Raw genomic sequence first — 56,928 nt, 5'->3', positions numbered from 1 at the left:
GGCCGTCAGAGCCCCGAGCTGACCGGGGGACCACGGGCCGACCGTCAGAGCGCCGAGCTGACCGTCAGGCAAGGACCGCGTAGACCGCCGTGGCGTCGTCGTGCGACTTCCAGCGGCGGACGCTCCCCGCCGTCGCGTCCCGCGTCTCCAGCGCCCGTACCCGCTGCAGCAGGCCGTGTGCCCCCTCCTTGTCCAGAACGCCGAAGCAGTCCGCCCAGTCGCCCTCCTGGAACAGCTCCACCCAGCGCGCCGCACCGTCCGTGAGCGCGGCCAGGGCCCGTACCTCCGAGCGGGGCGTCGTGCCCGTCACCGCCAGCTCCGCCACCGCCGGGTCCGCCGCGGCCGTGAAGAAGCCGCCCTCCCGGTTGCGCAGCAGGTCCGTCGCGGCCAGGGAGCGCAGGGTCTCGTCCGGGATCAGGCCGAGTCGGTCGTCGAGCACCGCCCGTACCGAGCCGTCCGGCGCCCGCAGCAGGAGCACGGCGTCGGAGAGGACCAGGTGCTCGACCACCGTCGCGTCCCAGCGGGCCATCGCGACGGTCGCTTGGGGCGTACGGACGTGAGAAAGGTCACAGGTGTCGCGGTGGGCGTCCGCGGTGCGCCGGATTGCCGCCGACAGGATCTCGGCCAACGTCATCTCGGGCCGTGAAGCGGACAGTTCGGTCAAAGCGCCGCCGAGGCGCGCGGTGTACCACGGCACGTCGTGCACACAACCGTCATCATCGACCGGCGGTGTCACCCCGTCGAGGACCACGATCGTCCCGCCCGCGCCCGAGGCGGGCAGAGCCGCGGCTGCCCAGTCCTCGTTGGGGCGTTCGGGGCTGCCGGGCAGGGTGACGGCTTCGGTGCGCATGATCTCCAGTCTGCCCCCGCCCGCACCGTCCTGCATCACTCCTTCACAGCGCCTCCCAACAGGCCGAATTTGGCCTGTACCAACGCCTCGACGGCGGGACGGAAGGCGGAAGGAGAGCCTCCGGGAAGCTGCGGGCGGGCATCCTGCCAAAGCCCACGCGGAAGATCCAACCGACGCCCCGCGCGGCCCCGTCGCGGCCCTCGCGGGAAGTTGTTCGCCAACTCAAGAGTGTTGTTCACTCGTTCGGGTGGCGGAGCGGCCGATGCGCGTCCCCTTCCCAGAACCGCTGGAATGGTCGGAAGCCGTACCAGGGGTGGGGGCGTTCTTTCATGTGACCGGTCGTCACCTCTGCTTCATGGGCGGACGAGTCGAGAATGCGAGCACCGGTGCAGAAGAAGCGGCCTCGGAGCAACAACGGCACGCGGAGTCAGGCCCCCGGTGACCCGCTGACCACGGGCGGCGCCACGGGCCCCGGCGCCGACGGCGCGGCGGGAGCCCCCGCGGCCCCGGCCGCCGGACTCCCCACCGGCCGCCCCAAGCGCGTCCGCAACCGCCTGGTCGCCGGTGTCGCCCTCGTCGGGATCACCGTGCTCGCCGCCGGCGCCCCCGCGATCCTCACCGCCTCCGGCGAACTGACCGAGGCCCAGCGCCTGGTCACCCTGGCCGAGCTCGACCGCCAGGCGGTCACCCTCGCCCACTCCCTCGCCGACGAGCGCGACGAGGTCGTCGCCTACATCGCCGCGGGCCGCGACGAGCAGACCGGCGACAGGGAGGACAGGCGCCAGGTCACCAGCAGCCGTTCCACCCGCGTCGACCGCCAGATAGACGAGATCCGGCCCGCCGCCCCCGCCGAGCTGAGCCGCGAACTCGCGGCCCTGCCCTCCGTCCGGCGCACCGCCCTCACCGGCAAGGGCACCGCCCTGGAGGCCCACCGGGCGTACTCCGAGGTCATCGCCAAGCTCCAGGCGCTCGCCGACGAGCTCGCCGAGAAGACCCCCGCCCGCGCCGCCGAGGCCACCAGGGCCCCCGCCGCCCTCGGCCGCGCCGTCGAACAGGCCTCGGCCACCCGCGGCCTGCTCCTGGCCGCCCTCGCCGTCCCGCAGCCCGAGCCCACCGGTACCCGCTACGACCCGATCACCGGCACCTACGTCCCCGACGAGGCCGACGGCGCCGCCGAGGCGAACCGGGCGCGGAACGCGCTGACCGCCGCCGCCCAGCAGTCCCGGGTTCGCGAACTCGCCTCCCTCGCCGACTTCGACCAGGCCGCCACCGCCGCCGGACGCGACTCCCTCGCCGGCACGGTGGCCGGCCCGGACGTCAAGAGCGCCGAGCGGTACCTGGCCGGCCTCACCGACCAGCCGGAGCTCACCCGGTCCGAGCGGAGGACCGACCCCGAGAAGCTGGAGGCCGCGCTCTCCGCCCGTATCGAGCAGATGCGGGGCGTCGAATCGGCCCTCGCCACCGACCAGGTGGAGCGGCTCGCCCAGCTCCGCGACGACGACGTCACCGCGCTCGAAGTACGCATCGCCTTCCTCGGCGGCTGCCTCCTCGTCGCGATCGGCATCTCGACCTACGTCGCCCGCACCCTCACCCGCCCCCTCGCGGTCCTGCGCATCGGCGCCGCCCGGATCGCCGCCGCCCCCGAGTCCGAGGAGCCGGTCCGCTTCACCGGCCGCAACGACGAGTTCGCCCAGGTCGTACGGTCCCTCAACACCCTCCAGGGCAAGCTCGCCGCCCTCGCCCTGCGCAGCGAGCGGCTCGACAGCGAGCACGCCGACCTGGCCGGCGCCCGCGAGGCCCTCGCCGCGGAGCTCGCCACCCAGCGCGCCGAGCTCCAGGGCCGGACCGCCCTGCTCACCGCCGAACTGGAGCGGCTGCGCCACTCCGTCCAGCACACCTTCGTCAACCTGTCGCTGCGCAGCCTCGGCCTGGTGGAGCGCCAGCTCGGCGTCATCGAGAAGCTGGAGGAGCGCGAGCAGGACCCGGACCGGCTCGCCACCCTCTTCAAGCTCGACCACATGGCGACCGTCATGCGCCGCCACAGCGAGAACCTCCTGGTCCTCGCGGGACACGAGCACGTCCACGGCCACCCGGGCCCGGTCCCGCTCGTCGACGTGCTGCGCGCGGCCGTCAGCGAGATCGAGCGGTACGAACGGGTCGCCATCCAGTCCCTGCCGCCGCACGCGCAGGTCGCCGGCTTCGCCGCGGACGACCTCAGCCACCTGGTGGCCGAACTCCTGGAGAACGCCACCTCCTTCTCCCCGCCCGACGCGCAGGTCCAGCTCTCCGGCTGGCTCCTGGAGTCCGGCGAGGTGATGCTCTCCGTCCAGGACGAGGGCATCGGCATGACCGAGAGCCGGCTCGCCGAGCTGAACGCCCGCCTGGCCGAGGCCGACCCGGCCGACGCCGAGGGGGAGGGGCTCGGCCTGCGCGTCGCCGGGCTGCTCGCCGCCCGCCACGGCGTACGGGTGCAGCTGCGCGAGCAGAAGCAGGGCGGCATCGCGGCCGTCGTCGTCCTGCCGCTCCCGCTGCTGCCGACCGCCCCGCCGGCCGCGGTCCCCCCGACCGTGCCGGTCGGCGGCTCGACGCCCACGCTGAACCTCCCGGGCTCGGTCGCGGAGGCCAACTCCAACACGCTGCCGTCCCGGACCAGGGATCCCCTGGTGGAGGCTGCGGAGAAGGCGATAGCGGCGACGGAGGAGCCCGAGGCGCCCACCCAGGCCGCCGCCCCCGCTCCCGAGCCGGCCGCCACCCCCGCCCCCGAGCCGGCCGCCACCCCCGAGCCCGCTCCCGCACCTGAGCAGGCCGCCGCCCCCGAGCCCGTATCCGAGGAGTCCGTACCCCAGGAGTCCGTCTCCGAGACGACCCTGCAGGTACGGCTCCCGGACCCGGCGCCCGAGCCCGACAGCCACGAGCGCGCCGACGAGGGCGAGGGCGCCGGACCGCGCCCCGCCCGGTGGGAGCGGGTCACCGACAAGGGGCTGCCCAAGCGCACCCCGCAGATAGTCCGCCCGGCCGACACCCCCACCGCCCCCCGCCCGGGCGGCGTGGACGCCGAGGCGCTGCGCCGCAGGCTCGGCGGCTTCCAGCGGGGCGCCCAGGAGGGCCGCCGGGACGTGGAGGCCGAGATCGAGGCCGAGGCCGGGTCCGTACCGCCGGACGCCGTACGGCCGGGAGCGATACAGCCCGGAGCCGTACAGACAGCACGTACCGAGGAGAAGACGGGGGACACAGTCGAGGAGGCACGCAGTTGACTGCGACCGGAACATTCGGACTGAGCACGGAAGCCCGCAACCTTCAGTGGCTGCTGGGCAACCTCGTCGAGGAGGTGCCTGGCGTCCGCTCCGTCGCCGTCGTCTCGTCCGACGGGCTGCTCCTGCTCTCCTCCGACCCCGACCGGAGCACCGCGCCGGTGGAGGAGCGCCCCACCGGCCCGCGCGGCTCCAGCGCCGACCTGGCGACCATCGTCTCCGGCATCGGCAGCCTCACCATCGGCGCCGCCCGGCTCATGGACGGCGGCGGGGTCAAGCAGACGATGGTGGCCATGGAGGAGGGCAGCGTCTTCGTCATGTCGATCAGCGACGGCTCGCTGCTCGGCGTGCACGCCGCACCGGACTGCGACATGAGCGTCGTCGCCTACCACATGGCGCTCTTCGTCGGCCGCGCCGGACATGTACTCACCCCCGAACTCCGCAGCGAGCTGCGCAAATCGATGGAGAGCACCCAGTGACGTCCGCCTCCCACCCCCACGCCCACCGGCTGCCGGTCCGCGGCGACGGCCGCCGCCCCGCGCGCGTACGCCCGTACTCGCTCACCGGCGGCCGCACCCGCTTCGGCCACGTCCTGCTCGTCGAGACCTTCGTCGCGGCGCTCGAGGCCTCCCCCGAACGCAGAGTGCTGACGGACGGCGGGCGGGGCGCCCGCGGTCTGATGCCGGAGATGCGGGCCATCGTCGAGATCTGCCGCCGCATGCGTACCGTCGCGGAGATCTCGGCGCTCCTGAAGATGCCGTTGGGTGTCGTCCGAGTGCTGCTCAGCGACTTGGCCGACCAGGGAAAGATCCGTGTGTACGGGACCGGTCACGGCACCGGCCAGCCCGACCGCGCGCTCCTCGAAAGGGTGCTGAGTGGACTCCGCCGTCTCTGACGTCTCCCCTGTCTCCACCGACTCCGACGTCTCCACCGATTCCACCGATTCCACCGTCTCCGCCGTCTCCGATGCTCCGGCGCTCGCCGGAATACCCGCGCAGCCCGAGGACGGCGCCCAGGACTGGCAGCTCGACCACACCCGGGCCCCGATCGCGACCAAGGTCGTGGTCGCGGGCGGCTTCGGCGTCGGCAAGACGACCTTCGTCCGGGCGGTCTCGGAGATCACTCCGCTGCAGACCGAGGCGCTCATGACCCAGGCGAGCGAGGAGAGCGACGACCTCTCCGCGACGCCCGACAAGATGACCACGACCGTGGCGATGGACTTCGGCCGGATCACCCTCGACGACGACCTGGTGCTGTACGTCTTCGGTACGCCGGGACAGCAGCGCTTCTGGTTCATGTGGGACGACCTCGTGCGCGGCGCGATCGGCGCGATCGTGCTCGCCGACACCCGTCGGCTGACCGACTGCTTCCCCGCGCTCGACTACTTCGAGAGCTGCGGGCTGCCGTACATCGTCGCCGTCAACCACTTCGAGGGCACCGAGCGGTTCGAGGCGGAGGACGTCCGGGAGGCCCTCACCGTGCCCCCGCACGTACCCGTCGTGATCATGGACGCGCGCAAGCGGTACAGCGTGGTCGAGTCCCTGCTCGCGATGGTCGCGCACGCGCTCGAAGCCACCCCCGAATAAAGCTGATCGTTCGTTAGGAACCCGCCATGCGGAAGATACTCATCGTGGGGGCCGGGCAGTCCGGTCTCCAGCTCGCCCTCGGACTCCAGTCGCAGGGGTACGAGGTCACCCTCATGTCCAACCGCACGGCGGACGAGATTCGGTCGGGCCGGGTCATGTCCACCCAGTGCATGTTCGACACCGCCCTGCAGCACGAGCGCGACCTCGGCATCAACTTCTGGGAGTCCCAGGCCCCGCGGATCGAGGGCCTCGGCGTGTCGGTGGCGGCGCCCGACAGCTCACGCGTCATCGACTGGGTCGGCGCGCTCGACGGCTACGCCCAGTCCGTCGACCAGCGCGTGAAGATGGCCGGCTGGATGGAGACCTTCGCCCAGCGCGGTGGCCAGCTCGTCATCCACGGCGCGGCCGTCTCCGACCTGGACTACTTCTCCCGTACGTACGACCTGGTGCTGGTCTCCGCCGGCAAGGGCGAGCTGGTCTCCATGTTCGGCCGCGACGCCGCCCGCTCCCCGTACAGCGAGCCGCAGCGCGCGCTGGCCGTCGCGTACGTCCACGGCCTCGGCCCGCGCCCCGAGCACCCCGACTTCGACGCGGTGCGCTGCAACCTCGTGCCGGGCGTCGGCGAGCTGTTCGTCATGCCGACCCTGACGACCTCCGGCCGCGCCGACATCCTCTTCTGGGAGGGCGTCCCCGGCGGTCCCCTCGACGTCTTCCAGGGCGTCAAGGACCCCGCCGAGCACCTGGCGCTCACGCTGGAGCTGATGGAGAAGTTCACGCCCTGGGAGTACGCCCGCGCCACGAAGGTCGAGCTGACCGACGCGGGCGGCACCCTCGCCGGCCGCTACGCCCCGACCGTCCGCAACCCGGTCGGCCGCCTCCCCGGCGGCGGTCTGGTCCTCGGCGTCGCGGACGTGGTCGTCGCCAACGACCCGATCACCGGCCAGGGCTCGAACTCGGCCTCCAAGTGCGCCGCCGCCTACCTCGCCTCCATCGTCGAGCACGGCGACGGGGCCTTCGACGAGGCCTGGATGCGGGCCACCTTCGACCGCTACTGGGACACCGCCCAGCACGTCACCAAGTGGACGAACGCGATGCTCGGCGTCCCGCCGGAGCACGTCCTGAACCTGATCGGTGCCGCCGGCCAGCTCCAGCCGGTCGCGGACCGCTTCGCCAACGGCTTCAACGACCCGGCCGACTTCGAGAACTTCTTCTACGAACCGGAGAAGACCTCCGCCTACCTGGCCTCGGTCGCCGGGGCCTGACGGCCCGCCGACCAGGGACCGGACGGCAGCCGCCGGAGCGCACCGCTCCGGCGGCCGTCGGGGCCGCCCATGGGTGGTCACCGTGCCGGTGCCGGGGCGGCGGCTTCGGTGGTGTCCTTCCTCGGCCGCGACGCGTGGGCGACGAGGAAGAGGAAGGCTCCGCAGGCCGCGACCAGCATCCAGCCCGGGCGGGAGGCCCGCGCGAGTTCCGCCGGGCCGGCCGCCGCGACCAGGCCGCCGGCGAGGGCGATGCCGAGCGCGGCGCCGAACTGGCGAGCGGTGGACGTGATCGCCCCGGCGACCCCCGCACGGGCGGGAGGCAGCCCGCTCACCGCCGTGTTGGTGAGAGGCGCGTTGGCGAAGCCGAAGCCGATACCGACGAGCAGATACGCCGTCAGCAGCCGGCCCACGCTCGTGTCCTGGTCGAGCCCCACCAGACAGAGTCCGCCCGCGGTGAGGAAGCCGCCCGCCAGGAGGAGGGGCGGCCGGGCTCCGAGGCGACCGACCAGACGGCCGGCCAGAGGTGCGCAGACGGTCGCTCCGACAGCCATCGGCAGGGTGGCCGTTCCGGCGGCCAGCGGGGTCCAGCCCCGTCCGTGCTGCAGATAGAGGGTGCTGAGCAGCAGCGTCACGTTCAGGGCGACGAAGACCGCGAGGGCGCCGAGGACCGCACCGCCGAAGGCCGGGCGCCGGAAGAGCCGCAGATCCATCAGCGGCTCCGGCCGTCGCGACTCGACCCGTACGAACGCCGCCGTCGCGACGGCGACGCACGCGTACAGCGCCAGCGCCGCGGGCGAGGTCCAGCCGATCCGCGGACCTTCGATGAGGACGCCGACCGAGACCGCGACGACCACGGTCAGCAGGGCCTGACCCGGGAGGTCGAGCCGCTGCGGCCGCCGCGCCCGGGACTCCGGTACGAACACCGCGCTGAGCACGAGGGCGGCCACGACGACCGGGGCGTTGATCCAGAACAGGGACCGCCAGCCGAGCGCCTCGACGAGAGCGCCGCCGGTGACCGGACCGGCGGCCATGCTGAGCCCGAAGACCGACGCCCAGACACCGATGGCCCGCGCCCGCTCCTTCGGGTCGGGCATGGCGTTCACCACGATCGCGAGCGCCACCGGGCTGAGCATCGAGGCGCCGATGCCCTGGAGCGCGCGGGCCGCGACGAGGGCGCCCGCCGTGGGGGCGATCGCGCAGAGCAGGGAGGCGGCGCCGAACACCACAAGACCGCACCGGAAGACGCGGCGGCGTCCGAAGCGGTCCGCCAGCGCGCCGGAGGAGATCAGGAGAGCGGCCAGGACGAGGGTGTACGCGTCCACGACCCATTCGAGACCGCGGGTCCCGACACCGAGGCCGTGCCCGATCGCGGGGAGGCCCACGTTCACGATGGTGGTGTCCAGGCCCACCAGGAACATGCTCAGACAGCAGACGGCCAGCACCGTCCAGCGTCGGCGCGCGTCAAGGAGGGGCTGAGCGGGGTGGGTTGTCGTGGTCACGGCCTGCCTCACACGTCCGGGAGTACCTGCCCGGCAAGACTCCGGCCGGACGGCAGCCGACGACCAGTTCTTTTGCGGAGGCGGCAAAAAAGTTTTCCGCACCCCCAGTTGGCCCGGTCAGCCAGGCCGGCCCGGTCGACCCGGTCGGCTCGGGTCAGCCCTGGTCGTAGCCCTCGTCCGCGCCGTCCGTGGCTCCGGTCGGGAGCGGGGGCGGCGTGTACGTGAGGAGGGGCGTGCCGTCGGGGTCCGGACGGACCGCGCCCAGGAGCGGGTTGGCGGCGATGGGCGAGACCTTCACGCGGGCGCCCGGGCGCGGGGCCTGGACGACCAGGCCCTCGCCGAGGTAGATCGCCACGTGGGTGGCCTCGGGGAAGTAGACCACCAGGTCGCCCGGGCGCAGTTCGCCCAGCGGCACCTTCGGGAGCGTCCGCCACTGCTCCTGGCTGGTGCGGGGGATCTCCCGGCCCGCGCTCGCCCAGGCCTGCGAGGTCAGCCCCGAGCAGTCGAAGGAGTCCGGCCCCTCGGCGCCCCACACGTACGGCTTGCCGATCTGCCCGATCGCGTACCGCAGCGCCTGGCCGCCCTCTCGTGAGGGTTTCCGGCCCAGGTCCAGGACGCCGGAGTCGAGGAACTGGCGCTGGGCGCCCGCCGTCTGCGTCCGCTCCAGCTCGGTCAGCCGCCCGAGCTGGTCGGCGGAGAGCGAGGCGAGCAGCTTCTCGACCTCCTTCAGCCGTCTCTGGACGTCGTCGCGCTGCTTCTTCTGGCGCGCGGCGAGCGTCTGCTGCCGGTCCAGGGCCTCGCGGGAGGCGCTCGCGAGGGCGTGGGCCTTCTTCTCGGCGCTCTGGAGCCGGGAGACGGTGGTGGCGCGGTCGCGTGCCGCGCGGGCCATCAGATGACCCTGGTCGAGGGCCTGCTGGGGGTCGGGGGCGAGGAGCAGCCGGAGGTACGAGGAGAGTTCCGAGGTCGCGGCCCGCCCCTGGTACTGCTCCCGGGCGAGCCGGCCGGCCGCGTCCCGCCCCTGGCCGAGCGCCTTGCGGGCGGCGGCGAGGGCGGCGGTGAGCTTCTTGGTGTCGGCGGTCTGGAGCTTCAGGGCCTCTTCGGTGGCGTTGTAGGTCTCGGTGGCCTGCTCGGCCTGGCGGTAGAGGGTCCGGAGCCGGGTGAGGAGGGTGGCGACGGAATCGCCGCCGGAGGGCGGGAGGGCGGCGGCGTCGTCCGTGTCGGCGTCGGCTTCGGCGTCCGTGTCGGCGTCGGCTTCGGCGGCGTCGTCCGTATCGGCGGCGTCGTCCGTGTCGGTGTCGGTGAGGGGATCGGGCGGCGGGTCGAGCGGTGGGTCCGGGGTCTCCTCGGGCGGTGTGACGGGGGGATCGTCCACCGGTCCGTCGATCGGGCCGCCCTCCGCCGGCGCCTCCATCGGGGGGTCCACGGGATCGTCGGCCGTGGCCGCCGGCAGCCCCGCCAGCGCCGTCGTCGCGGCGAGCATCCCCGTGCAGACCGTGCGCCGCAGCCGTCCTGACACGACGTCATCACCTCCACCGCGATGATGACGCACCCCGTCATCGGATTAACGCATTAAGGGGCGTTTCGGGGTATTCCGCTCACTCCTCCGGCCGAGGCGTGGGCTTCGACCAGGGCCACTTGAGCTCGCGGCGCTCACGACCCTCGGGCGCGTACACGTAGATCCAGCCCTGCTGGATGCCGAGCCGCTTGGTGTGTCCGGACGGCTCGCGGCGGTACGCGTGGACCGTCGGCGCTCCGCCGGCGGCGTCCGGCACCGGCACCTCGTACCACTTGGGCGGATGGCCGGTCGGGCCGACGAGGACGGGCAGGACCCGGCCGTCCAGGGGGCCGCCGCGGAAAGGGGTGTTCTCGCTTCTCACCCCACCAGTCTCATATGAGGTGTGCGGCCTCGCTCACCACGGGGGTCACGCGGTGCGCCAGCCTGCCGACCGGGCCCTCGGGCGTCTCCTGCGCGAGGAGCCGGTGGACGACCGCCATCGTCTCCTCGTCGGTCGCCGCCGTCGCCGCGAGCAGGGCGATCAGATGGTCGATCAGCCAGTCGCGCAGCTCGGCCGCGGCGGGCTGCTTCTCCTCGTCGATCCAGATCAGCGAGGCCGCCTCCACCGCCGCGATCCAGGTCCGCACCATCATCCGCAGCCGGGGGCCCGGCCGGTCCACCCCCAGGTGGACGAAGATCTGCTCCGCCGCGGCCCGCCGCACCTCGTCCACGATCGCGGTCGTCCGGGAGGTCTCGGCGACGCTGCCGCCGCGGAGCAGCGCGCTGAACCCGGCGTCGTGCCCGTCGACGAAGGCCAGATAGCGGTCGAGGACCCGGGCCAGGCGCTCGGTCGGCGGGCCGAGGGGCGGCTCGGCGAAGCACAGCTCCAGCGCGTCGGCGGAGGAGCGCAGCGCCGCCTCGTACAACTGCTGCTTGCCGCCGGGGAAGTAGCGGTAGACGAGCGGCCGCGAGACGCCCGCCGCCTCGGCGACGTCGTCGAGCGAGACCTCGTCCGGGGCCCGGTGCGCGAAGAGCGTCAGGGCGGCGCCGAGGAGCTGCAGGCGCCGTTCCTCGACGCTGAGCCTGCGGTACGCGGGCGGCGCGGCGGGCGCGGACGCGGGCGAGTCGGGCGTGGCGGGGCTGGTCATGCCTGGCAGCGTAACCCCGCCCCGCCGCGCTCAGGCGGTCACGCCAGCAGCCCGGAGGACTTCCACAGCCGCCGCCCGGGGCCCCGCAGGACGCCGATGTCGTCGAGGAAGTCGGTCAGCCGCTTGGCTCCCGACTGCATGACCTCGCGCCGGTGGCCGCTCTCCTTGACCTGGGCGACGGCCTGGCGGCGGTCCAGGCCCACGTTCTCGTACACCTTCGGGTTGACGAAGCAGGTGGAGAAGACGCGGGCGGCCTCGCCGCAGCTGAGCCGGGTGAACTCCTGCTCCCAGCGCGGCGCGGTCACCATCTGGCGCCGCAGCTCCTCGCGGGCGTAGCGGACATGGCGGGCCTCCTCGACCACGTGGATGCGGGTCACCCCGCGCACCAGGGTCTGGACGCGCTCGTCCGGGAAGGTCAGGCGCTGCATCCAGTCGAGGATCTCCTCGCCGAGGAGGGTCGCGGCGAAGGAGCCGGGGGTGGTGGAGACGGTCTTCAGGACGCGGGCGAGGTTGTGGTAGATCCGCGGGACGGGGTAGGCGGGCGCGCCACCCTTCTGGATCATCCGGGCGAACATCATCGAGTGCCGGCATTCGTCGGCTATCTCGGTGAGCGCGTAGCGGACGTGGTTGCTCGTGAGGGACTTGTCGTAGATGTGCCGGACGAGCAGTTGCATGAGGATGATCTCGAACCAGATGCCGAGCGACGCGAGGGAGGCGGCTTCATGGCGGGCGAGGTCCAGCCGCTGTTCCTCGGACATCCGCTTCCACAGCGGGGTGTCGTAGAGGGAGACGAGCTCGGGCGGCCAGAACCACTTGCCCTCCTCGATCGGCGCGTCCCAGTCGAGTTCGGTCTCGGGGTCGAAGGAATGCTTGAGGGAGGACTCCAACAGCCGCTCCGCGACCTGTTCCCGGTCGCGGAGAGGGCCGAGGGCGTCCCGGAGGAGGCGGAAGTCCTGCTCGGTGGGTGCGGTCATGGCGGCGGGGCACCTCGCTGTGCTCGCGGTCGAGTTACCGGCGGTCATCCCTTATGAGACTCCCCGTCAGTAACACCGTCAATCCCCTGTGCGCGACTTGTTGACCCTTTGTCTACCAAGGTGTGAGCTGGGGGACGGCCCACTCACCGTTCGAGTGAAGGAGGCGTCGATGGCGACGCGCGACCTCTGCACGAAGACCCCGGGAGACCCCGTCTGGGCGATTCCGTCGACGGGATCGGCACGTTTCGACTGGGAGTACGCGGACGGCCGCGACCGGCTCCTCGCGCTCTACCAGAAGGGCAAGGACAAGCAGTGGGACGGCGCGAAGCGCATCGACTGGGAGCTGGAGGTCGACCCGTACGACCCGCTCGGCACCCCCGACGAGGCGATGAACGTCTACGGCAGCCGGCACTGGGCCAGGATGACCGAGAAGGACAAGGGCGAGATGCGCAGGCACTACGCCTCCTGGCAGTTCAGCCAGTTCCTCCACGGCGAGCAGGGCGCGATGATCTGCGCCGCCCGGATCGTGGAGTCCGTGCCCGACCTCGACGCCAAGTTCTACTCGGCGACCCAGACGATGGACGAGGCCCGGCACGCGGAGATCTTCGGCCGCTTCCTGCACGAAAAGATCGGGATGGTCTACCCGATCAACGACAGCCTCCAGAGCCTGCTCGGCGACACGCTCAGGGACTCGCGCTGGGACATGCCGTACCTCGGCATGCAGGTGCTCATCGAGGGCCTCGCGCTCGCCGCCTTCGGCATGATCCGCGACACCACGAAGAAGCCGCTGCCCCAGCAGATCCTGGCGTACGTGATGCAGGACGAGGCACGGCACGTGGCCTTCGGCCGGATGGCGCTGCGGGACTACTACCGACAGCTGTCCGACGCGGAGCTGCGGGAGCGCGAGGAGTTCGTGATCGAGGGCTGCTACCTGATGCGCGACCGGCTGCGCGGGGTCGAGGTCCTGGAGAACTTCGGCATCCCGAAGAAGGAGGCGGAGGAGCTGACCGAGCGCTCCGAGTTCCTGCACCTCTTCCGCAAACTGCTGTTCAGCCGGATCGTCCCGTGCGTGAAGGACATCGGACTCTGGGGCGAACGCCTCCAGAAGGCCTACCTGGACATGGGCGTCTTCGACCTCGGTGACTCCAGCCTGGACCTGTTGATGCGTCAGGACGAGGAGGTCGCCGAACGGCTGGACCAGGAGCGGTTCGCGGCGGAGGAGAAGGAGCGGATGGCGGAGGTCGCGGCGGCGATCGAGCAGGGGGCGGGGGCGGAGGCGTAGTCGTAGCTCAGGGAGCCGCCGCCCGGAGGGCCTCCTCCATCACCGCCTTCGCGATCGGCGCCGCGCTGCCGCCCCCACTGATGTCCGTACGGCTCGCCTCCGCGTCCTCGATGACGACGGCCACCGCGACCGCTGGCTGGGCCGCGTCCGCCGCCTGCGCCCAGGCGATGAACCAGGCGTACGGAGTCCCGGTGTTGCCGAGGCCGTGCTGGGCCGTGCCCGTCTTGCCGCCGACCGTCGCCCCGGGGATCGCCGCGTTCGCGCCCGTGCCCTCCTCGACCGCCCTGACCATCAGCCGCTGGAGCTGCGTCGCGGTCGAGGGGCGCATGGCCTGGCGGTAGCTGCTGCGGCCCGTCCGGTGCACCGTCGTTCCGCCCGAGGTCGTCGTGCGGTCGACGAGGTAGGGGTGGGCGATCTCGCCGTTGTTGGCGACGGCCGCCGCCACCATCGCCATCTGCAGCGGCGTCGCCGTCGTGTTGAACTGACCGATCGACGACAGCGCCAGCTGGTCGGCGCTCATGTCCCGGTCGAAGTTGGACCTCGCCACCCACGACGGCACCTTCAGACCCGGGTCGTCGAACCCGAACCGCTCCGCCGCCGCCACCATCCCCGTCAGCCCGATCTTCACCCCGAGCCCGGCCATCACCGTGTTGCACGACCACTGGACCGCGTACGCCAGCGAGGCGTTGCGGCACCCCGTCGCCTCGTTGGGCAGGACCCGCCGGGTGCCGGGCAGGACGAACGGGTCCGGGGTGACGGTCGGCGCGTCGACGTCCGTCACCACACCCGCGTCCAGGGCCGCCGCCGCCGTCACCATCTTGAAGGTGGAGCCGGGCGGATACGTCTGCCGGATCGCCCGGTTCAGCATCGGCTGGTTCGGCGAGGAGTTCAGCCGCGCCCAGGCGTCCTTGACCTCCCGCCCCGTCCCCGAGAGCTCCCCCGGGTCGTACGAAGGGCTGCTGACCAGGGCCAGGATCCGCCCGCTCGACGGCTCGATCGCCGCGACCGCCCCGCGCTTGCCGCCGAGCCCGCGGTAGGCCGCCTCCTGCATCGACGCCCGGATCGTGGTCACCGCGTCCCCGCCCGGCCGCCGCCCCCGGACGACGTCGTTCCAGAACGGCAGCGGCGCCAGCATCGGGTCCGTACCGGAGAGGATCGCGTCCTCGGCGTGCTCCAGGTGTGTGGTGCCGTACGTCTGCGAGGCGTAGCCGGTCACCGGCGCGTACAACGGGCCCTGGGTGTAGGTGCGTTCGAAGCGCAGCTGCTGGCCGCTGTCCCGCGCCCCCGTCACCGGCCGTCCGTCGACGACGATCTCGCCGCGCGGCTGGCCCCAACGGGCGATCGCGGGGCGCCGGTTGGCCGGGTTCTCGTCCAGCGGCCCGGCCTCGAAGACCATCACGCGGGCCGCGTTGACCAGCAGCGCCGCCAGGAGGACGAGGCAGAGCCCGGCCGCGCGCCGGATGTAGGGGATCACCGGACGTCCTGCGTGACCGGCGCGACGATCCCGGTCTCGGCCGGTTCGGGAAGCGGGGCGCGGGCCGAGTCGCTGACCCGGATCAGCAGCGCCACGATGATCCAGTTGGTGACCACGGAGGACCCGCCCTGCGCCAGGAACGGCATCGCCATGCCGGTCAGCGGGATCAGGCCCATCACCCCGCCGGCGATCACGAAGACCTGGAGCGCCACGATCGAGGCGAGGCCGGTCGCCAGCAGCCGCCCGAAGGGATCGCGCAGGGCGAGGCCCGAGCGGTAACCGCGGGCGACGAGCAGCGCGTACAGCAGGAAGAGGGCGGTCAGGCCCACCAGGCCGAGCTCCTCGCCCGCCGTCGCGAGGATGAAGTCGGACTTGGCCGCGAAGCCGATCAGGACGGAGTGCCCGAGCCCGAGCCCGGTGCCGAGCATCCCGCCCGCGGCGAAGGAGAAGAGGGACTGCGCGAGCTGGCCCGGGCCGTCCCCCGCCTCGATCGAGGCGAAGGGGTTCAGCCAGTCCTCGACCCGGCTGTGGACGTGTGGTTCGAGCGAGCCGACCGCGAACGCCCCGACGGCCGCCAGGAGCAGCCCGACCGCGATCCATCCGGTCCGGCCGGTCGCCACGTACAGCATGATCACGAAGAGGCCGAAGAAGAGCAGCGAGGTGCCCAGATCGCGCTCCAGGATCAGCACCCCCACGCTGAGCAGCCAGATCGCGGCGATCGGCCCGAGCACCCGGCCGGTGGGCAGTTGCAGGCGCCAGATCCTGCGGCCGGTGTACGCCAGCGCGTGGCGGTTGGCGGCGAGGTACGCGGCGAAGAAGACGGCCAGCAGGATCTTGGCGAACTCGCCCGGCTGGAAGGAGAGTCCGCCGATCCGGATCCAGATCTTGGCCCCGTTGACGGCCGGGAAGAAGATCGGGACCAGCATCAGGAACAGGGCGGTGGCCATGGAGAGATAGGCGTATCGCTGCAGCACGCGGTGGTCGCGCAGGAGGACGACGACCGTGATGAAGAGCGCCACGCCGAGCGTCGACCAGACCAGCTGGGTGGGCGCGGCCCGGTCCCCGGGCGTCTCCAGGTCGAGCCGGTAGATCAGCACCAGGCCGAGGCCGTTGAGGAGGACCGCGATGGGGAGCAGCAGCGGGTCGGCGTAGGGGGCGCGGAGGCGGACGGCGAGATGGGCGAGGAGCGCGAGCGCGCCGAGACCGGCGCCGTAGCGGGCGGCGTCCGGGGGCACGGCGCCGGTCCTCGCGAGGCCGACGTCCATATAGCCGAAGACGGAGATGAGGACGGCGCAGAGGAGGAGGGAGAGTTCCACGCCGCGGCGCTTCGGGACGCGGAGCCCCGGCGGGGGCGCGTCCGCCGTCGTTGCGGTCATGGTCCGCAACGTAGCAAGCAGTAAGCCTTATGTCCCTTTTGTGTGACGGTGTGCCGTCAGGGGGCCGGTTCCTCCCGGGGATCGGGATCGTCGGCGAACCGTACGTACTCCGGAAGCGTCAGCCGGGCCAGCGCCCCGCCCCCGCCGTCCTCCGGGTCGGCGAGGACCAGCTCCGCGCCGATCACCTCCGCCTGCCCCATCGCGATGGTCAGGCCGAGGCCGTGGCCCTTGCCGCCGCTCTCCGTCCGGAACCTCTGCGGCCCCGACTCCAGCAGATACCGGGGGAAGCCGTCCCCGTGGTCCCGCACGGTCACGACCGGACCCTCCACGGTCAGGACCACCGGCGGAGCGCCGTGCTTGTGCGCGTTGGCGACGAGATTGCCCAGCACCCGCTCCAGGCGCCGCCGGTCCGTCTCGACCGCGGCGTCCCGCACGATCCGGACCTCTGTCGCGGTCCCCGAGGCCCGCACCACCCGGCTCGCGAGCGGGCCGAGGTCGTGCACCGCCAGATCCACCGTCTCGTTGCGGGCGTCGAGCCGCGAGATCTCCAGCAGGTCCTCGGTCAGCGCGCGCATCGCCTTCACCCGGTCCCGTACCAACTCCGAGGGCCGGCCCTCCGGCAGCAGCTCGGCGGCGGCCGAGAGACCGGTCAGCGGCGTGCGCAGCTCGTGCGCCACATCGGCGGTGAAGCGCTGCTCGCTCTGCAGCTTGCGCTGGAGCGAGGAGGCCATCGTGTCCAGCGCCCCGGAGACCGTGGCCACCTCGTCCAGCGGGCGCGAGGAGTCCTTCGTACGGGGGTCGTCGACGCGCGCGTCGAGATCGCCCGCGCTGATCCGCCGGGCCACCTGGGCGGTCAGGTGGAGCCGCCGGGTGACCCGGGTGACCGCGAACGCGCCCACCAGCAGGGTCGCCCCGATGGCCAGGACCGAGGAGCCCACGATCGACCGGTCGAGCCCGCTGATGGTCTGCGCGCTCGCCGACCAGTCCGTCCGTACGGCGAGGGCCCGGCCGTCGGCGGGACCCGCCGCCCACATGGCCGGCCGGCCCTCGTGCTCGGCGACCATCGTGCCGCGCTCGCCCCTGAGGGCGAGCGCGCGCAGCGGGGCGGGCAGGCCCGCCGGGTCGATCCCGGCGGAGCGGGGGAGCGGATCGCCCGCCTCGTAGGCGCGGGCGGCCGCGGTGAGCCGGGTCAGCGCCCGCTCGCGGGAGTCGGCCACGGTCCGCCCGGCCACCGAGACATGGACGAGGACGCCGAGCAGCGCCGCGAGGGCGCAGCACATGACGGTGATGAAGACCGCGGACTTCCAGGTGAGGCTCGCGGTCCAGGCGGGCGGACGGAGCCTCATGGGCGGCCCGCCCCGGACGGCGCGGGGGAGGCGGGCGACGGCGCGGCCGGCGCGGGCGTGGCCGGCGCCGGTGAGGCGGGCAGCGGCGAGTACGGCGCGGGGGAGGCGGGTGCGGGGGAGGCCGTGGGGCCCGGCGGCTTCACGCGGATGATCTCGTCGCGGGTCGCCAGCATCGCGTGCTGCCGCTCGTCCCAGGTCCAGGCGGTGCGGTACTCGTACCCCGGGATGCCGGCCGAGCTGACCCGCATGATCAGGTCCCGTCCCGCCAGATCCACGCTGAGCACCTGGTCGACGGTGGACATGATCCGGGTGAGGCCGCCGTTCTCGGCGAGATAGACCCGCACGCCGACCTGCTGCTCGGGCATGCGGATGCCGACGATCAGCTCGTCGCGGCCGTCGCCGGTCAGATCGCGGTAATAGGGCTTCATCACCGGGCACGCGCCCGGCTCGGCCCCGCACCGGCCGATCCGCCGCGCCGTCTCCTCGTACATGCCGTCCCCGCCGGAGTACGTGTCGGGGCTGGCCCTCACCTCGGCCTGGACCACGGCCACCGGATCCACCCGGTGGACGTCACCGTCCGGGACCGCGATCCCGGGGACCCGCTCGGTGTCGGTCTCGCCGTAGTCGAGCGGTGGGGCGCTCGCGGGCGGCAGATCGGGCCAGAGGCGCACCGGGCCGACCGCGGGGGGCGTGGCGCCCGCGCTCTCGAGGCCGCCCTCGCCGCCGCAGCCGGTGAGCGTGAGCAGCGCCGAGGCGGCGGCCAGGGCCACGGCGGCGGCGAGCGGCAGTCCGCGCGGTCTCACGCTGCTCCTTCGCGGGTTCGGGGGGCCGGGTGACGGTCGGTCTTCCCGTCGGTCTTCCCCCAGACCTTATTCCCAGAGTCACAGGGAAGTCCGTTTTGTCCACCCGGGTCCACCCGGTCCACCCCGGTGCCGTCCGCACCCCTACGGGCGGCCCCGGCCCCGCTCCATGCGGTCGAGGGCCGCGCGGCAGAGCGTCAGCAGCTTCTCGTCCTCGTGGATGTCATGGCTGCCCGAGGCGTTCTCGTGCACGTTGTGGCGGCGCCGGCGGGCCAGTTCCGTACGGATCATCCACTCCGCCTCGGCCGCCGCCGGGCCCATCTCCGCCAGACACTCCGCGATGTCCACGCGCGCGTGCCGGTTCTCCTCCCAGGCCGAGACGAGCACCGGGAGCGTCGATCCGACGTCCCCGGACACCCGCCACAGGGCCGACGCGCTCCGCACCCGCACCCACAGGTCCCGCGCCGCCAGGCCCGGCCGCAGGGCGGGCGCGCTGCGGGCCGCCGCCGGGCCGATCTCACCCAGCGCCACGGCCGCCGCGCACCAGTCGGGATCGGAGGCGCCCGGCCGCAGCCAGTCTTCGAGGGCCGGCAGCACCGCCTCGCGGTCGCCCTCCACCGTCCACAGCGCGAGCCCCGCCTTCGTCGACACCGTGGCAGAACCGCCGTCGAGCAGCGCCCGCAGATCCGGTGTCGCCGCCCGGGCCGCCGGACCGAAGGCGGCGAGGGCGCGCAGCGCCGCCTCCTGCACCCAGTCCCGCCGGTTCGGCGGCGCGCCGCGTAGCACCCGCAGCACCTCGGGAAGGGCCTGGACGCCCCGGATCGAGGTCAGGGCGGAGAGCAGCGGCGCCGCGTGGTCGTAGAGCCGCTCGTCCAGGTCGACCCGGGCGAGCCGGCGGCGCAGCACGGGGGCGAGCGGGACCGCGGCCGGGCCGAGCGCGCCGACCGCGTACAGCAGGTCGCGGCGCACCTCGGGCTCGTCGAGGGCGCGGGCCAGCAGCGGGATCGCCCGCGCGTCCCCGGAGCGGGCGAGCGCGAGCAGTGCCCCGGCGCGCCCGGCCCGCGCCCCCGGCCCGCCCTGGCCCGGCGGACCGCCCCGGCCCAGCGGCTCCCCGGGTCCGGCGGCGAGCCGGGCCGCGAGGGCGTCGGTCGCGGGGGCGGCCAGTTCGAAGAGCCGCTCCAGGAACGAGGCGGCGGCCTCACGGAGCCGGGGCTCGGGGTCGGCGAGCTGCGCCCCGATCAGCCGCACCACCTCGTCGTACCGGCCGCGCCAGACCCGTATCAGACCGCCGCAGAGCCAGATGGCGTCCGAGCGCTGGGAGCGGTCGGGGGAGCGCAGCTGGGCCAGGATCAGCGCGATCCGGTCCTCGACCCGATCGTCGAGCGCGGTGTGCAGGGTCCGCATCAGCTCGTCCGTCCACGGGGTCGGCCGGCCGTCCGCGTGCTCTTCGAACAGCTCGCGGACCTGCCCGATCAGGGTGGGCGTGGACGGCCGGGCGTTCTCGGCGGCGGCCGGCTCGGGCGGCGCGGTCCGCACCGCGTCGAGCAGCTCCGTCACCCGCTCGACGACGTCGTCCGGAACCTCGCCGGGCGCGCAGCGGGCCAGCTGGGCGAGGGCCGCCAGCCGGAGCCCCGGCGCCTGGGCCGCGCGCGTGAGCCAGCCGAGCCAGTCGACGGTCTCCTCCCGCAGGGAGGCGTGCCGCCGCGCGATCCGCCCGACCGCCTCCACCAGGGCCAGCCGTACCTCCGTGTCGCACTCCACCGTCAGCCGCTCCCGCAGCAGGGTGAGCACCCGCGCCGGCTCGGGGTGCAGCGAGGCCAGCGCGCACGGGGCCGCGAGCCGCACCTCGGGGTCCGGGTCGTCCACCAGGCCGAGGAAGACGTCGGCACCGGCGGCGACGGCGGCGGCGGCCATGGCGTAGTTCGCCGCCGGGATGAACTCCTCGTCGTCCGGGTCGAGTTCGTCCAGGGCGTCGTCGCCGCTGAGGTCGATGCCGCCGATGCTGGTCAGCAACTCGATGATGCCGCCGCGGTCCTGGACCTTCGGGTCGGCGACGAGTTCCAGGAGGAAGGGGATGCAGGCGAGCGTCGAGTCGTACACATCGCCCTGGTGGTGCACCGCTCCGTACATGCCGTCGAGGGCGATCTCCCGCTCGGCCGGATCGGGCGAGGCGAGCCCGTGCAGCAGCCCCGGCACATCGTCCGCGGGTCCGTACGCATGGCCCAGCGAGGCCCAGTCGACCTCCTCGATCCCCGTCAGCATGCCGGCCGCCGCCTTCCCCGTGAGCGCTGTACCAGGCAGCAAGTGTGCACCACCGCACCGTCAACCAGGACCCGCTGACCGGACGCGGTCCGCGAAGGGCTCACGGGGCGCACGCTTTGCGCCATCTGCCGGAGCAGCGCGCCGACTTGACGACAGACCGGGGTTCACTCGCCGAGGCACGGGCGCATCGCGCGGCCGGGTCACTCGGTCGTGCGGAGCCGTTCGACGGTCACCAGGGCGTGCCGGGTCGTGCCCTGGGCCACCTCCGCCAGGACGATCCCCGCCGGCACCTTCCGGTACTCCACCTCGCCCTTGCCGACCGCCATGGCGACCCCGCTGCCCTCCGTCAGACCGCCCAGCTCCGCCCCCGCCCGCATCCGGAGTCCGGGGGCCAGCGGGCGGGAGACCACGGGTGTGTCGTCGTCCGGCAGCACGAGGACCAGGGCGTCCGGCCGCTGGGCGCTCCCGGTGAAGCCGACGACGGCGGCCTCCCGGGTGTCGGTGTGCCGTAGCTTGCGCCACGCGCGCGTGCCGCCGCGATAGGCCTGGTCGAGCCGCTTGACCACCAGACCCTCGAGCCCGCTCCCGGTCAGCGTCTCGAACCAGAGGGCGGCCACCTCCGGGTCGGTGGTCATCGGCACCGGCTGCAGCGGCGGGCCCAGCGGCCCGAGCACCGCGACCAGCCTTTCGCGCCGCCGCTCGTAGCGCAGCGGCCGCAGATCGCGGCCGCCCTCCGCCAGCAGGTCGAAGGCGGCGTACGAGGCGGGCAGCCGGCGCGCCAGGGCGGGCGCCCGCGCCGGGGTGGCCGCCGCGCGCGCCTGGACGGCGGCGAAGTCGGTCTTCCCGCCGGTCCACACCACCACCTCCCCGTCCAGGACCACCCCCTCCGGGAGGCCGCGCGCCGCCGTCGCCAGGTCGGGGAAGGCGGAGGTGACGATCCGCCCGGAGCGGGCCTGGAGGACGACCCGCTCCCCTTCGTACCGGAAGATCACCACCCGGTGGCCGTCGAACTTCGGCTCGTAGGCGAGCCCGGGGCCGCGCGGCAGCGTGGCGACGGAGTGGGCGAGGGCGACCTTCAGGGGCGGGTCGAGCGCCGGCGGGATCACGGCGATCACGGCAGGGTCCCGGCCCGGTCCGGGTCGAAGAGGGGGGCGAGCAGATCCCCGTACCGCTCCAGACGTGGCGCGATGTCGTCCATCAGGAGGACCAGCCGCCGCGGGTCGTCGCACTCCTCGACCTCCTCCCAGGTGACGGGCGCGGAGACGGTGGGCAGCGGCCGGGCGCGCAGCGTGTAGGGCGTGGCGGTGGTCTTGGCGGCGGCGTTCTGGCTGTGGTCGACGAAGACCTTCCCGGGCCGCAGCGCCTTGGCCATCCGGTGCACGATCAGGCCGGGGTGGTCCGCCTCCGCCTCGACGGCGAGCCGCTTGGCGTACGCCGACACCTCCTCGGACGGGGTCGGCTCCAGCGGTACGAGCAGGTGCAGGCCCTTGGCCCCGGAGGTCTTGGCGAAGGCCTCCAGGCCGTCGTCCGCCAGCCGCTCGCGCAGCCAGCGCGCCACCAGGCAGCACTCCACGACGGTCGCCGGGGGCCCGGGGTCGAGGTCGAGGACGAGCCGGTCGGCGACGGCGGGGGAGTCGCTCCGCCACTGCGGCGTGTGGAACTCCACGACCAGGTTCGCCGCCCACATCAGCGAGGGCAGGTCCTGGACCACCACCTGCCGGGCGCGGGGCTCGTCGGAGCGGGGGACGGGCGTGGTCGTCACCCAGGCGGGTGTGCCGGGCGGGGGGTTCTTCGTGAAGAAGAGCTGTCCCTCGGGACCGTCCGGATAGCGCAGGAAGGACACCGGGCGGTCACGCAGATGGGGGAGGAACACGGCCCCGACGGTGGCGTAGTAGTGCAGCAGCTCGCCCTTGGTGGTCCCGGTGGCCGGGTGGAGGACCTTGTCCAGATTGCTGAGCGCCAGGCGCCGCCCCTCCACCTCTGTGATCGGCGTCATACGATGAGAATCCCACGAATCCGGCATATCCGTGCAATCTCGGCGAAAGGGATGAAACGTGCGGTCCATCTGGAACGGCGCCATTTCCTTCGGTCTTGTCAGCATCCCGATCAAGCTGGTGAACGCCACCGAGAGCCGGTCCGTGTCCTTCCGCCAGATCCACACCGAGGACGGCGGACGCATCCGCTACCGCAAGGTGTGCGAGCTGGACGGCGAGGAGGTCTCCCAGGCGGAGATCGGCAAGGCCTACGAGGACGCCGACGGGACCATGATCCCGATCACCGACGAGGACCTGGCCTCGCTGCCGCTGCCGACGGCGAAGACGATCGAGATCGTCGCCTTCGTGCCGGCCTCGGAGATCGACCCGCTCCAGATGGACGCCGCGTACTACCTCTCGGCGAACGGCGTACCGGCCGCCAAGCCGTACACCCTGCTGCGCGAGGCCCTCAAGCGCAGCGACAAGGTGGCCGTCGCCAAGTACGCGCTGCGGGGGCGGGAGCGGCTCGGGATGCTCCGGGTCGTGGACGACGTCATCGCCATGCACGGGCTGCTCTGGCCGGACGAGATCCGCGCCCCCGAGGGGGTGGCCCCGGAGACCCCCGTCTCGGTCCGCGAGGCCGAACTCGACCTGGCGGACGCCCTGATGGCCACGCTCGGCGACGTCGACATCAGCACCCTGCACGACGACTACCGGGAGGCGGTCGAGGAGATGATCGCCGCCAAGGCGGAGGGCGGCGAGGCGGTGGCGCCCCCGGAGCCCGCCGAGGAGGGCGGCGGCAGGGTCATCGACCTGATGGCGGCCCTCGAGAACAGCGTCCGCGCGGCGAAGGAGGCGCGCGGGGAGGCGGGCGTGGCGGGGGTGACCGAGCTCAAGCCCCGCGAGGCGGCGGCGCGCACGCCGAAGGAGACCGAGGCGAAGAAGTCCACGGCGAGAACGGCGGCGAAGAAGACGGCGGCCCCGGCCCGGAAGTCGACGGCGAAGACCGCGACGGGCGGCAAGGCGGCCTCCAAGTCCCCGGCCACCAAGTCGACGGCGAAGAAGTCGGCCGCCAAGGGGACGGCTGCCAAGAAGACCGCCGGAAAGGCCGAGAAGGCCGAGAAGGCAGAGAAGGGCGAGAAGACCGCCGAGAAGAAGACGACGGCGAAGAAGACCACTCCCCGCAAGCGTTCGGCGTAGTTCCGGCTGCCGGCCCGCCCGGACCGCCCGGCCCGCCCGCGGGCCGGGCGGTCGTCTATGTCCCCAGCAGCTCCCGCAGTGAGCGCTTCATCGCCGCCACGAACGCCTCCCGCTCCTCCTCGCCCACCAGGTCGAGCGAGAGGTACGGATTGAGGTCCTCCAGCTCCACGAGCAGCAGCTCCCCGTCCGGCGCCCGGCAGGCGTCGACGCGCTGGATGCCGTACGGCAGGTCGTTCCAGTCCACGAACCGCCGGGCGAACTCCAGGTCCGCGGCCGTCGGTTCGTACGGCGTGAGCACCCAGCGCGCCTCGGGGTCCGGCGCGTACAGCGCGTACTGGAAGTCCCGCCCGACGAAATAGAAGGACACCTCGTACGCGAAGGGAATGCGGGGCTGTACGAGCATGCCGGCGGGGTCCACGTCCGCCAGCCGCTCCCGTCCCACGAACCGCAGGCCGACCGAGTCGGCGCCGAGGAGCGGTTTCACGACGTACGCGTCGGCCTCGGGCAGCAGCGCGAACTCCTCGCGTCGCCCGGCCGTGGGAATGACCGGAAATCCCTCCCTCGACAGGTCGAGCAGATAGGCCTTCCCCGCCATGTCCCCCTTGCCCGAAAGGGAGTTGAAGACGCGTATGTCCTTGTCGCGGGCGGCGGCGCGGAACGCGTCGTACGCCTCCCGGTAGTGGAGGACGGGCCCGCTGTTGCGGACGACGACGGCGTCGAAGCGGTCCATCAGCGCGACGGCGTCCAGCGGGTGGCAGAGCGCGACGTCGAACTCCTCGCGCAGCCGGCCGCTCAGCCAGATGTCCTCGTCGCAGTAGCGGCGTCCGCGCGCCTGATAGCCGAGGTCGGTGACGTACAGAAGGGTGCCCATGCCGGTATCCAACCAGGCTCCTCGGTGGGCCGAATCGGTCGCATAACGGACTCCACTCTTCGTCCTCCGGACAACTGATGGTCAAATCCTTGTTGCAGACCTGTCAAAAAGGCCGGATCGCTGGCACTCTCGCTGCCGCGTCACCCCCCACAGCATCAGCGAAGGAGCCCGCGTGACCCGCCTGCAGTCCTCGCACCACCGCCCCTCGGCGCGCACCACCGTCCGCGCCGCCGCCCTGCTCGCCTCGGCCGCCATGGTCGTCGTCGGCGTCCAGGGCGGAACGGCCGGCGCCGCCACCGACCGTGAGGCCGGCGCCACCGCGCTCGTGCTCTCCGCCGGCGAGCGCGCCGCCGCGATCAAGGGCGCACAGGCCGATGCCGCCGCCACCGCCAGGGCGATCGGCCTGTCGGGCCAGGAGAAGCTCGTCGTCCGGGACGTCGTCAAGGACGCCGACGGCACCGTCCACACCCGCTACGAGCGCACCTACGAGGGGATCCCCGTCCTCGGCGGCGACCTCGTCGTGCACCAGAAGAAGAACGGCGCCCGCTCCACCACCAAGGCGACCGGCGCCCGGATATCCGTGCCCGGCACGGCCGCCGCCGTCTCCGCGGACACCGCGAAGAAGTCCGCGGTCGCCTCCGCCGAGGCGAAGGACGCCACCGCGTCGAGCGCCCGCAAGGTGATCTGGGCGGCCACCGGAAAGCCCACCCTCGCCTGGGAGACCGTCGTCACCGGCGTCCAGGCCGACGGCACCCCGAGCGAGCGCCACGTCGTCACCGACGCCGCCACCGGCAAGGAGCTGTACGCCTACGAGGCCATCGAGACCGGCTCCGGCCACAGCCAGTACGCCGGCGACGTCACCCTCGGCACCGCCCCCTCGTACACGCTGACCGACACCGCCCGCGGCGGCCACAAGACGTACGACCTGAACGGCGCCACCAGCGGCACCGGGACGCTCTTCACCGACGCCGACGACGTCTGGGGCGACGGCACCCCCCTCAACCGCCAGACCGCCGCCGTCGACGCCCACTACGGCGCCGCCCTCACCTGGGACTTCTACAAGAACGAGCTGGGCCGCAACGGCATCCGCGGCGACGGTGTCGCCGCCCACTCCCGCGTCCACTACGGCAACGCGTACGTCAACGCCTTCTGGTCCGACCAGTGCTTCTGCATGACGTACGGCGACGGCGCGGGCAACGCCAAGCCGCTCACCTCGATCGACGTGGCCGGGCACGAGATGACCCACGGCCTGACCTCCGCCACGGCGGGGCTGCGCTACAGCCGCGAGTCCGGCGGCCTCAACGAGGCCACCTCGGACATCCTCGGCACCTCGGTCGAGTTCTTCGCGAACAACGCGTCCGACGCGGGCGACTACCTCATCGGCGAGAAGATCGACATCCGCGGCAACGGCACCCCGCTGCGGTACATGGACAAGCCGAGCCGCGACGGCAACTCCCGTGACTACTGGGACCGCAACCTCGGCCGCCTGGACGTCCACTACTCCTCCGGCCCGGCGAACCACTTCTTCTACCTGCTCTCCGAGGGCAGCGGCGCCAAGACGATCAACGGCGTCAGCTACGACTCGCCGACCTACGACGGTGTCCCCGTCACCGGGATCGGCCGGGTCAAGGCGTACAGGATCTGGTACAAGGCGCTGTCCACGTACATGACCTCGTCCACGGACTACGCGGGCGCGCGCACGGCCACCCTCCAGGCGGCCGGCGACCTCTACGGCGCGGGGAGCGCCGAGCGGGCGGCGGTGGCCTCGGCCTGGAACGCGATCAACGTGAAGTGATCGACGTGAAGTGATCGACGTGAAGTGATCACCGGGCGCAGCCCCCCGGGGCCGTGCGGCACCCCGCCGCACGGCCCTTCGCCGTACCGGCCCGCTACGGGTGTGCCCTCACACCCTGGACCGGGAGACCAGCGAGTCCCACATCGCCATCGCATAGTCCACCGTCGAGGAGAGCCGCTCCGGGGACACCCCGTCCCGCGACTCGATCGACATGCCGTGCAGGATCGTCGCGTAGAAGGCGGCGACGCTCCGGACGTCGGTGCCCGGCGCCAACTCGCCCTCCTCCAGCGCCCTTTCGAGGCGCTCCTCCAGATCCGCCACCGTGGACCTGCGCCACCAGGTCAAGTGCTCGGCGACCGGCCGGTTCTGGGTGCCGCAGTTCGTCGCCGCCAGCACGATCATGCAGCCGCTCGGCGTCCCGGGGTCGGCGAACGTGTCGATGTTGCCGCGCAGCATCGCCTCCACCGCCGCCCGCGCCGTCGGCGCCTCGCGCAGCGCCCGGCTCGTCGCCGAGCCGGTCGTGTCGTTGTAGAAGGCCACCGCCTCGCGGAACAACTGCTCCTTGGAACCGAAGGTGTTGTAGAGGCTGGCGGAGTTGATGCCCATGGCTTCGGTCAGGTCGGTCAGCCTGGTGCCTTCGTAGCCCAGCTCCCAGAACGTCTCCATCGCACGCCGCAGCGCCGCCGTGCGATCGAACGCGCGCGGCCTCCCCCGTTCGGACATGACATCTCCTCAGAATTTCCTTGACCGTGCGAAGCAAGGGCTGTTAAGTACTTCTGGATCGTCCAGCCCAAAAATAGTTTAACGCGAGACGCGAATGGAGCGACATGCCTCAGCTTGATGGCAAGGTGGCACTGGTGACAGGGGGAAGCCGCGGGATAGGAGCCGCGATCGCCCTCCGGCTGGCCCAGGAGGGAGCGGACGTCGCGCTGACCTACGTCAGCGCCGCGGACAAGGCACGGGAAGTCGTCAAGTCCATCGAGGCCTTAGGCCGCAAGGGGCTGGCCCTCCAGGCCGACAGCGCAGACCCGGCGGCGGTCGTCGAGTCGGTCGAGCGGGCGGCGGCCGAGTTCGGCCGTATCGACATCCTGGTCAACAACGCCGGCATCTTCCCGTACGGCCCGATCGGGGACGTGACCCTGGAAGAGATCGACCGGACGCTCGCCATCCATGTGCGCGCCGTCTTCCTCTCCACCCAGGCCGCCCTGCGGCACATGGGGGAGGGCGGCAGGATCATCAGCGTCGGCAGCTGCTGGGCCAACCGCGTGCCGGTGCCCGACGTGACGCTGTACGCCATGAGCAAGTCGGCCCTCATCGGCTTCACCAAGGGCCTCGCCCACGACGTGGCGCCGCAGGGCATCACCGCCAACATCGTCGACCCCGGCCCGACGGTCACCGACATGAACCCCGACGGCACGGAGGAGGCCGAGGAGGAGCGTCAGCGGACCGCCGCCAAGAGGCTCGGCGCGGGCGCCGACACCGCGGGGGCCGTGGCCTTCCTCGCGGGTCCGGACGCCCAGTGGATCACCGGGACGTCACTGGCGGTCGACGGTGGCTACGCCGCCTGACCAGGCCGGTGCGGCGAGCGACACGAGAGCGAAGGCGGGCGCGATGGCATGGGCGATCCTGACGCTGGCCGGTCTCCTGGAGATCGTATGGGCCCTGGCGCTCAAGGAGTCGAACGGCTTCACCAGGCTGTGGCCGAGCGTCATCGGCATCTTCTTCTCCGCCCTCAGCTTCGTGCTGCTCACCTTCGCGCTGCGCGACGTGCCGGTGGGCACGGGCTACGCGGTCTGGGTCGGCATCGGGGCCGCGGGCGTGGTCGTCGCGGGCCTCGTCACCGGCGAGACCGCGTCAGCCGCCCGGATCGCCTGCATCGTGGCGATCATCGGCGGAGTCGTCGGGCTGCGGCTTCTGGAGGCATGACGAGACCCTGAGCCCGGCGCGCGCGACGACCGCATCCAGGTCCTCCTCCCGCGATGGAGGACCTGGATGCGCACGCATGCCGCAAGAGAAAAGAGAAGACCGCGCACGGGGGATTTTCACCCACCATCGGAATCCCGCCAGCCGAGAGGCTCCCCCGCCGTTCCACGCTCGAATCCGCTTTACTTCATGCTGACTCGACCTCTTGGGCTCTACGTTACGGGGGGATGAAATGCGCTCCGCCACGCCCGTGTTACTGGGTAGGGAGACCACACTCTACGAGATACGCCGAGCCGTCGAACGTACGTCGTCAGGGAAGGGAAACTGTCTCGTTCTCGAGGGTTCCGCGGGTGTGGGAAAGAGCGAATCGTTACGGGCGGCCGTGGAGAGCGCGGCGAACGCCGGTTTCTCCGTGACCTTCGGCAAAGCGGCGCAATTGGACCGGCGGGTGCCGTTCAGCACGCTGCGCCGGCTTCTGCGCGACACCGTTCCGCCCCGGTTCCTCATCCCGCTCACGGGCCGTCAGGACTACGACCCGCTCGCCCCCGTCGACGTCATCGCCGACTTCCTCCGGCGCACCACCCGCTCCCAGCCGCTGCTCGTGGCGCTGGACGACGCACACCTCGTCGACGACCTGACCGCGGCGGCGCTGCGCGGTCTGATCGGCGCCTCCCGATCCGTACCGGTCCTCTGGCTGCTGACCCGCGTGCCGGTACGGGTGCGAGACACCGCACAGGACACCATCGACTGGCTCATCCGGGAAGGGGCCGTACGCCATGAACTGGCGGCCCTGTCGCAGGAAGCCGTCGCCCGGCTCGCCGCTCACGTCCTCGACGCCCGGCCCGACGACGAGGTGCTGGTCCTCGCCGCGGGCAGCGGCGGCAACCCCTACCTGCTCAAGGAACTCCTGGCCACCTCCCTGAGCGACGGCCGCATCCGAGTCGAGGGACGCGACCCGGTCGCCGTCCTCGTGGACGCCGAACCGGCCCCCTCCTTCCTGCGGGCCGTCGACCACCATCTGCGCGACCTCTCCGGCGAGAGCCGACGGGTGCTGGACGCCGTGGCCGTCCTCGGACCGAGCTTCTCCGTCCACGAGGCGGCCGGACTCCTCGGCCGCAACCCGGTGGAACTGCTGCCGGTCATCGGCGAGTTGATCGCCGCCTCCGTCCTGGTGGGGGAGGGGCCGACGATCACCTTCCGGCACCCCCTCGTCCGCCAAGCGCTGTACGTCCGCCTCGCGGAACCCGTACGCACGGCGCTGCACCGCGAGGCGGCGGCCGCCGTCTGGCGCGAGGGACGGTCGGCCTCCGAGTTCGTCGACCACCTGATCCTCAGCCAGAGGCGGGCGGCGGCGGCCGGAACCGCAGAACTCACGGCACCGCGCACCGCACACAGCCTGGCCGGCGTGACCGGCGTGACCGGGGCGACTCCGCAGGTCGCGCAGGCCTCGCAGGCCTCTTTCGCCCCGGCCGCCGTCTCCGGCCGGGCCGAGCGAGCAGACCGGGCGGACCCGGCCGGACGGGCGGACCTGGCCGGACGGGCGGACCTGGACGCCTGGGCCACCTGGTCCGCGTGGGCCGAGGAGCGGGCGGAGCCCATCCACCCCGAGCTGATGGCCGACGCCGTCCACCTGATGGGCACCACCGGCCTCCGTGATCCGGACGGCTGGCGCACCCACGCCGAACGGCCCGCCCCGATGGGCGGTGCGCCCCGCGCCCGGCCCGTCGGCGCCGCCGAGGCACCGCACGCGAGCCGGTACGCCGACCTCGTCTACCGCACGACCGTGCGCTACTCCGCCGCCCGGGCCCAGGGCCGCCACGGACAGGTCGTCGCGCACGCCCGAGAGGCCCTGCGCGTCGCCTCCGACCACGGCCACGCCCACGGCGCCGACACCGGCCACCACCGGCTCTGGCTGGCCGTCGCGCTCACCGCCTCCGACGAGTTCGACCAGGCGGAGGCGATCCTGGCCGAGGAGTGCGACCCCTCCGACCACGCCGCCCTGCGCTGGGTCCTGCCGATGTGGCACTACCACCGGGCCGAGCTCAAGCTCGCCGCGGGCAGGCTCGACGAGGCCGACGCCGAGGCCGCCACGGCCGTACGCATCGCCGAGCGGCTCGCCGTGCCCTCGCTCGGCGTGGGCCCGCTCGCCCTGCGCACCCGGGTGGCGATCCACCGCAACGAACTGTCCCTGGCCCGGCGCCACGTGGGCATCGCCGACCCGCTCGCGGCGAGCGCCACGGGAGCCGCCCTCGAGGACCTGGCCTGGGTCACCGCCCTGCTGCAGAGCGCCACCGAGGAGCAGGACACCGCGATCGACACGCTCTCCCACGTGTACTCGGGACTGCCCAGGCGGCCCCTGCTGCTCACCAAGGAGCCGCACGCGGGCGCCTGCCTGGTCCGTACCGCGCTGCGCATCGGGGACTCGGACCGGGCCGTCGCCGTCGCCGAGGCCGCCCGCCTCGTCGCGACCCGCAACCCCACGGTGACCTCCGCCGTCGCCGCCGCGGCCCACGCCGAGGGCGTGCTCCGCAACGACGTGGACCGGCTGCGTACCGCCGTGGCGCACTACCGGTCCGGCCCCCGGCCGCTCGCCCTCGCCGCCGCCACCGAGGACCTCGCCATGGCGGAGGAGCACCACGGTGGCCGGAGCGCCGCGGTGGTGCTCCTGAACGAGGCGCTCGGGCAGTACACGACACACGGCGCCCGCGGCGACGCCCTGCGGGTGCGCAAGACGCTGCGCTCACTCGGCCCGCGGCCCGCACCACGGGTACGCGACCGGGCTCCCGACCGGGTGGCCGCCCGCGCCAGGGTCAGGGACCGCGCCGCCGACCCGGCCGGCGGCCCGCGGGCGCGCTGGGACCAGCTGACGCCGTCCGAGCTGCGCGTCGTACGGCTCGTGGCCGAGGGACTGACCAACCGGGAGGTCGCGGAGAAGCTCTTCCTGTCCCGGCACACCGTCGACAGCCATCTGCGGCACAGCTTCACCAAGCTGGGCGTGACGAGCCGCGTCGAGCTGACCCGCCAGGTCCTGACCCATGAGGCGCTGGCCCTCGACGAGACCGTCTGACGGTCTGACGCTCACTCCTCTCGTACGGCGGAATGTCATCCCGCACACCCGGGAGCTTTCCGCCGTAAGCGAGTCCAGGGGAGTTCCCAGGTTCCGTCGAGTTCACGAGAACACGTGATGCCTCGGCCCGTGGCCCGCACACAGACTGGGGCCCGTCGAAAGCCCGTTGGCCCACAGGCCCGTGGAGAGGCATCTCATGACGAACGCGATCGGCCCCAACTTCCTCACCCTCCAGGTGCGTGACGTCGAGCGGTCCCGCCGCTTCTACACCGACGTCGTCGGCTTCAAGGAGACCGATTCCAAGGTCCCCACCGCCGCCGTTCTCGACACCGCGCCCATCAAGCTGGCGCTGCGGCAGGCCACCATCGACCTCGACTCCGTACCCGAGCTCGGCTGGGGCGTCGTGCTCTGGATCAAGGCGGAGGACCCCGACGGTCTCGCCAAGATCGTGGCCGAGCAGGGCGTGACCATCACCAAGCCGCCGTGCGACGGCTTCTGCGGCCGTGAGTTCCAGTTCAAGGACCCCGACGGGTACGAGCTGACCGTCTACGAGGGCTGATCCGATCCGACCGGTCCCCGAAGCGGAAAGGAACGCATGCGCGACAACACGGGTGTCATCAGCATGGGTCTCGCGCCGGCCGCACGGATGCCGCTGCGCGCCCGACTCCGGCTCCTGGCCGACCCCGCCCTCGGGGTCGGCAGCTTCCTCGACCACGCCCGCGCCGTGAGCCCCGCCCCTTCGGCACCGTTCCTGCTCGCGCAGCGCGCGGGCGGTCCCGGTGCCGGGGGCGGCGGCGCGGCGGGTGATCCGGGCGGCGGGGGAGAAGAGGGCGAGGAGGAGCTCGAGCGGCTCAGCCTCGACCGGCTCACCGAGCTACGGGACGCCTACGCCTCCTGGTACCACCGGGCGGGCGTCACGAAGGGCGACCCCGTCGGCGTCTACGCCGGCGAGGGCGTCGACGCCTTCCTGCACTTCCTGGCGCTCAGCTCCCTGGGTGCCATCGCCGCGCTGGTCAACGGCCGGATGAGGCCCGAGGTCGCGGCCGACTATCTGGGCCGGGTCGGCGTGGTCGGGGTGGTCGCCACCGCCGACGGGCTGGAACGGCTGCGGGCCTCCGGCGCACTGCCGAAGAACCTGGCGTTCGAGAAGGAGCTGGACGCGTTCCCGCGCCGGCGGCCCGCCCGGCCCACGCTGCCCGGGCTCTTCCCGTACCGGCACGGCGACGACGACCTGGTCATGCTCTGCCACACCTCCGGCACGACCGGACCGCCGAAGGCGGTCACCTTCGGGCACCGGCAGTTCTTCCTCGGCAAGCGCCACCGGCTGCTCAGCTTCCCCGACGCGGCGAGCAACCGAATGCTCACCGCGCTCCCACAGACCCACTCCGCGGGCATCAGCTATCTGATGACGGCGACCCTGCTCGGCCTGCCCACGCTGGTCATGGCCGACAGCTCGGGGGAGGCCGTGCACGACGCGGCCCGCTGGTTCCGGCCCACGATCGTGGTGGCGTTCCCCCAGACCTGGGCGGAACTGGCCACGCTCGACCTGTCGCCCTCGGCCGTCGGCGACGTCCACACCTGGATCAACACCGGTGACTCCGCCCACGAGGCGCACATCAAGGAGCTGATCCGGCACGGCCGCCGCCCGGTCCGCCCGGCCGCCGTCGCCGGGCCGGTCGGAATCGCCTCAAGGCTCGGCTCCGGACTCGGCTCAAGGTTGAGTTCCGGGCTCGGCTTCGGACTGGGCTCCGGACTCGGTTCCCGGCTGGGCTCCCGGCTCGCCACCCGGCTCGGCTCCCGGTACGGCGACCGCCCCGGCTCGCGGTTCGTCGACGGCCTCGGCTCCTCCGAGATGGGGATGGCGCTGTTCCGCAAGGTCAGCGAGCCGGAGCAGCAGGACTACGACCGCTGCGTCGGCACACCCGTACGGGTGGTGGAACGGGCCGTCGTCCTCGACGACGACGGCCGGATCCTCGGCCCCGGCCGACCGGGCCGGCTCGGGGTGAAGACCCCCACCAGGACCGCCGGTTACTGGGGGGACACCGGACTCACCCAGAAGTCCTCCGTCTCCGGCTACTGGCTCACCGGCGACATCGTCTACCAGGACCGCGACGGACGGTTCTTCCACGTGGACCGCGTGCCCGACGTCATCCACACCGCCCGGGGACCGGTCTACAGCCTTCCCATGGAGGAGGCCGTCATGACCGGCTGCCCCGAGGTGGCCGACTGCGCGGTCGTCGCCGTCAACGCCCCGGAGCCGGGCGGAATGCAGGCCCCGTTCGCCACCGTCCGGCTCCGCCCGGGCGCGAACGCACCGGGCGACCTGCTGGAGCGGCTCAACACGGCGCTGCGCGCGAAGGGGCTGCCCGCCCTCGGCGGCGCCGTGCTCGCCACCGAACCGGAGCACTTCCCGACCGGAGCCACCGGCAAGGTGCTCAAGCGCAGCCTGCGCGAGCACTTCGCCGACGTCCTGATCCGACCCACGCCGGACACGGAGGAGAACAGCCCATGACGGCACCCCATCACCCCGGCGGCCCCGAACTGCCGGGCACCCGGCTGCCCGGCGACGTGCCGGCGCCGGTCCGGATGTACGAGATGCTCTACAGCTCCCTGGTCAGCCAACTCCTCGTCGCCGTCGCCGAACTGGGCGTCGCCGACGCCATCGGCGACGAGGTGCGGCACATCGACGAGATCGCCGAGCGGACCGGGACCGATCCCGGGGCGCTCTACCGGGGCCTGCGGGCGCTCGCGAGCGTCGGCGTCTTCACCGAGGTCGAGCCGAGGACCTTCGGTCTCACCCCGCTCGCGGCGACGCTCCGCGGCGACGTGCCCGGCTCGATGCGCGACCTGGCGCGGTACGTCGGGATGCCCGAGCGGCAGCGGTCGTTCGGGGCGCTCGCGCACAGCCTGCGGACCGGCAAGCCGTCCTTCGACGAGGTGCACGGCACCGACTGGTGGACGTACTTCGCCGCCCGTCCCGAGCTCGCGGCGGTGTTCAACAGCGCCATGAGCAGCATGTCGGTGATGGTCAACTCCGGTGTCCTGGACGTCTACGACCTCTCCGACGTCCGCCGTCTCGTGGACGTCGGCGCGGGCCGGGGCCGGCTCGTGGGCGCCCTGCTCCAGCGCTACCCGCGGATGACCGCGGTCGCCTACGACCTGCCCCGCGTGGTCCCGGAGGCCGAGGCCGTCCTGGCCGAGCTGGGCGTCGCGGACCGCGCCGAGTGCGTCGGGGGCGACTTCCTGACCTCCGTCCCGGAGGGCGGTGACACGTATGTGGTGTCCTGGACCATCCACGACTGGGACGACGGCGACGCCGTCACCCTGCTGCACAACATCCGCCGCGCGATGGGCGACTCGGGGCAGCTGATCGTCATCGACGAGGTGATCCCGGAGGGCGACACCCCGCACTTCGGCAAGTTCGAGGACATCGTGATGCTGTCGCTGCTCACCGGGCACCTGCGGACCGAGCCGGAGTTCGTCGACCTCTTCGACAAGGCCGGCTTCCGGCTCAAGGAGATCCGTCACACCCGGTCGTCCACGAGCGTCATCGTGGCCGTCCCCGCCTAGAAGACGGTACGAAGCCGGCCCGCCGCGGACCTCCCGCGGCGGGCCGGCTTCGTACACCCGGTTCCTGCTTCTCCAGGCCCGGTTCCTACTTCTCCAGGCAGAACTCCTCGATCGGGTAGCCCACGTGCCGGTCGGCGGTCGGCAGGTAGCCGAGGACGACGTCGCCCGGCTTCAGCTCCGTGCTGTTGTGCACCACGCCGCCCGGGCCGAGGACCCGTACGTGCCAGTCGTCCTGAAGGATCAGGTTGACCGTCGTCCCGTCGGGCGCCACCGCGTCCACCGAAAGCAGCGGCCGGCTCTCGATCTTCACCCTGCCCACCGCCACGAGCCGGGTCTGACCCTTCACGTCCACGGCCAGCACCTTGCTGCCGGCCTTCAGCTCGCTGAGGTAGTGCGTCCGCGAGTTCTGGGACAACGTGTACGAGTGGATGGCGCCGGCGTTCACCCGGAACGGCCGCGTCGGCATGTACGGCAGCGGGTGGGTCTCGCTGACACACAGGATCATGCCCTTGGAGTGCGAGCCGACCAGGATGCCCTCGTCCTGACGGAAGTGCGTGACGGTGTCGACGCACGCCCGCTCGCCCATGCCGATGTGGGTGCTGCCGGTGACGGTCAGCTCCACCATCTCCAGGTCGGGCGTCCGGGAGACGGCCGCCGCCTTCAGACCGGTCGCGTCGCCGACCCGCTCCGGCGCCAGCATCACGCCGTCCGAACCCAGCTCCAGGACCCCGAAGATGATCTCGGCCTCCTCGACGTCCCGCGCGATGGTGACGAGGCTGCCGGTGCCCTTCGCCGCCTTGCCGGCCGCGATGACGATCTCCAGCGGGATCTTCGTCGGGTCGCGGAACCACAGCACGCTCCACCTGTCGGTGGCGGCCGAACGGCACGCCTCCTCCAGCGTCTCGGCGTCCACGATCTCCACGTACCGGCCGAACTCGACCTCGGGGTGGCGGGCGGCCAGCACCGCCGGGTCACCGTGCTCGGCCGGGTCCACGACGACCACGTCCGCCCCGCCGAAGTCCTCCGGAAGCGCCGCGCCGCGCGGGAAGAGCACCTTCTTCACGGTGGGCGGCAGGCCCGCCAGGTCCTCGACGGAGGACGCGACCACGCCGTCGATCCGCTGGTGCACCGCCTCTTCCAGGATCGCCGGGGTCAGTTCGTTCTTCGTGCGCAGATCGAGCCAGCAGAGCTTCATGTTCCTCTTCCTCTGGATCTCTCGGGCGTTCGGGCGTTCAGGCGGGGTTGGCGGTGAGCAGTGCGGGAGCGGCGGGCACACCCCGCGGGACGTGCACCAGGTCCGCGACCCGGCGGGCGCGCTTGCCCGGCTCGGAGGACTGGAAGATGTTGCGGCCCATGGCGAGGCCGGTGGCTCCCGTGTCGAGGACGGCGGCCACATGGTCGAGAAGCTCGTCGGTGGTGGCCGCGGGCTGCCCGCCGGCGACCAGGACCGGCACCGGGCAGGCCCGTACCACGTCGGCGAGGCCGGCCATCGTGCGCGGGCAGGGCACCTTGACCAGGTCCGCCCCCAGATCGGCGGCGAGCGTGGCCACGTGTGTGACCAGGGCGGTGTCCCGGGGATCGGCGATCTCGGGACCGCGCGGGTACATCATCGCGAGCAGCGGTACGTTCCACCGGTCGCAGGCGTCGGCGACGGCGGCCATGTCGGCGATCTGCCGGGCCTCGCCGGCCGAGCCCACGTTGACGTGGACGCTGACCGCGTCCGCGCCGAGCCGCAGCGCGCTCTCCACATCGCTGACGAGGTACTTGGCGTCCGGATCCGGGGCGTGCACGGTGCTCACGCTCAGGTGCACGATCAGCGAGGTCCGGGTGAAGGGCTCGGGGTCCAACTGGCGCAGCGTCCCCTTGTGCAGCACCACCCCGTCCACCCCGTTGCCCGCCAACTGCCCGACCAGACGGTTCAGTTCGGCGGCGGGGACGATGGGCCCGTCGGTGACGGAGTGGTCGAGGGGCACGACCAGCAGACGGTCCGGCGCGTGCCGGTAGAGCTTGCGGGCGCGTAATCGCGCACCGAACGATCGATTCTGCGTCATGCGGCTTCTCCTTCTGTCACACCTTCTGTCACACCGCGGCCATGGAGGGGGTGTCGAGGTCGTCGCGGCCGAGGCCGAACTCCTCGTGGAGCGCCGTGACCGCCTCCAGGACGCGGTCCAGCGGAATGATCACGGAGACCCGCAGATGGGTCGAGGACACCCAGCTCGGCGTCACGCCCATCCGGGAGAGCAGGGTCAGCATCCGGGCCGTGTAGTCCGGCCGGTTGAGCAGCCCCACCCCGATCAGAGACACCTTGCCGACCTTCTCGTCCACGTCCGTCTCGCAGCCGAGCCCGGACGCGATCCGGCGCAGCGCCTCGCGGGCCGGAGCCAGCCGGCTGCCGTGCAGGGCGAAGCCCATCCGGAATCCGTGGTCGTCCGGCGCTCCCCAGGAGAGGAGGTCGACCGGGACCGACGCCCGCGCCAGTTCGGTCAGTACGTCCGCGGCCAGGCCGTCCCGAGGCCGGCGCGAGCGGGTGAGGGCCATCACGATGTCGGTGTCATGGGTGACGGCGATGATCGATCCCTGTGATTCGAGCACGTCGATGCTCCGTCCGAGGATGGTGGTTCCGGGTTCCGTCGTGAACGAGCCGCGGACCACGACGTCGATGGAGTGCGAGGCGGCCAGTTCCACCGCGCGCGAGTGCATCACCTGGGCGCCGGCGAAGGCCATCTCCGCCATCACCCCGGCGTCGATGGTGGCCAGCACCCGCGCTTCGGGCACCACCCGGGGATCGGCGGTGTGGATCCCCTTGACGTCGGTGTAGATCTCGCAGCTCCCCGCCGAGAGCGCGGTCGCGAGGGCCACCGCCGTCGTGTCCGAACCGCCCCGGCCGAGGGTGATCACGTCCCCTTCCGCTTCCGCGTCGCCGCCCTGGAAGCCCGAGACCACGACGACCTGTCCGCGCCGCAGATGGGCGAGGATCCGGGCCGGGTCGATCCCGGCGATCATCCCGGCGCCGTGGTGGCCCGAGACCCGGATCCCGGCCTGGGGCCCGGTCAGGGAGACCGCCGGCGTCCCCTGGTCGTGCAGCGCGAGCGCCAGCAGAGCCGCGGAGGCGTTCTCGCCGGTGGCGAGGAGCTGGTCCGTCTCCCGCGCCGACGGGACGGCGTTCAGTTCGAGCGCCGCCGCGAGCAGCTCGTCGGTCGTGTCCCCGCGGGCGGAGACCACGACCACCGTCGGGCGGCCCGTACGGTGGAAGCGGGCGACCATCTCCGCGACCTGGCGAATTCTTCCGGGAGTCGACAGCGAACTCCCGCCGAACTTCTTCACCGCTACTGACATGCGTCGTCCTCGCACCGGCTGATCGGGGCAGATGGCGTTGCGCGATCTCCTTTCTACACAGCGCCCGCCGATTCCGGATCCCGGATCCACGTGATGTGGGAGCGGCTCATTTCGGAGCCCGAGCAATCCCGCATCGGCGTGATGCGGAAATGCGGGCCGGAAACCTAGCCTCCCGTCATGGCGAATGACAGGAGCGAAGCGGCGCATCTCATTCCGGCCGGAATGACGGCTCCCGAATGACGGCCCGCGAGGAAATCACCCGGATCTGTGTGATCGGAGCGGGTCCCCGCGGCCTCTCCGTGGTGGAGCGCCTCTGCGCCAATTCCCGCCTTCCGCGGTGGCAGGGACGCCGGTTCGCGGTGCACCTCGTCGACCCGCGCGGCCCCGGCGGACAGGTGTGGCGCACCGACCAGAGCGCCGAACTCCTCATGAACACGGTGGCCTCGCAGATCACCCTGTTCGCCGACGACAGCGTCGACTGCGCCGGCCCGGTCGTGCCGGGACCCAGCCTCCACCAGTGGGCGGCCCTCCTCGACGACCTCGCCTCCCCCGGCTCCCTCCCCGAGGAGGACCGGCGGGAGGCCCAGGCCCTCGGCCCCGACACGTACCCGACCCGGCGGCTGTACGGCCACTACCTGGAGTGGGTGCTCGACCGGCTGCGCCGCCACGCGCCCCGGAACATCACCCTCACCGTCCACCGGGCCACCGCCGTCGCCCTGCGCGACGAGACCGCGGTCGCCGGGGACGGTGGCGGACCCGGGGCGGCTACGCAGACGGTCGTCCTGGACGACGGCACCGTACTCGGCGGCCTCGACGCCGTCGTCCTCGCCCAGGGCCACCTCCCCATGGAACCGACCCCCAGAGAAAGGGCGTTGGCCGACCACGCGCAGCGGAGCGGACTCGTCTACCACCCGCCCGGCAACCCCGCCGACCTCGACCTCCGCCCGATCGCCCCCGGCCGGCGGGTCGGCCTCCTCGGCATGGGTCTCAGCTGCTTCGACGTCGTCGCGCTGCTGACCACCGGGCGCGGCGGCCGCTTCGAGCGGTACGGCGGACGTTCCGGCGGACGTTCCGGCGGACAGCTGGAGTACCGCCCGTCCGGGCGGGAGCCCGAGCTGTACCTGGGCTCGCGGCGAGGCGTTCCGTACCACGCGCGCGGCGAGAACGAGAAGGGCGTCTCCGGGCGGCACGAGCCGCTCTTCCTCACCCCCGCCGTGATCGACGCCCTGCGCCGCCGGCACCGCATCGCCGGGCCGCTGTCCTTCCGTACGGACGTGTGGCCGCTCATCTCCCGCGAGGTGCGGGCGGTCTACTACCACGCGCTGATCGCCGAACGGGGCGAGCCGGCCGCCGCCGACACCTTCCGCGCGGAGTTCGTCGCCCGGGGCGGGGGAGCCGGCACCGGGGAACTGCTCGACCGCCACGGCGTCCCGCGCTCCCGCCGATGGTCCTGGGAGCGGATCGAACGCCCCTACGGCGACCGGGTGTTCACCGGGCCCGAGGACTTCCGCGACTGGCTCCTCGCCCATCTGCGCGCGGACGTCACCGAGGCACTGAGGGGCAATGTCACCAGCCCGCTGAAGGCCGCCCTCGACGTCCTGCGGGACCTGCGCAACGAGATCCGCCTCGTCGTCGACCACGGCGGGATCGGCGGCCGCTCCTACCGCGAGGAGCTGAGCGGCTGGTACACCCCGCTCAACGCCTATCTCTCCATCGGCCCGCCCGCCCGCCGCATCGAGGAGCTGACCGCCCTGATCGAGGCCGGGATCGTCCACGTCCTGGGCCCCGACACCCGGGCCGAACCCGACCCGGGCGGCGGGTCCGAGGCGGGTTTTCGGCTCCGCTCCGCCCGCGTGCCCGGCTCCACCGTCCGCGTCACCGCCCTGATCGAGGCCCGGCTGCCCGAGGTGGACGTCCGTACGACCGCCGACGCGCTGGTCCGCGGCCTGCTGGAGACCGGGCAGTGCGCGCCGTACCGCATCCCCGACGCGGACGGCGAGGCGTACGAGACCGGCGGCATCGCAGTCTCCCGCAAGCCGTACCACGTGCTGGACGCGGCTCTCCGGCCGCACCCGCGCCGCTTCGCCTTCGGTGTCCCGACCGAGGGCGTCCACTGGGTGACCGCCGCGGGCATCCGGCCGGGCGTCGACTCGGTCATCGTCGGCGACAGCGACGCCATCGCCCGTACCTGCCTGTCCGCCGCCGACGCGCGGCTCGCGGCCTCGCGCGGCCGCCCGCTCGCGGCGCCGTACCTCCACCGCCACGTCCCGCTCGCCTGGCTGCCCAGCACCTGGGCCGCCCCGGCCCTCCTGGCGCGCGAGCCCCACGTCTGACGGCCTGTCGTACGGGGATTCACGGCACGAAGGCCGGGCCCCGGGAGGGTGGGGGCCCGGCCTTCGCCGCGGGCGGCGTCAGACCGTTCCGGGCAGCCGGATCGACTGCGCGTGACGGAAGACGTCGCGCCGGTCCCAGCGCGACTTCGCGCGCTGGAGCGTGGGGTAGTTCTGCTTCCAGTACAGGTCGTGCCAGGCCACGCCCGAACGGTTCCACGCCGGGTCGGCGAGGTCCCCGTCGGCGTAGTTGATGTAGCAGCCGTCGGTCACGGCGTTCGGCACCGGGACGCCGCCGGTCGAGGCGTACACGGTCGAGAAGGCGCGCCGGATGTACGCGAAGTGCTTGGCGTCGTCACTGGGGTTGCCCCAGGCCGTGCCCCAGAGCAGCTTCAGGACGCTGTCGCGGTGCACCTGCGCGGTGGCGGTCGGCGCCACGGCGTTGACCTGCCCGCCGTGCGCGGCGATCGACACCACGAACGCCGGGTGGTTGTAGTCCGAGTCCGTCAGCACCCGGTAGAGCCCTCCGATCTGGTCGTCCGTCAGACCCTTGCGGTGGTAGCTCGACTTGTACTTGTAGCGGTCGGTCGGGTTGCTCATCCAGAAGCCGGGCCACCCGGTGGCCTGGAACCAGGGCAGCTGGTGCAGCTCCTGGTACTCCACCGGCGTGACCCCCACCCCGTCGTTGACGGCCGCGACGAAGTCGAGCAGGAGCTGCCGGGCGTTCGGCACCGCGGTGTCCATCTGTATGGACAGCAGGACGCTGCCGCCCGCCTTCGGGCCCGGCTCCAGGCGGGCCGTCAGGCCCTTGTACGGCGAGGCCGGCGAGCTGTTCTGTTCGTTCCAGACGCCGTAGTTCCGTACGAGACGGGCGAAGCGGGCCTCGGTCAGCTGCGCCCACGGCCACTGCAGCCAGGTCACCAGCACGTCGGCCGGCGGCGCCGGCAGCAGCCGCGAGGGATCGGTGCCGGTCGCGGTGGGGGAGCGGAACCAGTAGCGGGTCACGACGCCGAAGCTGCCGCCGCCCCCGCCGGTGTGCGCCCACCACAGGTCGCGGTTCGGGTCGCCCGCCTCGCGGGTGGCGACGACGGCGCGGGCGCGGCCGTCGGGGTCCACGACCACGACCTCGACGGCGTACAGATAGTCGACGACCAGGCCGTGCAGCCGGCTCAGGTTGCCGTAGCCGCCGCCCTGGACGTGCCCGCCGACGCCCACCGAGTAGCAGGCGCCGCCGGGCAGGGTCACGCCCCACTGCCGGAACAGCGCGAAGTACGTCTCCCCGAGCGTGGCCCCGCCCTCGACGACGAAGGCCTGGTGGGCGGGGTCGTAGTCGATCTTCCGCATCCCGGACATGTCGATGATCACCTTGATGTCCGGGTGGTCGACGAAGTTCTCGTAGCAGTGGCCGCCGCCGCGCACGCTCAGCCGCTTGCCCGCGGTCACCGCCTCCTGCACGGCCGTGACCACCTGGGCGGTGGAGCGCGGCAGGCGGACGCAGTCCGGACGGCTGTGGAAGAGCTGGTTCTGCCCGCTGGTCAGCCCCGAGTAACGGACGTCCTGCGGACTCACGGTCAGGGCCCGCGCCGTGGCGCCGGTCTCCGTGCTCGTCGCGGTGACCGTTCCGGAGGCCTGGGCGGCGCTCACGCCGGCCTGCGAGGTCAGCGCTGTGGCCCCTACGACGGCCGCGGTACCTGTGAGGAGCCTCCGGCGTGATACCGAGGTCATGTTTCCCCCTAAACATCGAACATCGTTGTGGTGGTTGCTCCGGGAAGATGTCATCAGGGCGTGCGCCGCCACATCACGTGATCACGTGATGACCGGCGTACGGGCGCCCGGTTCACTGGATTCCGGCAGAGACGGATCGCGGCATGGACGCGACGAACGTGAGGACGCCGATGAGCATCCCGTGGGGCCCGCAGGGCGCCGGAACCGGTTCGGAACAGATCACGTACGTAGCGCCGGGCGAAGGCCCGAGTGTCTGGGCGCTGCAGGGCGACAAGTACACGATGAAGGCCGGGAAGAGCACCACCGGACCCGGGTTCACCATGATGGAAGGCGAGATCGCCCCGGACAACGGTCCGCCGATGCACATCCACAACGACGCGGACGAGATCTTCTACCTGCTCGACGGCGAACTCACCGTGGCATCCGGTGACGAGGTCATCAAGGCGGAGAGCGGGGCGTTCATCTTCATCCCGCGTGGGGCCAAGCACAAGTTCCGGAACGACTCCAGCAAGATCACCAAACTGCTGTTCGTCCTGGCGCCGGCCGGCTTCGAGAACTTCTTCTTCGAGATCGGCCAGCCGGTGGTCCCGGGCCTGGAACGCCCGGCGGAGCCGGTGGGGTACGAGCAGCTGGTGATGCGACGGGCCGAGGAGTTCGGCATGTTCATCGTCGACGAGTAGGTCCGTGGACGCGACCGCCCGCCGGAGGTTCTCGGGCGGGCGGTTTCCGCGTCGTACGGGGCACGGGGTCGGTGCGGAGGGCTGGTGCGGAGGGCCGGCGGAGTTCGGTACGGAGGGTCAGCCGAGGGGCGTCGCTTCGGCGGCGCGCCGCAGCAGGCTCTCGTACACCACCCCCGGCTCGTCCTTCGTGACCACGGGAAAGCCGGAGCCCTCCCGCCCGAGCCAGTGCCGCTCCACCCCCGGGTTGTGGGCGCTGAGCCCGCCCGGGGCGAAGACATGCGGGCTGCCCCGCACCTCGTCGCCGAGCGACACCTCCAGCTGCTCCTCGATCGCGGCCCGCGCCCGCCCCCGGACCAGGGCGTACTTCAACGCGTCGGCGTCCACGCCGCTTTCGGCGGCGACGGCGAGGATCTCGTGCCGCATCGTGATGTTCCGGCTCTGGCCGAACAGCGCGACGCGCAGCGCCCGGTCGAGCCGCTCACTCGCGCGCAGCCCCTGCTCCTTCGCGGCCTCCACGGCCTCCATGGCGAGCAGGGTGCTGACGGGGTACTCGTACGACGGCCGCTGCCACATCTGCCAGCCGGCGCCGGGCTCCAGCGCGCCGACGACCGGGGTCTCGGCGTCGAGGATCAGCTTCGGCGTGGACATCTCGTTGATGAGCTCCAGCGGGAAGGCCCGGACGTCGAAGCGGACGCGCTCGTCGAGCCCGAGCGCGGCCCGTGTGGTGTGCAGGCGGTGGACGGCTAGGTGGGCCCAGGGGCAGCCGAGGTCGGCGAAGACGACGAGGGTGCCGGGTGCGACGTACAGGCTCATCCCACCCCTCCCCAGATGCCGGTGACGGGCTTCCAGCCGAGGATCCGGTGGGCCGCGGCGCTGCTCACCCGCTGGGAGGGCAGCTCGGGGGCGAGGGAGCGGTCGTACGGGGGCGGCGGCGCACCGACCCGGCGCGCGAGCCGCTCCACGTACTCCCGTTCCCGTACCGGCTCGTCGGCGATGTTGAGCACCATGCCGGGCGGGCGGGCCTCCACGGTGGCCGCGACGGCGGCGGCGAAATCCCGGACATGGACCATCGAGAGCCAGGCGGAGCCGTCGCCCGCGATCGGGAGGGTCCCGACGAGGAGGCGCCGGCGCTGGACGTCCTGCACGGTCCCGGGCCCGGCGAAGCGCGCCCCGCGCAGAATGGTCCAGGCCGGTCCGTCTCCGGACTCGTCGCCCCGGACGGCCTGTTCCATGACGCGGACGGGCTCGACGAGCCCGGCCCGCGCCGGATCGGTGTCGAGCGGCGTGGACTCGTCGAGGAGCCGGTCGCCGCCGTCCGGGTAGACCATGGTGATGCTCATCTGCACGAGATGGCCGACGCCACAGTCGCGCGCGGCGTCGACCAGCCGGCGCGTCCCCTCCTTCCGCAGCCGGGTGTTGAGGTCCCAGGCGCCGGGGGCGGCCGGATCGGCCGGCACGGCCGTGGCGACGTTCACCACGACGTCGACACCGGCCAGCACGCCCGCGAGCGCGTCGCCCGGGATGTCGAGCAGACTGGCGTCGACCCGCCCGGCCCCGGCGGGCGCGGGCCGGGGCCCGGGGGCGAGGACGGTGACGGCGTGGCCGCGGTCGAGGAGGCGGGGCACGAGGGCGTGCCCGAGCACCCCTGTTCCGCCGACGAGCACGACGTTCGTGCGGGACGTTCCGGTCACGGACCATTCGGGCTCGGTTTTTCCGGTCACGGACCTTCCGGTGACGGACCTTCCGGTCTCGGGTTGTCCGGTCTCGGGTTGTCCGGTCTCGGGTTTTCCGGTCTCGGGTTTTCCGGTCACGGACCTTCCCCCTTCCGCTCCATTTTCAGCCGGGGAGCGAGCTCGGCGGCGAAGGCGGCGAACGACCGCGGCTCCCGCCCGGTCAGCTCCTTCACCGCGCCGGTGACCGTCTCCGCCTCACCGGCCACGTACGTGCCGTAGAGCTGGAGCCGTGCCTCGATCGCCCACTCGGGCACGCCCCCCGCGCGCATCGCCTCCGCCGCCCGCGCGGGCGGTACGTCCAGGTAGCGGATCTCCCGCCCGGCGGCGGCCGACAGGGCGGCCGCCACGTCGGCGTAGCCGAGCGCCTCGGGCCCCGTCAGTTCGTACACCTCGCCGCCCCGGCCGGGCGGCGGCGGCCCGGTGAGCAGCGCGGCGGCGGCCGCGGCGATGTCCCGTACGTCGACCATGCTCACGCGCGCCCGCCCGGCGGGCAGGATCACGGCGCCCCGGGAGGCGATGGTGGGGAGCCACTGGACGGCGTTCTGCATGAAGGCGTTGGGACGCAGGGAGGTGTACGGAAGTCCCAGCTCGGCCAGGGCCTGTTCGGCGATCCCGTGCTGGCGGTGGACGAGGACGGGTGAGGCGGGGTCGGCGCCGAGGGCGGAGACCTTGACGACGTGGCCGACGCCGGCGTCGGCGGCGGCGCGGGCGAGCCGCCGCTGGAGAAGGTCCTGGCGCGGATGGAACGGAGTGAGCAGAAAGAGGGCGGCGCAGCCCTTCAGGGCTCTGACAAACCCCTCCTCACCGGCTTCCGTCTCCCTCTCCACCTCGACGGGCCGGGCGTACTCCGCCACGGCGGCCGCGCGCCCGGGCCGGACCAGCGCGACGGCCCGGTGCCCGAGGCCGGCGAGCTCCCGCAGCAGCGCACGGCCGATGTTCCCCGTCCCGCCCAGCACGGCGATCTCCCGGCTCACGGCGCGTCCAGGGCGCCGGAGCCGGCGTCGACGAGACGCTCGGGGAGCTTGTTGTTCTGCGCCGCGTCGGCGAGCAGTTCGCCGAGCACGGGCGCCATCTTGAAGAGGTTGTGCCCGGCGACGGCGGTGACCCCGTCGGTGTGCCAGGCGCGCAGCGCGTCGCTCCCGGCGGGCAGCTTGGTCATGACGCACACCCGTACGCCGACGGGTTCGGGATCGAGCCCGGGCAGGGCCCGCTCGACGTAGTCGACGATCCGCTGGGCGTCGACGAGGGTGCTGCTTCCCTCGGCCAGGGCGCCGTCCGGGCCGAAGGGCATGTCGACCTCGGTGCCGATGAGCCCGATGACATACGTCCCGGTGTCGCCGATGGGGGAGCCGTAGACGGTCTCGCCCCAGATCCCGGCCCGGTCGACCCAGCAGGGCAAGGGCCGCGTCCGGCCGGGCTCGTACCCGCGGATCCGGAAGTGCGGCCGGACGTGCAGCCGGCACTGGAGCGGAATGTCGATGCCGACGCCGCGGGCCAGCTTGGGTACGGCGGTTCCGGCGGCGATGACGACATGGCGGGCGCGGTAGATGGCCTCGGTGGTCTGGATCTCCACCCCGTCCCCGTCCCGGGGCACGGTCACGCTGTGAATGTCGGCCTGCACGATCCGGTCGCCGACCCACCCCACGAGCGCGTCGATGGTGTTCCGGGCCCGTATCGCCCCGGCCCCCGGATCGACGAGCAGCGGCCCGTCCACCGGCGCGAGCCCCGGAAACACCTCGTCCTGCCGGGAGGCCTCCACGAACCGGTGCTCCACCCCGTGCAGCGCGAGCCCCTTCACATCGGCGGGCCCCATCCCGCTGTAGACGGCCCCTTCCGTCCCGACGAGCACCCGCCCACTGCGCCGCTCCCACTCCCGGAACCCGGCGAGCCCGTCGACGGCCATGGCGACATGCCGCTCGTCGTCATGCCGATGCCGAAACGTCCGCGTGAGCCCCCCGGACAACCCACTCCCGGGCACCCGCCCGTCGAAGCAGACGACATCCACCCCCCGCCGCACCAGACTGTCCACCACGGCCATCCCGAGCACCCCCGCCCCGACGACGGCCACCCCGATCTCCCGCCGATGCCCACCCCTGACCGCACTCGTGGAACGGCTCATCCCATGCCTCCTGTCCGCAGGACCCGGTCACTCTCCCTCCCGAGCATTCCTGTCACCCTCGGGCCTGCCATCACGCATTCGCGTGATCGCCGGGGGAGGGGCAGAGGTTGCGGTGCCGGAAACACACAAGGAACTGAAGGCCCTTCATGCGGCGCGTGGTGCCGCGCCGCACGTTCGCGCGCTCCCGGTGCCGTCCACCCGGGCGGCCACCGGCAGCCGGGAGTCCGACCCGGGAATGCCCTGCGTGGTCCGCCGTACCGACGCCGCGGCCTGCGTCAGGCCCCGTCCACGACCGCGAGGTGGTGCCGCAGCTCGTCGGCCACTCGCCCCGCGTCCCCATCGGCCGGCAGACGCCAGTCCGTCTCGACGCCCCGCTCGACGGCCGGCTCGCTGCTGAAGCGGATGAGATCCGGAGCCGGTAGGTAGCTGTCCCGCAGCCAGGTCAGAAAGTGTGCGGCCTCCTCCGCCGTGGTGTCGCCGAGCATGACGCAGTCCCGCCCGTGGACGGTGGCCGTGCCGTCGAACTCGATGCCGTCGGCGGTGGCGGCCCAGAAGGAGAGGTACGGCTCGCCATGCCGCGTGCTGTCCTGCCGGACCCTGTAGCGGACTTCGGGGAACGACTCCCGCAGGGCTTCACCCAGACCGGCGAGGTCCAGCGCCCAGGCATGCGGGTCTCTCTCCGGGGCGAAGAACAGGAAGGTGGTCTGGTCGTCGTCATCGTGCGTCATACGGGATGCCCCTCCTGCGTCCTGGATCACTGAACGTACCGGGCAGTACCGGGCACCTGCTGGAGGGCCATGAGCGTCTGCCAATACGGCACGGCTTCTTTGTCATTGGTGACGATCTCCAGACCTCGGATCTCGTCATGTTCTTTCATCGCCTGTTGGTACTTCTCGAGTTCGCCCTCATCCTTGCCGATGAGGATGTCCTTCTTGCTCCACTTCTTCGTCCCGTCCTCCTTGTACTGATCTTCGATGTCGAACGTGGACTGCCGGCGCCACGTGCTCTTCCTGCAGTCGTCGTCGGCATCCTTGACGTACTTGGCGTCCACCATCATTCCGTCCGCCGGTCGCATTCCGTCCGCGCCGATCGCCGGCTTCTCGTAGTCCTTGGGCAGGGGGATGATGCGCTCGGGGTAGCCGGCAGTCCGCAACTGGTAAGCGTTCTCCGGTGCCGTGGGGTCCGGTTTGCCTCCGAATCCGGCCGGCTTCAGGGTGTTCACCCAGGCAACGAACTCCTTGCGCTCCTCCGGTGTCAGAAGCCGCGGCGGAGGCACGGCGGACGGGGGGATCGGGTCGCGCCACGGGACGCTGGGATCAGGGTCCCGGTAGACCGACGGAACGATTCCGGGCATGCCGCCGCTGTACGAGGCGAGGACAAGGGGCACGGAAACCGGCGCCGGGACCGGAACAGGGATCAGCGGCGGGAGGAACGGGAATCCCGGCGCGGTCGGCCCCCCGCCGCCTTCGGGGAGCCTGATCCGCTTCTCGGCCGAGTCCAGGGCGTGCGCCACCTCTCCCAGACGACGGATCCACGGGTCCTCCAGGACGGCGTCGAGGAGCCCTCCGTCGAAACCGTTCCCACCGAACATCGGACTGTCCCAGGGCATGTCCACCGCGAACATGTCCAGCTTGTGCTGCTGGATGGCTTTCTCCGCCGCTTCCACATGCTCGGCGTACCGGTCGCACGCCTTCGCGATCTCGTTGCAGGCGGCCACGAGATTGGCGACGAGCGGTTCGTCCGCCTGAGCCTGAGCAGGTGGGCAGGTCAGCCCGACACACATCGTGAAGTACGTCCGGAACGCGTCCGCGGCTTCGCCGGAGTGTGCCTTGTCGGCCGTCATGGCGGATGCTTGAGCGTCCTCGAGGAAGCGCTGCATCAGCTTGCCGCCGCGCCGCCAGCAGTCGGCCACCGCCCGCAGCTTCTCGGGCGATCCGCGGAAACGGTCGCTTCCACCTCCCGGAGCGTACTGCTGGTACCAGGCGGTCTCTCCCACCACTTCGGGGAGCTCCTGGCCCAGGCCGAGGTAGTTCTCCGGACAGCCCTGCCCGGGGTCGCCCATGCCAGCGGTCAAGTCCTGCTGCTTGCCGAGAAACCCGGCGATGACAGAACTCTCTTGTGCCATGAACTCCCGAGCGTTGCGCATGAGTCCGCGGCTCGCTTCGCCGAGCACGTACGAACTGGAGCCGATCTTGTCCAGCGTGGCCGCCGCAGCCGATCGGTAGACCTTCGCGAACGCCCGCCCGGCATCGTCGTCTCCAGCCATGCCGTGCTGCTGGGCCAGCTCGTGGAACAGAGCGATTGCTGTGTCCCGGGCCCCGCGCATGGTGTCGGTCAAGCCCATTGCGCCCTTGATCATGCCTTCGGCGATGAACTTGAGATGTGGAGCCAGTCCGCTCATTGCCTCGCCCCTCCCGTATCCCGCATTGCGGGTGCGAACAACTGATCGTACGGCGACAGTTCTACAGCAGACCAGTGACAACGCCCCTCGCTTCCGGGCGAACAACTCAGGACCCCGCCCTCGGCGTTCGCGCTGACGGTGACCCGCCGCGAGCTCTCTATGATCAGCTTCTGATCACTGGGGGTGGGGGTGTGGCGGCACGTCGACAACAGGGCATGACGTTTGGCAGCAAGTTTGCCGGTCCTCTCGGTCACGGCGTACGGGCTCATCTACCTGAGGGTTCGAGAGGAGTGGCGGTGATCGCCCGACCATCCCTGGCTTGCCTCGTGCCTGGCGCCGGGGCCATCTGGCGCGCAGGCTTCCGCATGCGGAAGCGGCGGGCCGGACAGGCGGAATCAGCTACTTTGCCAGTGAAGATTCAAGCTGCCCAGTCAATGGAAGTGGCTCGGTACCACGTCATGTCACCGAGCGACCTTCACCAAGCCGGCAGCTGGTACACAAAACAAACGGGTATGTGCCTCATCGCCGCCAACGGCCTCGCTGGTTGGGCCAGCACACTAGGTTTCCCTCCTCGGGCTGAGGCACGCCCACCTCGCCTGACCGCCACCCCGAGGCGGAAAGCAGTAGGTGTTTCAACGGGCTACCGCGTCGCCGTTCGCCGGATGACCTCAGTCGACGCTGAAAGCTCCCGCCCCCAGCCCGTCCACGTCCCCAGACATACGACCGCGCCGAGCGACACATGCCTGAGGGCACGTGCGACTGCCCGTACGGCCAGGAGGGCAACTTCTGCAAGCATCTGGTCCGCTCGGTCTGACGGTGATCGCTCAGGAGGCCGACCTGTCCGGTCGACGGAAGGCGGCCCGGGACCGGACCCGCGGCTTCGGCGCCTGGCTGGCCGGCCTGTCACGGGACGACCTCCTTGCTCTCGTGCGGGAGGAGATGGCCGAGGACCGGAACCTGCGGAGGCGTCCGGAGTTGCGGGCAGCGAGCGCCCTCGGCGACGTGGCCGGAATCCGTTCGCGTGTTTGCGAGTTGCTCGATAGCGGCCCTTTTGCCCAGTACGGCTACGTCGAGTACGCCGACGCCCGTGCCTACGCCGACCAGGCCGGGCAGGTGGTCAGCGCCATCCGGTCACTGACGAGTTCCGGCCGGGCGGCCGACGCGATGACTCTGGTCAGGGAGGTGATCGGCATGCTGGCCGAGGTGATCGAAAGCATCGACCACTCCGACGGCCAACTCGGGGATATCGGCGTCGGCCTGGCCGACGCCTACCATGAGGCGTGCCGCGCGGCCCGCGCCGACCCGGAGGAACTCGCGCACTGGCTGGTGATACACGCGGTCGATCTGACGGACATCGACCCGCTCGACTACGAGGACCTGCTCGGCGAGCCGGGGGGTGGCCGCCCTGCGTCGGTACGCGGTCGAAGCATGGCAGGCGAACCGCATCGGCTGGGCTGAGAAGCACCTGATGCAGCGCCTCGCGAAGTCGGGGCGGGACATCGACACGGTGATCGCCGTGCACGCCGCCGACCTCGCGCCGAATGGTCACTCACCCACCTGCTCATCGCCCGCGAACTCGACACCGCCGACACCGCCCTCTTCGACCACCTCGCCGACCGTTACGCCGGGAGCGACCGGCTCGCCGACGCCGTCACCGTGCGCCGCGACCACTCCGCAGTCCGCCGCTCTCTGCTCAACTACCAGCAACTGCGTGCCGCGGCCGTCGCAGCAGAGTGCTGGCCGACCGAGCGCGAGAAGGCACTGGCGGTTCTCCGCGCCGATGCCGAACGGGGGCATCTGGCCCGCCTCACCCGCGTGACCGGCAACCACGCCTACGAGCAGCTCGTCAGCCTGCTCCTGAACATCCGCGACTGCCACCGCCGCCTCGGCACGCCCGACGACTTCACCGCCTACGGCACCGACCTGCGCGCCGCCCAGAAGCGCAAGCGGAACCTGATGCGGCTAAGGGAGCAGCATGGCTTGTGAGCCAGAATGGCGTGTCCGGGCACCCAGGTGCCCGGCGTGCGCCTCACAGATCAGGCTGCGTTCGAATCCGACGGTGGACCGTCGCCCGTCAGCAGGGACGTCGCACGGCCGGCATCGCGATCGGCGTACCGGGGCAGGTAGCGGCTCGCCTGCCCGTGCCAGGAGACGACCAGCTCGTCGCGTGCCCGGGTGGCCGCCACGAAGAGCAGGGAACGGGCTCGCTGCTCCTCTTGCCGGTATCGGTCGGGATTGCTCAGCCGGAAGACCTCGATGCGTTGATGGGGGATCAAACCGTCGCTGACCCCGGCAAGAAACACCCGCTGGAATTCGAGCCCCTTGAAACGGTGCATGGTGCCGATGCGCACGGTGTCGGTGTCGCGGGGCCCCTCCCTGCCGATCTCACTCGCGGGGATCAGGAAGGGCTTGCACGCCAGGGTGTAGGCCAGCTGCGTGACCGCGGCCTTGTCCGGAACGCTGACGGCCATGGCCGCGTACGGAGTGCCGTAGCGCTCGTGTCGCTCCTTGAGCAGCGTGGCGATGGCCCTCATCTCGGTCTCCCAGTCGGGAGCACGCCAGTACTGGGGAGCCAGCCCTGTAAGAACAGAGCGGTACCCGTCCAGGGTGTCCGCACCGTCGTCGAGATCGTCAAAGGTCTCGCCGTGGACCAGGCCGTGGGCACTGCCGAGGATCTCGCGCGTCGTACGGTAGTTCAAAGTCAGTCGCCGGGAGGCGCGGCCGGGAGTGCTGATGCCGAGCCTGCCCAGGACGACCTGGTGCGAGTAGATACGCTGGTGGGCGTCTCCCACCAGGAAGATGTCGTTCGGCCCGGGCGCCACCATCGCCCGGAGCATCCGCCAATGGGAGGCCGACAGGTCCTGAGCCTCGTCCACCACGATGTGGCAGTATCTGGGCTTGAGCCACATGCCGCTGCCGGCCTCGCGGTGGATGAGATCCAGGCCGCCGTGCTCTTCCTTGTAACGCGCCTGCTCGGCGGCCTTGGTCATGCGGTGTTCCTCGATCCGCGCGGCCTCGTCGGCGATCAGCGCGTACGTGGTGCGCGGGGGCGGACCGTCCAGGAGCGCGCGGTACTTCGCCACCAGCTCCCACACCTGCTTCCGGTCGGCCCGTTGCAGCACACCCCGGCCCCGTCGTTCGGCCCGGAGGTACAGGCGTTCGGTACCGCAGCCCTGGGCGAGGACGACGTGCTTGAACTCCGAGTCGAGGAAGTCGGCGTCGAAGTCGAAGACCCCAGCCTCGGCGCACGCCCGGTGCCAGAGCGCCATGGCCTCCTCGTCGCCCATGGGCGTACCGAGCACGGAACTCGGATGCTGCTCGACCACTTCCCTGGCCAGCTGGTCCACGGACTTGACGTCGACCCGGCGGACGAGGGCGTCACCGCCGAGCCGGTGCAGGCGCTCCTTCAGATCGGCTGCGAGATTGGTGTTGTACGTGGTCAGCAGGACGGGCCTGGTCTGCCCCGGCGGCAGCTGGGCGACGAGGTGCCGGACTCGGTGGAGGGCCACGACCGTCTTGCCGGTGCCCGGACCCCGGTGACCTTTGCCGATCCCTTGAACGAAGTGGTGGCGAGCCTGTGCTGTTCGGGATGGAGGAAGAGCCGCCAGGCGTCGAAGCTGTCCCCGAGCGCGTCCAGGACGGCCGCGTCCTCGGTACTGACCTGGGACACGGGCCGCCGTGCCGCCCGGGCCCAGTCCCGTGGGTCGACCTCCTCGTCCGCCCGCCATTGGTCGGTGATGAACCGGCGGACTTCGGGCGGCTCCATGCCGTCGTGCAGCGCGAGCAGCACTTCCCGGGTGAGACCGGGGAGGTTGTGGCTGAGGACGGCACTCAGCTGACGGCTGTGGGTGATCCTCCGCAGGGCGGGTAGGAGGGAGCCGATGACCCCCAGGCCGAGCAGCTCCTCGTCCTCGTACGGGGCGAAGAGAGGCACCGGCAGGGCGGCCGGTGCGGTCTCGGAGGCGGCGGCCCCGACATCCGACGGGACGGCGGACGTTTCGGTGGCAGAGGGCTTCCTCGGTGTGGTGCTCGGTTCCGGACCGGGTTCGGGGCGCACGGGCATCGCCACCACATTGGCGCTGACCTCGCTCTGGTCGACGAGCTCGACACCGCCCGAGACCGCGTTGATCTCCACGGTCAGCCGGGCGAGCTCTTCCCGGGCCGACGGCCCGACCCGGACGGCGAGCAGACTGAAGCGGTTCTCTTCGGTTTCGAGCAGCAGGCCCATGCGGCTGCCGTCGAGCGCCGCGAGAAACAGGCGCCCGTTTCCCCCCCCCGCCTCACTCGGGTGCGTGAGGTTCTGCTTCTACCGGTTCTACCGGGGACGGGGGGCGGCGCAGGGCTCTTTGGAAGCCTAAACGGACGAAGGCCCGTGCAATCCGGGACGACCTACGGCCTACCGGAGTGGGCAGCCGCGGTCGGACCGGCGCCCTGCCAGGTCAGAGGCGCCCGCTATGAGCGTAGGCCTTCCGCAGCCGCTCGGCGGCCCGCAGGGCAATGGCCGGAGCCACAACCGGGGCGGGCGCCGCAGGGGGCTTCGGCGGTGCCAGTCGGTAGCTCGTCACGGTGGGCTGCGTGGGGAGCGGCGCACCGGCTCCCTGAGCCGGCTGGGCACCCGGGTCCACCACGGTCGGGACATACTCGGCGGGGCCGGGCGCGGGCTCGGCCGGCCCGTCCAGGGGCTCCAGGTCCTCGGCTTCGGCCTCAAGGAACTCGTCGAACAGATCGGGCGCCCACGGGCTGTCCGGGGCGGCCCCCTGGTCGACGGCCTGCTGGGCCGCCTGCTGGACCTCGGGGTCCGGCAGGTCGGAGACGGCCTTGGCGGGGAGCTCCGGCACCAGCCCGGACTCCGTTACCAGAACGCGCAGCTGGTCCGCGGCGGCCTCTTCTGTCAGCCCGTGATCGGTGAGCAGCTGGCGAAGATCGCTCTCGATCTCGTCCAGGGACGGCCGCTGCTCCGCCACCTGCACCAGGATCCGGCCCAGCAGCGGCAGGCACGGCCCGTACACGCCGTCCCACTTCGGTGCGGCGTGCATGGGCGCGAGAGGGTACGGCGGCCGCTTGGCGGCCGCGAAGAAGAGCACCGCCCCCAGCGAGTAGATGTCCGCCGACTCCGTCACGTGCTTGGTGTCCCGCGCCTGCTCCAGCGACATGTAGGACGGGGTGCCGAAGCCGACGCCCGTCCTGGTGAGCGCCGCGGCGCTGTCCCGCTCGGTGAGGACGGCGAGACCGAAGTCGAGGACGACGGGACCGTGGGGGCCGAGTGCGATGTTGCCGGGCTTGAGGTCCCGGTGCAGCAGCTTGGCGCCGTGGATGGCGCGCAGCGCGTCCACCAGGGCGAGGCCGAGCGCGCCGTACGGACCCACGGCCAAAGGCCCGCAGGTGTGGACGAGCTTGTGAAGGGTCGGGCCGTGGACGTAGTCCATCGCCAGCCAGGGCTGCTCGGCGTCGGCGTCGGCGCCGAGCAGTGCCGGCACCCGGGCACTCGCCACCGTACGCATCGTCTCGATCTCCTGCGCGAACCGGGCCCGTGCCTCCTCCTCGGAGTGCTCCGAACTGTCCCGCAGCTTCGACGGCTTGATCACCTTGACCGCCGCCAGGGCCGGCTGAGCCGACTCCGTGAACTCGGCCAGGTGGTAGCCCGTCTCCAGCTCGGGACCGAGGTTCTCCAAGGGGAGCCTGCGCCCCAGGTAGGTACGGCCCATCCCGCCCTGCCCGAGCACCGCGAGCAACTCGAACGGACCCAGGACCGCCGGATCGTTCTCCTCGTTCAGCTCGTACATGGACCGCGCCCCCACCCGTGTCGAACCCTGATCGTGGTGTCGCCGGCAGTGTGCGCACCCTGGAGCAGCCGGACGCGCGGGAGGGCCGCGTCCGGCCGACAGCGCACACAGCTCGTCGGCCAGTTTACGACCGGCACTCCGCTTTCCCGCCTGAAATGAAGCAGGCCAGGCGGTGCAGCGGCCGGATCAGAGCGCGTACTGGCCGAGAACCGCCGCACGGGTTCGGAGCATCGGCTGAAGCTCCCGGCGCAGCAGATCTGCGTCCGCTTCGGGCAGCTTCAGCGACGCACGCCGCATGCGAACACTCCAGGTCTTCGGATCCGGAAAGACCTGAAGCTGCGGGACGAGGTCGGCGAGGATCACTCCCTCGTGGCGCGGGGCGAGCCCGTGCACCTGGAGGGTGCACCCCGAGGTGAAGTCCCGGCCACCGAACGAGACGGGTTCCGGGAGTGCCGCGACTTCGGAGGTGACGGTCGCCAGGCCCATGATCCGTCCGCGGTCGCGCCCGGGATTCCGGAAACAGCCCCTGGTTGTGTAGAGGAGGATCTCGTCACCCTTCTCGGGAAGCCCGGTGCTGCGCCCGGCGGGGAAAGCCATCCGCTGGTTCTCCAGCACCCAGGCCAGGGGCTCCCGATCGCCGAGGATGATCAGGTTCGTCGCCATCAGGCACCGCCTCGCAGCTGCTCGCGGAGGTCCTGGAGCCGGACCTCGGGATTCTTCTTGAGGACGTACTTGCCGTAGCCGTTGATGTCGACTCCGGTCTGCGCCTTGAGGGCGGGCGAAGGCTTGGAGAACTCGCGCCCGTCCTCGATCCGGAGCCACCCGTCCGCCGTCAGCGTGGCTTCATGTGTCAGTCCGCGGCGGGGCTGGACGTGGATCAGCTTGTCCCCTGCCTCGAGCAAGCCCGCCGTGATGAACGGCATCAGATCACCGGGGCGCCGTTCCCCCGAGGACTCCCTGGGGAGGGCGGTGTCCTTGAGGAGGAGGCGTCGCAGTACGTCGTTGGGGGTGTCCACCAGGGGCTCGCTCCGGCTCTGCAGGAAGGCGAACACCTCGTCGTCGATCTCGATGGAACGCTTGGGCACGACCGACCTCCCTGGATAGAAACTTCAAGTCCTCAAAGTTTAAGGGACTCGAAGTCTGTATGCAGGGTTGATCGAATCCGGTCGGGCCGTCGTCGACGGCCAGTAGCATGTCGAGCTGTGACGTAGGGGAGTGTCTGTGTTACTGGGGGTTTGACGTGGCACTGGATGGGCCCAGCCTGGGCAAGATGCTGGACGATGTGGCGGCTGGCAGGATTCAGCTCCCCGACTTCCAGCGGCAGTGGAAGTGGGACGACGACCGGATCCGCGCCCTGCTGGCGACTGTGACGCTCGACTACCCGCTGGGTGTCGCGATGACGCTGGAGACGGGCGGCGACGCCCAGTTCAAGGCCCGGCCGCTGCACGGCACCGAGGTGCAGCCGCACGTGGTGCCGGAGCAGCTGCTGCTCGACGGTCAGCAACGGCTGACCTCCTTGTTCCAGGCGCTCCGGTCCGACCGGCCGGTGGAGACGACGGGTGCACGCAACAAGCCGCTCAGGCGCTGGTACTACGTCGACATCGCCAAGGCGGTGGACGAGGCGGCGGATCGCGACGAGGCGATCGTGTCCGTCCCCGAGGACCGAGTGATGCGCGGCGCCTATGGCCACGCGACCAGGGACCTCTCGACACGCGAGAAGGAGTGCGCGAGCGGCCTGTTCCCCCTGAATCTGATCTTCGAGCCGGACCTGACCGGAAAGTGGCAAAGGGCCTACGTGAGTGGGGGCGACGACCGCT

General features: G+C 72.1%; 47 protein-coding genes and 1 pseudogene (1 of these 48 running past the window's edge). 18 read left to right on the top strand and 30 right to left on the bottom strand.

Annotation, left to right across the window (positions count from 1 at the left end; genetic code table 11):
* Positions 1 to 64: 64 nt before the first annotated feature.
* The gene (locus tag ACF06X_RS21335) at positions 65 to 850 is read right to left on the bottom strand and encodes a hypothetical protein (protein ID WP_392288827.1); all 786 of its coding nucleotides are present in this window, start codon (positions 848 to 850) and stop codon (positions 65 to 67) included.
* Between the two features lie 374 nt (positions 851 to 1,224).
* Here ACF06X_RS21335 and ACF06X_RS21330 point away from each other — a divergent pair, with 374 nt between their 5' ends.
* From ACF06X_RS21330 to ACF06X_RS21310, 5 genes are all read left to right on the top strand, one after another.
* A complete protein-coding gene (locus tag ACF06X_RS21330) occupies positions 1,225 to 4,104 on the top strand; it encodes a nitrate- and nitrite sensing domain-containing protein (protein ID WP_392288826.1) in 2,880 nt (959 codons plus the stop codon).
* A complete protein-coding gene (locus ACF06X_RS21325) occupies positions 4,101 to 4,580 on the top strand; it encodes a roadblock/LC7 domain-containing protein (RefSeq protein WP_392288825.1) in 480 nt (159 codons plus the stop codon). Before ACF06X_RS21330 ends, ACF06X_RS21325 begins: the two co-directional genes overlap by 4 nt.
* On the top strand, positions 4,577 to 4,996 hold the full coding sequence (locus ACF06X_RS21320) for a DUF742 domain-containing protein (protein ID WP_392288824.1): 420 nt from the start codon (positions 4,577 to 4,579) through the stop codon (positions 4,994 to 4,996). Before ACF06X_RS21325 ends, ACF06X_RS21320 begins: the two co-directional genes overlap by 4 nt.
* Before the next feature lie 91 nt (positions 4,997 to 5,087).
* Positions 5,088 to 5,687, top strand: a complete 600-nt coding sequence (locus ACF06X_RS21315; RefSeq protein WP_392289037.1) for an ATP/GTP-binding protein — start codon at positions 5,088 to 5,090, stop codon at positions 5,685 to 5,687.
* A gap of 26 nt (positions 5,688 to 5,713) precedes the next feature.
* Complete coding sequence (locus tag ACF06X_RS21310) at positions 5,714 to 6,949, top strand: styrene monooxygenase/indole monooxygenase family protein (RefSeq protein ID WP_392288823.1); 1,236 nt, start codon at positions 5,714 to 5,716, stop codon at positions 6,947 to 6,949.
* A 77-nt stretch (positions 6,950 to 7,026) separates the two neighbouring features.
* On the opposite strand, the gene ACF06X_RS21305 is transcribed toward ACF06X_RS21310, so the two are convergent.
* The 5 genes from ACF06X_RS21305 to ACF06X_RS21285 all read right to left on the bottom strand — a co-directional run bounded on the left by ACF06X_RS21305 (position 7,027) and on the right by ACF06X_RS21285 (position 12,065).
* Complete coding sequence (locus ACF06X_RS21305) at positions 7,027 to 8,448, bottom strand: MFS transporter (RefSeq protein WP_392288822.1); 1,422 nt, start codon at positions 8,446 to 8,448, stop codon at positions 7,027 to 7,029.
* 154 nt (positions 8,449 to 8,602) lie between these two features.
* Positions 8,603 to 9,964, bottom strand: a complete 1,362-nt coding sequence (locus tag ACF06X_RS21300; protein WP_392288821.1) for an NlpC/P60 family protein — start codon at positions 9,962 to 9,964, stop codon at positions 8,603 to 8,605.
* Positions 9,965 to 10,043: 79 nt separating this feature from the next.
* The gene (locus tag ACF06X_RS21295; RefSeq protein ID WP_392288820.1) at positions 10,044 to 10,325 is read right to left on the bottom strand and encodes a hypothetical protein; all 282 of its coding nucleotides are present in this window, start codon (positions 10,323 to 10,325) and stop codon (positions 10,044 to 10,046) included.
* A gap of 10 nt (positions 10,326 to 10,335) precedes the next feature.
* Positions 10,336 to 11,091, bottom strand: a complete 756-nt coding sequence (locus tag ACF06X_RS21290) for a TetR/AcrR family transcriptional regulator (RefSeq protein ID WP_392288819.1) — start codon at positions 11,089 to 11,091, stop codon at positions 10,336 to 10,338.
* 38 nt (positions 11,092 to 11,129) lie between these two features.
* A complete protein-coding gene (locus tag ACF06X_RS21285) occupies positions 11,130 to 12,065 on the bottom strand; it encodes a diiron oxygenase (protein ID WP_392288818.1) in 936 nt (311 codons plus the stop codon).
* A 169-nt stretch (positions 12,066 to 12,234) separates the two neighbouring features.
* On the opposite strand from ACF06X_RS21285, the gene ACF06X_RS21280 reads away from it, so the two are divergent.
* On the top strand, positions 12,235 to 13,347 hold the full coding sequence (locus ACF06X_RS21280; protein WP_392288817.1) for a ferritin-like domain-containing protein: 1,113 nt from the start codon (positions 12,235 to 12,237) through the stop codon (positions 13,345 to 13,347).
* Between the two features lie 7 nt (positions 13,348 to 13,354).
* On the opposite strand, the gene ACF06X_RS21275 is transcribed toward ACF06X_RS21280, so the two are convergent.
* The 7 genes from ACF06X_RS21275 to ligD all read right to left on the bottom strand — a co-directional run bounded on the left by ACF06X_RS21275 (position 13,355) and on the right by ligD (position 22,601).
* Positions 13,355 to 14,821 (bottom strand): penicillin-binding transpeptidase domain-containing protein, encoded by a 1,467-nt coding sequence (locus ACF06X_RS21275; protein WP_392288816.1) that lies wholly within the window; start codon positions 14,819 to 14,821, stop codon positions 13,355 to 13,357.
* The gene (locus tag ACF06X_RS21270; RefSeq protein WP_392288815.1) at positions 14,818 to 16,197 is read right to left on the bottom strand and encodes an FtsW/RodA/SpoVE family cell cycle protein; all 1,380 of its coding nucleotides are present in this window, start codon (positions 16,195 to 16,197) and stop codon (positions 14,818 to 14,820) included. Before ACF06X_RS21270 ends, ACF06X_RS21275 begins: the two co-directional genes overlap by 4 nt.
* Before the next feature lie 56 nt (positions 16,198 to 16,253).
* Positions 16,254 to 17,543 (bottom strand): ATP-binding protein, encoded by a 1,290-nt coding sequence (locus ACF06X_RS21265; protein ID WP_392288814.1) that lies wholly within the window; start codon positions 17,541 to 17,543, stop codon positions 16,254 to 16,256.
* Positions 17,540 to 18,346, bottom strand: coding sequence for a hypothetical protein (locus ACF06X_RS21260; protein WP_392288813.1), 807 nt, complete (start codon positions 18,344 to 18,346; stop codon positions 17,540 to 17,542). The genes ACF06X_RS21265 and ACF06X_RS21260 overlap by 4 nt, the downstream gene beginning before the upstream one ends.
* 141 nt (positions 18,347 to 18,487) lie before the next feature.
* Positions 18,488 to 20,605 carry a HEAT repeat domain-containing protein gene (locus tag ACF06X_RS21255; RefSeq protein ID WP_392289036.1) on the bottom strand — a complete coding sequence of 706 codons (2,118 nt, stop codon included), beginning with the start codon at positions 20,603 to 20,605 and terminating at the stop codon, positions 18,488 to 18,490.
* A 200-nt stretch (positions 20,606 to 20,805) separates the two neighbouring features.
* Complete coding sequence (locus tag ACF06X_RS21250) at positions 20,806 to 21,720, bottom strand: ATP-dependent DNA ligase (protein WP_392288812.1); 915 nt, start codon at positions 21,718 to 21,720, stop codon at positions 20,806 to 20,808.
* On the bottom strand, positions 21,717 to 22,601 hold the full coding sequence (gene ligD / locus ACF06X_RS21245; protein ID WP_392288811.1) for a non-homologous end-joining DNA ligase: 885 nt from the start codon (positions 22,599 to 22,601) through the stop codon (positions 21,717 to 21,719). Before ligD ends, ACF06X_RS21250 begins: the two co-directional genes overlap by 4 nt.
* Before the next feature lie 58 nt (positions 22,602 to 22,659).
* On the opposite strand from ligD, the gene ACF06X_RS21240 reads away from it, so the two are divergent.
* Entirely contained in the window at positions 22,660 to 23,778 is a 1,119-nt protein-coding gene (locus tag ACF06X_RS21240; RefSeq protein ID WP_392288810.1) for a Ku protein, read from the top strand.
* A gap of 55 nt (positions 23,779 to 23,833) precedes the next feature.
* On the opposite strand, the gene ACF06X_RS21235 is transcribed toward ACF06X_RS21240, so the two are convergent.
* Positions 23,834 to 24,649 carry a hypothetical protein gene (locus ACF06X_RS21235; RefSeq protein WP_392288809.1) on the bottom strand — a complete coding sequence of 272 codons (816 nt, stop codon included), beginning with the start codon at positions 24,647 to 24,649 and terminating at the stop codon, positions 23,834 to 23,836.
* Between the two features lie 253 nt (positions 24,650 to 24,902).
* Between ACF06X_RS21235 and ACF06X_RS21230 the strand changes: the two genes are divergently transcribed.
* Positions 24,903 to 26,444: a M4 family metallopeptidase gene (locus ACF06X_RS21230; RefSeq protein WP_392289035.1), complete on the top strand. Its 1,542-nt coding sequence runs from the start codon at positions 24,903 to 24,905 to the stop codon at positions 26,442 to 26,444.
* 108 nt (positions 26,445 to 26,552) lie between these two features.
* On the opposite strand, the gene ACF06X_RS21225 is transcribed toward ACF06X_RS21230, so the two are convergent.
* Positions 26,553 to 27,167, bottom strand: a complete 615-nt coding sequence (locus tag ACF06X_RS21225; protein ID WP_392288808.1) for a TetR/AcrR family transcriptional regulator — start codon at positions 27,165 to 27,167, stop codon at positions 26,553 to 26,555.
* 104 nt (positions 27,168 to 27,271) lie between these two features.
* Between ACF06X_RS21225 and ACF06X_RS21220 the strand changes: the two genes are divergently transcribed.
* From ACF06X_RS21220 to ACF06X_RS21195, 6 genes are all read left to right on the top strand, one after another.
* On the top strand, positions 27,272 to 28,012 hold the full coding sequence (locus ACF06X_RS21220; protein ID WP_392288807.1) for an SDR family NAD(P)-dependent oxidoreductase: 741 nt from the start codon (positions 27,272 to 27,274) through the stop codon (positions 28,010 to 28,012).
* 43 nt (positions 28,013 to 28,055) lie between these two features.
* Positions 28,056 to 28,370 carry a multidrug efflux SMR transporter gene (locus ACF06X_RS21215; RefSeq protein WP_158990409.1) on the top strand — a complete coding sequence of 105 codons (315 nt, stop codon included), beginning with the start codon at positions 28,056 to 28,058 and terminating at the stop codon, positions 28,368 to 28,370.
* 229 nt (positions 28,371 to 28,599) lie between these two features.
* Complete coding sequence (locus tag ACF06X_RS21210) at positions 28,600 to 31,434, top strand: AAA family ATPase (protein WP_392288806.1); 2,835 nt, start codon at positions 28,600 to 28,602, stop codon at positions 31,432 to 31,434.
* 196 nt (positions 31,435 to 31,630) lie between these two features.
* Entirely contained in the window at positions 31,631 to 31,993 is a 363-nt protein-coding gene (locus tag ACF06X_RS21205; RefSeq protein ID WP_392288805.1) for a VOC family protein, read from the top strand.
* Positions 31,994 to 32,029: 36 nt separating this feature from the next.
* Complete coding sequence (locus ACF06X_RS21200; protein WP_392288804.1) at positions 32,030 to 33,946, top strand: class I adenylate-forming enzyme family protein; 1,917 nt, start codon at positions 32,030 to 32,032, stop codon at positions 33,944 to 33,946.
* Positions 33,943 to 35,004, top strand: a complete 1,062-nt coding sequence (locus tag ACF06X_RS21195; RefSeq protein ID WP_392288803.1) for a methyltransferase — start codon at positions 33,943 to 33,945, stop codon at positions 35,002 to 35,004. Before ACF06X_RS21200 ends, ACF06X_RS21195 begins: the two co-directional genes overlap by 4 nt.
* A gap of 85 nt (positions 35,005 to 35,089) precedes the next feature.
* Here ACF06X_RS21195 and ACF06X_RS21190 read toward each other — a convergent pair whose 3' ends face one another.
* The 3 genes from ACF06X_RS21190 to ACF06X_RS21180 are packed head-to-tail and all read right to left on the bottom strand — an operon-like array spanning position 35,090 to position 38,340.
* Entirely contained in the window at positions 35,090 to 36,199 is a 1,110-nt protein-coding gene (locus ACF06X_RS21190) for a 3-dehydroquinate synthase II family protein (RefSeq protein WP_392288802.1), read from the bottom strand.
* Positions 36,200 to 36,236: 37 nt separating this feature from the next.
* Positions 36,237 to 37,055 carry a 2-amino-3,7-dideoxy-D-threo-hept-6-ulosonate synthase gene (locus ACF06X_RS21185; protein ID WP_392288801.1) on the bottom strand — a complete coding sequence of 273 codons (819 nt, stop codon included), beginning with the start codon at positions 37,053 to 37,055 and terminating at the stop codon, positions 36,237 to 36,239.
* A 28-nt stretch (positions 37,056 to 37,083) separates the two neighbouring features.
* Complete coding sequence (locus tag ACF06X_RS21180) at positions 37,084 to 38,340, bottom strand: aspartate kinase (RefSeq protein ID WP_392288800.1); 1,257 nt, start codon at positions 38,338 to 38,340, stop codon at positions 37,084 to 37,086.
* Positions 38,341 to 38,576: 236 nt separating this feature from the next.
* Here ACF06X_RS21180 and ACF06X_RS21175 point away from each other — a divergent pair, with 236 nt between their 5' ends.
* Complete coding sequence (locus tag ACF06X_RS21175) at positions 38,577 to 40,673, top strand: FAD/NAD(P)-binding protein (protein WP_392288799.1); 2,097 nt, start codon at positions 38,577 to 38,579, stop codon at positions 40,671 to 40,673.
* 78 nt (positions 40,674 to 40,751) lie between these two features.
* Here ACF06X_RS21175 and ACF06X_RS21170 read toward each other — a convergent pair whose 3' ends face one another.
* Positions 40,752 to 42,395 (bottom strand): FAD-binding oxidoreductase, encoded by a 1,644-nt coding sequence (locus ACF06X_RS21170; protein WP_392288798.1) that lies wholly within the window; start codon positions 42,393 to 42,395, stop codon positions 40,752 to 40,754.
* Positions 42,396 to 42,538: 143 nt separating this feature from the next.
* Here ACF06X_RS21170 and ACF06X_RS21165 point away from each other — a divergent pair, with 143 nt between their 5' ends.
* A complete protein-coding gene (locus tag ACF06X_RS21165; RefSeq protein WP_392288797.1) occupies positions 42,539 to 43,075 on the top strand; it encodes a cupin domain-containing protein in 537 nt (178 codons plus the stop codon).
* 117 nt (positions 43,076 to 43,192) lie between these two features.
* Here ACF06X_RS21165 and ACF06X_RS21160 read toward each other — a convergent pair whose 3' ends face one another.
* The 6 genes from ACF06X_RS21160 to ACF06X_RS21135 form a co-directional block, all read right to left on the bottom strand.
* Complete coding sequence (locus tag ACF06X_RS21160; protein ID WP_392288796.1) at positions 43,193 to 43,888, bottom strand: DsbA family protein; 696 nt, start codon at positions 43,886 to 43,888, stop codon at positions 43,193 to 43,195.
* Positions 43,885 to 44,796 carry an NAD-dependent epimerase/dehydratase family protein gene (locus tag ACF06X_RS21155; RefSeq protein WP_392288795.1) on the bottom strand — a complete coding sequence of 304 codons (912 nt, stop codon included), beginning with the start codon at positions 44,794 to 44,796 and terminating at the stop codon, positions 43,885 to 43,887. The genes ACF06X_RS21160 and ACF06X_RS21155 overlap by 4 nt, the downstream gene beginning before the upstream one ends.
* A gap of 86 nt (positions 44,797 to 44,882) precedes the next feature.
* On the bottom strand, positions 44,883 to 45,782 hold the full coding sequence (locus ACF06X_RS21150; protein ID WP_392288794.1) for an NmrA family NAD(P)-binding protein: 900 nt from the start codon (positions 45,780 to 45,782) through the stop codon (positions 44,883 to 44,885).
* A complete protein-coding gene (locus ACF06X_RS21145; protein WP_392288793.1) occupies positions 45,779 to 46,927 on the bottom strand; it encodes an FAD-dependent oxidoreductase in 1,149 nt (382 codons plus the stop codon). The genes ACF06X_RS21150 and ACF06X_RS21145 overlap by 4 nt, the downstream gene beginning before the upstream one ends.
* A 275-nt stretch (positions 46,928 to 47,202) precedes the next feature.
* Positions 47,203 to 47,655: a hypothetical protein gene (locus ACF06X_RS21140; RefSeq protein ID WP_392288792.1), complete on the bottom strand. Its 453-nt coding sequence runs from the start codon at positions 47,653 to 47,655 to the stop codon at positions 47,203 to 47,205.
* 26 nt (positions 47,656 to 47,681) lie between these two features.
* Positions 47,682 to 49,328: a restriction endonuclease fold toxin-2 domain-containing protein gene (locus tag ACF06X_RS21135; protein ID WP_392288791.1), complete on the bottom strand. Its 1,647-nt coding sequence runs from the start codon at positions 49,326 to 49,328 to the stop codon at positions 47,682 to 47,684.
* 748 nt (positions 49,329 to 50,076) lie between these two features.
* Between ACF06X_RS21135 and ACF06X_RS21130 the strand changes: the two are divergent.
* Positions 50,077 to 51,314: pseudogene (locus tag ACF06X_RS21130) on the top strand (hypothetical protein); the annotation flags it as partial.
* A 50-nt stretch (positions 51,315 to 51,364) separates the two neighbouring features.
* Here the strand turns inward: ACF06X_RS21130 and ACF06X_RS21125 are convergent.
* The 5 genes from ACF06X_RS21125 to ACF06X_RS21105 all read right to left on the bottom strand — a co-directional run bounded on the left by ACF06X_RS21125 (position 51,365) and on the right by ACF06X_RS21105 (position 56,196).
* Positions 51,365 to 52,837, bottom strand: coding sequence for a 3'-5' exonuclease (locus ACF06X_RS21125; RefSeq protein ID WP_392288790.1), 1,473 nt, complete (start codon positions 52,835 to 52,837; stop codon positions 51,365 to 51,367).
* Positions 52,768 to 53,556 carry a hypothetical protein gene (locus ACF06X_RS21120; protein WP_392288789.1) on the bottom strand — a complete coding sequence of 263 codons (789 nt, stop codon included), beginning with the start codon at positions 53,554 to 53,556 and terminating at the stop codon, positions 52,768 to 52,770. The genes ACF06X_RS21125 and ACF06X_RS21120 overlap by 70 nt, the downstream gene beginning before the upstream one ends.
* A gap of 211 nt (positions 53,557 to 53,767) precedes the next feature.
* The gene (locus tag ACF06X_RS21115) at positions 53,768 to 55,111 is read right to left on the bottom strand and encodes a serine/threonine-protein kinase (protein WP_392288788.1); all 1,344 of its coding nucleotides are present in this window, start codon (positions 55,109 to 55,111) and stop codon (positions 53,768 to 53,770) included.
* 186 nt (positions 55,112 to 55,297) lie between these two features.
* Positions 55,298 to 55,774: a hypothetical protein gene (locus ACF06X_RS21110; protein WP_392288787.1), complete on the bottom strand. Its 477-nt coding sequence runs from the start codon at positions 55,772 to 55,774 to the stop codon at positions 55,298 to 55,300.
* The gene (locus tag ACF06X_RS21105; RefSeq protein ID WP_392288786.1) at positions 55,774 to 56,196 is read right to left on the bottom strand and encodes a hypothetical protein; all 423 of its coding nucleotides are present in this window, start codon (positions 56,194 to 56,196) and stop codon (positions 55,774 to 55,776) included. Before ACF06X_RS21105 ends, ACF06X_RS21110 begins: the two co-directional genes overlap by 1 nt.
* A gap of 107 nt (positions 56,197 to 56,303) precedes the next feature.
* Between ACF06X_RS21105 and ACF06X_RS21100 the strand changes: the two genes are divergently transcribed.
* Positions 56,304 to 56,928: the 5' portion of a DUF262 domain-containing protein gene (locus ACF06X_RS21100; protein ID WP_392288785.1), read on the top strand. 1,268 nt of this gene lie beyond the right edge of the window; only the first 625 of its 1,893 coding nucleotides appear in the window; it begins with the start codon at positions 56,304 to 56,306; its stop codon lies off the right edge, out of view.

This window comes from Streptomyces sp. NPDC015346 (assembly GCF_043078785.1).
In the GTDB taxonomy this organism is placed as follows: domain Bacteria; phylum Actinomycetota; class Actinomycetes; order Streptomycetales; family Streptomycetaceae; genus Streptomyces.
This window is presented reverse-complemented; position numbering and strand designations above follow the sequence as displayed.

What these genes read in the sequence shown, in the direction of transcription:
- ACF06X_RS21335 (WP_392288827.1), bottom strand. Translation starts at nt 850, where the DNA reads ATGCGCACCGAAGCCGTCACCCTGCCCGGCAGCCCCGAACGCCCCAAC.
- ACF06X_RS21330 (WP_392288826.1), top strand. Translation starts at nt 1,225, where the DNA reads ATGCGAGCACCGGTGCAGAAGAAGCGGCCTCGGAGCAACAACGGCACG.
- ACF06X_RS21310 (WP_392288823.1), top strand. Translation starts at nt 5,714, where the DNA reads ATGCGGAAGATACTCATCGTGGGGGCCGGGCAGTCCGGTCTCCAGCTC.
- ACF06X_RS21290 (WP_392288819.1), bottom strand. Translation starts at nt 11,091, where the DNA reads ATGACCAGCCCCGCCACGCCCGACTCGCCCGCGTCCGCGCCCGCCGCG.
- ACF06X_RS21285 (WP_392288818.1), bottom strand. Translation starts at nt 12,065, where the DNA reads ATGACCGCACCCACCGAGCAGGACTTCCGCCTCCTCCGGGACGCCCTC.
- ACF06X_RS21280 (WP_392288817.1), top strand. Translation starts at nt 12,235, where the DNA reads ATGGCGACGCGCGACCTCTGCACGAAGACCCCGGGAGACCCCGTCTGG.
- ACF06X_RS21270 (WP_392288815.1), bottom strand. Translation starts at nt 16,197, where the DNA reads ATGACCGCAACGACGGCGGACGCGCCCCCGCCGGGGCTCCGCGTCCCG.
- ACF06X_RS21265 (WP_392288814.1), bottom strand. Translation starts at nt 17,543, where the DNA reads ATGAGGCTCCGTCCGCCCGCCTGGACCGCGAGCCTCACCTGGAAGTCC.
- ACF06X_RS21255 (WP_392289036.1), bottom strand. Translation starts at nt 20,605, where the DNA reads ATGCTGACGGGGATCGAGGAGGTCGACTGGGCCTCGCTGGGCCATGCG.
- ligD (WP_392288811.1), bottom strand. Translation starts at nt 22,601, where the DNA reads ATGACGCCGATCACAGAGGTGGAGGGGCGGCGCCTGGCGCTCAGCAAT.
- ACF06X_RS21235 (WP_392288809.1), bottom strand. Translation starts at nt 24,649, where the DNA reads ATGGGCACCCTTCTGTACGTCACCGACCTCGGCTATCAGGCGCGCGGA.
- ACF06X_RS21230 (WP_392289035.1), top strand. Translation starts at nt 24,903, where the DNA reads ATGGTCGTCGTCGGCGTCCAGGGCGGAACGGCCGGCGCCGCCACCGAC.
- ACF06X_RS21225 (WP_392288808.1), bottom strand. Translation starts at nt 27,167, where the DNA reads ATGTCCGAACGGGGGAGGCCGCGCGCGTTCGATCGCACGGCGGCGCTG.
- ACF06X_RS21220 (WP_392288807.1), top strand. Translation starts at nt 27,272, where the DNA reads ATGCCTCAGCTTGATGGCAAGGTGGCACTGGTGACAGGGGGAAGCCGC.
- ACF06X_RS21215 (WP_158990409.1), top strand. Translation starts at nt 28,056, where the DNA reads ATGGCATGGGCGATCCTGACGCTGGCCGGTCTCCTGGAGATCGTATGG.
- ACF06X_RS21210 (WP_392288806.1), top strand. Translation starts at nt 28,600, where the DNA reads ATGCGCTCCGCCACGCCCGTGTTACTGGGTAGGGAGACCACACTCTAC.
- ACF06X_RS21205 (WP_392288805.1), top strand. Translation starts at nt 31,631, where the DNA reads ATGACGAACGCGATCGGCCCCAACTTCCTCACCCTCCAGGTGCGTGAC.
- ACF06X_RS21200 (WP_392288804.1), top strand. Translation starts at nt 32,030, where the DNA reads ATGCGCGACAACACGGGTGTCATCAGCATGGGTCTCGCGCCGGCCGCA.
- ACF06X_RS21195 (WP_392288803.1), top strand. Translation starts at nt 33,943, where the DNA reads ATGACGGCACCCCATCACCCCGGCGGCCCCGAACTGCCGGGCACCCGG.
- ACF06X_RS21190 (WP_392288802.1), bottom strand. Translation starts at nt 36,199, where the DNA reads ATGAAGCTCTGCTGGCTCGATCTGCGCACGAAGAACGAACTGACCCCG.
- ACF06X_RS21185 (WP_392288801.1), bottom strand. Translation starts at nt 37,055, where the DNA reads ATGACGCAGAATCGATCGTTCGGTGCGCGATTACGCGCCCGCAAGCTC.
- ACF06X_RS21180 (WP_392288800.1), bottom strand. Translation starts at nt 38,340, where the DNA reads ATGTCAGTAGCGGTGAAGAAGTTCGGCGGGAGTTCGCTGTCGACTCCC.
- ACF06X_RS21175 (WP_392288799.1), top strand. Translation starts at nt 38,577, where the DNA reads ATGACGGCCCGCGAGGAAATCACCCGGATCTGTGTGATCGGAGCGGGT.
- ACF06X_RS21170 (WP_392288798.1), bottom strand. Translation starts at nt 42,395, where the DNA reads ATGACCTCGGTATCACGCCGGAGGCTCCTCACAGGTACCGCGGCCGTC.
- ACF06X_RS21165 (WP_392288797.1), top strand. Translation starts at nt 42,539, where the DNA reads ATGGACGCGACGAACGTGAGGACGCCGATGAGCATCCCGTGGGGCCCG.
- ACF06X_RS21160 (WP_392288796.1), bottom strand. Translation starts at nt 43,888, where the DNA reads ATGAGCCTGTACGTCGCACCCGGCACCCTCGTCGTCTTCGCCGACCTC.
- ACF06X_RS21145 (WP_392288793.1), bottom strand. Translation starts at nt 46,927, where the DNA reads ATGAGCCGTTCCACGAGTGCGGTCAGGGGTGGGCATCGGCGGGAGATC.
- ACF06X_RS21140 (WP_392288792.1), bottom strand. Translation starts at nt 47,655, where the DNA reads ATGACGCACGATGACGACGACCAGACCACCTTCCTGTTCTTCGCCCCG.
- ACF06X_RS21135 (WP_392288791.1), bottom strand. Translation starts at nt 49,328, where the DNA reads ATGAGCGGACTGGCTCCACATCTCAAGTTCATCGCCGAAGGCATGATC.
- ACF06X_RS21120 (WP_392288789.1), bottom strand. Translation starts at nt 53,556, where the DNA reads ATGGGCCTGCTGCTCGAAACCGAAGAGAACCGCTTCAGTCTGCTCGCC.
- ACF06X_RS21115 (WP_392288788.1), bottom strand. Translation starts at nt 55,111, where the DNA reads ATGTACGAGCTGAACGAGGAGAACGATCCGGCGGTCCTGGGTCCGTTC.
- ACF06X_RS21110 (WP_392288787.1), bottom strand. Translation starts at nt 55,774, where the DNA reads ATGGCGACGAACCTGATCATCCTCGGCGATCGGGAGCCCCTGGCCTGG.